Here is a 57,671-nt window from a genome sequence, read left to right on the forward strand (position 1 = left end):
CGCTTCCTGAGTGGGTTACTTGGCTGGATCCCGGTTCCATTCTTATACCTTATGTTGCTATTGGTATTGGCCTGGTTGTTTTGGGGAGGCCGGCTGATATGGCGGACCACTACCGCCTGGTGGATTAAATCTTTACGACTTTTATTTCAGATTGCCGGAGTTGCCGGATATGTCATTACCTGCTTCTACTGGTTCTGGGGTTTTAATTATGCCACGCCTTCCGTAAGACAGCGATTGCAACTCGAGACACAAGCCATGCCCGATACTGCTATTAGTGCGGAATTTCGGTGGATTACGGACAGCTTGTATGCTTATACCGACAGTTTGCCGGTTGTACAGCACAGAGAAAAAGGGTTCATGGAACAAGATGGCTGGATAAGGGAAATGAATGCGGCTGTCAAACAAACACTAAACTTGCTGGGTTGGCCGTGTCCCGGGGAGATCCCGGTAAGGAGGATCTGGCCTGACGGCGCTTTGCTCAGGATCGAAACGGCAGGCTTCTATCTCCCCTTAACCGGGGAGGCTCATTTTGATGCAGGTATGTATCCATTGCAATGGCCGTATGTTGTCGCCCATGAATTATTTCACGCTTATGGTATTACTGATGAAGGCGACTGCAATTTTCTTGCACTGCTTACCTGCTGGCATTCGGATAATCCTGTATTCAAATATTCTGCGCTGATGGCGTACTGGAGACAGGTCGCACCGGAATACCGTCGATTTCACAAGGAGGAGTTTGCAACCCTGATGGATTCTCTGCCTGCTTCTGTACGCACCGACCTGGAGTCCATCCACCGTTATCTGGATCGTTATCCCGACCTGTTTCCAAAGATGCGGCATGCGGTTTACAATTCTTACCTGAAGGCACATGGTATCCGGGAAGGCATGGCTTCTTACAACGAGGTTATTACGTTGCTTGCCGCCTGGAAACAGGAATATGGTGTTCCGTTTATTCCTGGCGCAGCCACTGCAGATAAGCCTGATTAACACCATCTATGGCTGCTTCCAGCTGCCAGTTTTCACGGTTTCTGGCTTCAACATAATTGGAGATACCTCGTAATTGGATAAATGGGGTATGCTGCATTAATGCAGTATAAAAGAAGGCCGCTCCTTCCATGGTTTCGATGTCCGGTTGGAGTGCATTCCATAGAGTGTCTCTGCGTGCATCCGTACCTGTCACCATGGCAACCGTTATGCCTCTGCGGTGTGGAAGCGCAGGGTGGATGGGTGACTCAGCTGCCAGGTGCAGTCGGCCGTCCTTGAATGGATATTGATCCGGCCCGACCAATCCCAGTTGAAAAAGATCGCTCCAACTTCCGTCGCGCTTCTGTATGCCAATATCACCAAAACATTCCTCCACAACTTGTACCACGGACCCTAGTTCGTCATCACGCCGATAACTGCCTCCGATACCTATTTGTACCATCAGGTCAAAACGTTCTCCCTGCAGCATTTTGGTTAAGGAAAAAGTGGCTTGCACCAAGCCTACCCCGGTCACCAGGATTTGGATTTCCTGGCCTTCATATTCAAAAGTGGAGAAGTTCTTTTTGCGGGCATGTTGTTGCAACCATTGGATCGCGGGCGTAATCTCAAACGTCGTGGCACTACAGAGTAATGATTTCATTTCATCTTTTTTTCAGTGGGATTTGAATTCCGAAACCTGGAGACCATCGCAATACAGGATGGTATCGGGCAGCTACCTGTATAATCCAGTGGTCCCAGAGATATAGGTCAACGCCGGCTCCAAACTGATATGGTGCAAATCCATGCCCCATTCTCAGGCGTAAATGTTCTTGGACCTGGTAGGTCATATACAGGTGGTAGTGCCAACCTTCCACCGTACTACTTATCACTTCAGCTCCTAAAACAAGAGCGTTAGTGGGGTGGAAGCAGACACCCAGCTGATGATCCCACTGTGCGGGCATTTGCTCCAACGAGATGGATTGGGTGTAATAATTCGCCCGGTATCCGATCTGCACCTGGTCATTGATGCGATAGAGTGTACTGGCTTCCAGCGATATATTCCAGATGGAAGCCCAATTGATGATGCTGGTGTTATGGAGCCCCGCCTGAAGGCCTGCAGACCATTTGTCAGAAATTTTCTTAGCGTAAGCTGCACCAACAAAAAATTCAGAAAGGGATTCATCACCCTGACCTCCAATCTGAAATCCCAGGTAATTGTTATTTGCCATAGGCAGGGCGAGAGCAGCATGTGCCTGGATGACCTCTGCCAGCGTATAAGGCCAGCTGGTACCCAGGGAAATACCAGGGGTGGTGTATTGGCTCAATAATGCCGCTGAGCCGGGAAGAAAGGAGCTGCCATCCCCGGTGACCGGTAATACTGTCAGGCCAAGTGGACCTGGCCCGGCGAAAGAACGAAACACACCTTGAGCTTCGACGGTCAGCCAGGATAAATAAAAGATACAGATGATATGTAATCTTTTCAATCTCAAATTACTGATTCATGAAATGAGGATTATTTTTGTAGCACATAACTTAATATCTGATGATTGGTCCAGTAAGCTGGCAGAAAGCACAAAATAGCGATTCCACTGAAATCAAAGCATTGATCCGGCGGGTTATGGCTGAATTTGGATTTACCAGTTCCGGCCCGGTCCTGGACGCCATGCCTGATCCGGATGCATTTAATGCGTTGGGCTTTCTGGGAGTCCTTCGTTTTCAGGAATATATCATGGGGACCTATGCCTTTTTACCCTTATCAGAGGATACCGTGGAAATTCAAAAGATTTATCTGGTACCGGAGTTGAGGGGTAATCATTTGGGCCGGGAAATGATGAAGCAGCTGGAACGCATTGTCAGCAGCCGGGGTTTTAAGAAAATTACCATGTTGTCTTCCGGACGTTATCAGGCCGCTTTGCGGTTGTATGATCAATTGGGATATGTCCGATTGCATCGACCGGAAGATACTTCAGCTTTCTGTGACTGGCAATTGGAAAAAGTATTACTTGATGACTAAGCTGCGTTCCAACCATCGTCGTGCCCCGGCATCTTCCATTGGCCGCATGATGCTGCTGGTGGTTCTTGGTGCAAGTGGTTTGGCTCTGGGGTACCAGCAATTTGGTCATTTACTCAACGGACTTCCAACCACTAATACCGTTGAAGCCGAACCGGTTGAAGATCGCTTTTATCTTCCGGACGCTGATTTTCCGGTGGAGGTGGTTCATCATAAGTATTTCAGCCTTGGGTACCTGGAATCTGAAGAACAGTCGGCATGGGTTGCTTACCGGCTCACGGTCCAGGAGCTCAATCAGCCTAAATTGCCAAGGTATGATTATTTCGACCCGGATTATTCCGTATCCACCGGCTCATCTTTCCACCGGGACTATACCGGATCCGGATTCACCCGCGGTCATCTGGTTCCTGCGGTTGATATGGCATTTGATTCTGCCGCACTGAGGGAGACCTTTCTGATGAGCAATATCAGCCCCCAGGTCAGGGCTTTTAATAACGGTGTCTGGCGGGAACTTGAAGAACAAACCCGGGACTGGGTTCGGCGAAATAAAGAACTTTACATCGTTTCCGGTCCAATATTCAGTACATCCCACGACCGGATCGGTCAAAACCGGGTTGGCGTGCCGGAATCGTTTTTCAAAGTATTGCTGGATGTGAAAGACCCGGAATGGAAAGGGATCGGGTTTATCATACCCAATGCGATCAGCGATCGCCCACTTAGTGATTACGCCTGTACAATTGATTCGGTTGAAATCATGACCCACCTGGACTTTTTCAGTCATCTATTAAAAGATGATCAGGAAGAAGCATTGGAGTCCACCATAAACCTGGATCAATGGCCCATGCACCCTCACCGGTTCGAATGGAGGGTCAATGAGTGGAACAACCGGTAAAGTCAACAACATCAGGGTTTAGGGATAAATTGTAAATTTGAAAACGAAAGCAGAAATAGACTATGAGTAACAAAGAATCCTTTTCGCAGGAAATATTAGACGGATATTCGTTTGAGAAGTCTTCGGTAATCCTTGGCGGTGCGATGTATGAAAAGCAATGTTTGCCCGAGCATTTTGTCCGCATCCCATTGAAGACACTGAATCGCCATGGATTGATCTGTGGAGCTACCGGTACCGGTAAGACGAAATCGCTGCAGGTTATAGCAGAACAATTATCAGCAAAAGGAATTCCTTCGATGCTCATGGATGTTAAAGGGGACCTGAGTGGGATTGCAGCCAAAGGGACCTCCAATCCCAAGATCGTGCAACGCCACGAAATGATCGGACTACCATTTCTGGCTGACGATAGCCCGGTTGAGTTTTTGTCCATTTCAAAGGAACCAGGCGTCCGTCTGCGGGCCACAGTCTCTGAATTTGGTCCTGTCCTCTTTTCCAAGATCCTGGATCTGAATGAAACCCAACAGTCGATTATCGCGATCCTTTTCAAATACTGTGACGATAACCACTTGCCGTTACTGGACCTGAAGGACCTCAAGAAAGTATTGCAGTATGTCACCCAGGAAGGCAAAGAAGGACTTGAAGCGGAATATGGTCGTATCTCCAGCAGTTCTATCGGTACCATTATGCGCAAGCTCATCGAGCTGGAACAGCAGGACGCAGAGATCTTTTTCGGAGAAAGGTCCTTTGATGTGGAAGATCTGATTCGCCGGGACTCCAATGGTAAAGGTATCGTATCGATCATCCGTCTGACTGACATTCAGGATAAGCCCAAACTGTTTTCTACATTCATGCTTCAGCTACTGGCTGAGATCTACTCCACCTTTCCGGAAGAAGGCGATTTGGAAAAGCCGAAACTTGCCCTTTTTATTGATGAAGCGCATCTGATTTTCAGCGAGGCTTCCAATGCCTTACTGGATCAGATCGAGACCATCATCAAACTGATCCGGTCCAAGGGGGTTGGTGTATTCTTTGTAACACAGAATCCTACGGATATCCCAGCTCCTGTCCTGAGTCAGCTCGGTCTGAAGATCCAGCATGCCTTGCGCGCTTTTACAGCAAAAGATCGAAAAGCGATCAAACTGGTAGCTGAGAATTATCCATTCACCGAGAATTATAAAGTGGACCAGGTGATCACCGAGATGGGGATCGGAGAAGCGCTCGTTACAGCATTGAATGAAAAGGGGATTCCCACGCCCCTGGTACAGGTTATGATGCGTGCACCGCAAAGCCGGATGGATGTGCTGACTGAATCGGAAATAGATCAGATCAATGCGAAATCGGAATTGATCACAAAATACAACCAGGTAATAGACCGGGATAGCGCTTATGAAATCCTGAATGATAAAATCTCGCGATTTGAAGAGAATGACCATCAGGAGGAACTTCGCCGCCAACAGGACACTTACCGCACTACCAGGCGCAGTAAGGAAAAATCGGCCATAGAAAAGGTTTTTGAAAGCACTACGACCAGGCAGATTGGCCGCACGGTAGCCCGGGAGCTTACCCGTGGTTTACTAGGTGTGCTCGGAGTAAAAACAACGAGAAGCCGCAAGAAGAGCAGCTGGTTTTAATGCTGCTTACATTAGTCCATTGAAAAGAGAAATGATTATCCGCTACTGCGGAAGGGAGAATTAGTTTTTGCCTTTGACCGTGCGGGTGCTGGGTGCTTGTTTATCAAAGCGATTCTGGAACATGATCACGAAATTATCCCATGGGGTATCCTTGTAGTAATCCTTGGCATAAAAATGCATGATCATTTCCAATTCATCCGCGGATCGCATGCCTGGTATCGGCTGGATCACCCGGAAATTTTCATCCATAAAGACAAGGGTAGGGAATGCCAGCCGGCCGAAAGTGAGTTCTCTGGCTAGGTCATTATATCCATCCTTGTATTTATAAGACTTACCCATGATCTCAATGGGTGTTTTGCACTGAGCGTCCAGACGGACCGGGTAGAAATTTTCGTTGATGTAGTCTGCGATGTCTGGCTCCTTGAGGGTAACAGCATCTAATTTTTTACAGAAACTGCACCAGACCGTATAAATCTCAACGAGTACCTTTTTCTTTTCTATTTTGGATTTGGAGATGGCCTGATCCCAGGTCATCCACTGTACCTGGGTATCTTGTCCATATGCCCATGGCAAGAACAGCATGGTAAAGCCCAAACTCCAAAAATACTTCCCCAAAATACTCATGTTGTTATTACACACGTCTAATTATCAAAACAATGTACAATTAATGAACACTTATAGCCAAATCTTTACGCCCGGCACCCTTACATTTAAAATAATTTTAACGATTACCATACCAGATTTGAATCCAGCGTGATCACTTCATTATCCCCGAGCAGGAACCTTTCCCGGAGACTTCCTTCTGGTTGAGGGGCTTGGAGACCATGCGACAATATTTTTGAGTTGCTGCGAATGATACGTGCTTCATCCCATTTTTTTTGAGCAATAAAGGCACGTAACGTTTGCGGCCCGCCTTCGACCAGAAGACTGTTGATTGGAAATTGCATCAGGTTTTCAAGAATGAAGTCGATGTGTGTATTCTTACTTTCAGGCAGTTCAAATTGATGGATATGGTCTGGAAGGCTTTTCTGGATCCGGGGAGTGAAGACGATGGTGGGACAATCGGTGTTCCAAAGTGCCCGTTGGAGTGGTAATTGCTCTCTGGTGCTGTACACCACCCGGTGTGGAGAGCGGCCCCAGTAGAGTCGATTGTTCAATTTGGGGTCATCCACGATGACGGTTTTTCCACCTACCAAAAAAGCATCGATCTCATGCCGCCATCGGTGGGTAAGCACCTGGCTGAAATCATTGGAGATGCGCACATTTTTCTCAGCCTGACCCATAAAACCATCCGTTGATTCTGCCCATTTAAGGATCACGTAAGGCCTGTTCTTCACCATACGTGTACGGAAAGCCCTGATGAGTTCTTCACCTTCTTCCTGCAGGACACCAAGTGTAACATTCCGCCCGGCATCCCGCAAGCGGGCAATGCTCTTGCCAGCCACCTGGGGGTTTGGATCTATGCAGCTGATCACGATATTTTGGACTGGGCTTTCCATGATGCGGTTTACACACGGAGGATTAAAACCATAATGAAAACAAGGCTCGAGCGAAACATAAAGCGTTGCTCTGGATAATATTTCATCCGGCAGGTCAGCTGCTTTGGTCAAAGCCATAGCCTCAGCGTGGATGTGGCGATAGCGGGGGTGAAACCCTTCGGTCAGGATTTGATCGCCCAGGGCCAGAACAGAACCAACCATCGGATTAGGCGACGTGTATCCCTCGCCTTGCCGGGCCAGGTCCAGACAACGGCGCATCATTTTCTCCGCAATATGGTCGGAGTCCGGTGCCAATACATTTTTATTTTGAGGTGGAGCTGTGCATGTGATTCAGCTTCCCTGGTTACCGATTATTGGAGCGCTTCCTGAACCAATTCGGCTGCCTCCTTGAGCAGAATGGCAGAACGTACTTTCAGGCCGGATTCGTCGATGATCTGTTTGGCCAACTCGGCATTTGTTCCTTGCAGACGTACAATGATCGGAACCTTTATGTCTCCGATATTTTTATATGCCTGAACAACACCATTTGCCACCCGGTCACACCGTACAATCCCACCGAAAATATTGATGAGTATCGCTTTTACGTTTGGATCTTTCAGTATGATTCGGAATGCTTGTTCAACACGATTTGCATCGGCTGTTCCTCCAACATCCAGGAAGTTAGCCGGGTCTCCTCCGGACAATTTGATGATGTCCATCGTAGCCATCGCGAGGCCGGCGCCATTGACCATACAGCCCACATTACCATCCAGTTTGACGAAATTCAGGTCGTGTTCACGGGCTTCAACCTCTGTCGGATCTTCTTCACTGAGGTCACGCCAGGATTCCAGGTCAGGATGACGATACAATCCATTGTCATCCAGGGTCACTTTTGCATCTACGGCAAGAATATGTCCATCACCCGTTTCCAGGCAGGGATTGATCTCGATGAGGGATGCATCTGCACCTATGAACGCCTTATAAAGTGCTTGGACAAATTTTACCATTTCTTTAAAGGCATTGCCGGATAATCCCAGGTTAAAGGCAATTTTTCGAGCCTGAAAGCCTATCATCCCTGCAGAAGGGTCGATGTACTCTTTGTGGACAAGATGAGGTGTTTGTTCAGCAACCTCTTCAATATTCATTCCTCCTTCCGTCGAATAAATAATCACATTTTGTTTGCGCTCGCGATCCATCAGTACGGATACGTAGTACTCTTTGCAGTCTTCGAAACGCGGGACGTAGCAGTCTTCGGCGATCAGCACTTTACTGACAAGTTTGCCAGGACCATTCAAGCCACCTGGAGTCTGGGGGGTCTTAAGCATCATCCCCAGAATATTACCGGCTTTTTCGCGAAGTTCTTCTTCATTTTTCACCAGCTTGACACCTCCGCCTTTACCCCGGCCACCAGCGTGGATCTGTGCTTTTATTACTGCGACCGGTGATCCGGTCTGTGCACTGAGCCGCTGATAAGCAACGATAGCCTCCTCTTTGGTTTCAGCCAATATGCCTTCCTGTACGGCTACCCCATACCTTTTTAAAAGTTCTTTACCTTGATATTCGTGTAAATTCATTTGTTGCGAGTTCCGTTTTCAAAATGCTCGCACAAAGTACGGAAAAGAAGGATTTTTGCCTGAATTATCCCCCGACAATAATTTTTTGAACGACCGTTCCCTGATCGGTTTGAAGGCGAATAAGGTAGAAGCCGGCCGGGATGGAATTCAACTGCAGCGTTTTCCGGTTGGAACCAGGAGTGAAGTACTGGTCGCCCCAACGTTGTAGCAGCCGACCGGAAACATCAATCAGATTGATCTCACTGTCGAACCCGATTTCTGTATCCAGTTCTACATGGATGACATCATTTGCATGCAGCAGGGTAGGATATATATTGAGAAACTGAACAAAGGGTAATTCCTGAACAGATACGGTTTTAGCCGTTTTAAATCGCCGGGCCGGAGTAGCATCGGCACAAGTATAATATTCATTAAAGGGCCGCACCCGCCAGAAGTAATTCCGCTCGGGATCCAAGTCCTGGATCAGGATTGAATCCACATTGGTGATTTCCGAGATGGGGGCATAATCAAAGGATGGAGACCGGTCAACCTCAACCAGGTAAAAATCAGCTCCGGATACTCCCTGCCATTTGAGCATTACTTGCCGGTCACGGTTGACCTGCTCCTGATCACCAGGGCTGACCAGATAGACCGGGTCTTTAATCTCAGCGATATTCGGTTGATAGTTGCTTCGCAGATAATCGCGATCCTTACTCAATAAGCTGCGCTGAATTTCTGTCTTCTGCCCATCGGTAAAGATGTAATTGGAACAACCAAAAAAGTAGTTCATGTAGTTATTTACCTGAGGCTGGACGGGTTTACCATCCGGATCAAGTGCATTCAGTTTGTAAGTGCAGTCGTTACCTCCAAAGTTGTAATCAGCAGGGGTGTCGCAAATCCCGTCACCGACCGGATTGTTGTCCTGTGAGAGGTCCGGGTTACAATTTGAACCGTCGGCATATTCATTGATGGTATGTCCATCGGGAGCATATTTTTGAACGGGATTGCCGTGAACAGCAGGGTCCCAGGGTTCGCTATCCCAGCCATGAAAAGTATGCGGCAGACTAAAGTAGTGTCCTACTTCATGGGTGAGTACCCGCTCGTCCTGAGCATAGATTTTGCGGACAATGATCCAGTCCAGTGTGAGACCGCCCTGGTAATAGGCCGCTATGGGCTGATCTTCAACGGTCTGTTCGGTATAAAATACATTCAGGGCGTTGAGCCTGCGGATATCACGGATGAGGCTGATGCCTGTGGTGGTTCCCGGCTTCGTATTGATGGTGTTGTTGTTGATGTAATTAAAGCCGTCCTTTATGTAGAATTGTATGCCCTGGTCGGCATAATTTTCATTCAACTGACAGAGGGCGTCCAGTAGTTTTTCTTCTTCGATACGGCCTTTCCCCTGAGCATCTGCTACAATGTGAAATTTAAGGGGAACATAAGTTACTTCCCGGGGAGAAACGAAATCAGCCATCGCTTTGCGGTTGTCCAGCATCCGTTGCTTGATGCTTTCCAAATCCTGGGTGCCACAGCGAGGAACTACTTCTTGAGCGAATACCGTATTGATTGCAGTGAAAAGGAAGAGGAGTGTTAAGATTGACCAGGTCTTATTTCCCACGTTTGCTTCAAGATTATGATTATGAATACCAAAAATAGCAAAATTAGTTCCATTATTTCCACATTATTTTTCCACAACACCTGGCATAACTTGTAACTGTAGAGCGAAATGGAGTACCTTTGGGCGTCTCAAAAAAAGCAGATATTATGGCTAAAGTAACAGTAGTTGGAGCAGGTAACGTAGGAGCTACGTGCGCAAATGTACTTGCCCATGGAAACTTAGTAAATGAGGTGGTTTTACTGGATATCCAGGGTGATCTGGCCCGTGGAAAAGCGCTGGATAGCTGGCAGCAAGCCCCGATCGATGATTACAGTACCCACATCACCGGGACCGAGGATTATGCAGCTACAGCTAACTCGGATATTGTGGTCATTACCGCAGGTATTCCCCGGAAACCGGGTATGAGTCGCGATGATCTGATATCAACCAACGCCAAGATCGTACGGAGTGTAACCCAGTCGATCCTCAAGTATTCACCAAATCCCATCCTGATTGTGGTTTCTAACCCATTGGATGTGATGACCTATGCAGCTTACAAGACTTCAGGCCTACCGGCAAACCGGGTATTTGGTATGGCAGGTATCCTGGATACGGCCAGGTTCCGTGTATTCCTTGCCAGTGCGCTGGATATTTCACCACGGGATATTCAGGCCATGTTACTAGGAGGGCACGGGGACACCATGGTTCCATTGCCACGCTTTACCACAGTGTCAGGTATTCCGGTCACCGACTTGATGGATCAGGCTGAATTGGATGCCATCATTGAACGGACAAAAGTGGGTGGGGGAGAACTGGTAAAACTGATGGGTACTTCTGCCTGGTACGCGCCCGGCGCTGCAGCTGCCCAAATGGTTACCACCATCCTCAAGAACGAGCGCAGGATATTTCCGGTTTGTGCCTGGCTAGAAGGCGAGTACGGACTGAAAGACATCTTCCTTGGTGTTCCGGTTAAATTGGGTAAAAATGGTATTGAACAGACCATTGAGTTGAAATTGAACCAGGATGAAATGGGCTTGCTTAAGGCTTCCGCTGAGCATGTCCGCGATGTGATGAAAGTTTACGACAATATGACCTTTTGATCATAACTTCTAAAGGGGCTTTTTTAGCCCCTTTTTTTTGCCTTATATCGAATATTGGGTGCCTTAAATACCGGATGGCACTTTCTTTGCGTTTACAGCGTTGAAGTAGCAGAAACCTTTGGTCCATGACCCTCCGAATCCTCATTTTTTCGTCTCTGTTCCTGATAACAGCCAATGCAGCCAAGTCCCAGATCCTTGAGCAGAATGCTGAACGGCTGATGCAATACGATGACACGTTGCAAACGCTGGCACATGGCCTGTTTAGCGCTGATAAACCGGAAGAGCGGTTCATAGCCTGTGAACATTTTATCAAGAGCCTGGTGAGGACGCTTAAGGTGGAAAATTCATTCTATTATCCCTTTGAATCGTTCGAAAACATCTCCATAAAATATCCCGCTGACAGTTCCTTCCGGGTTTTCACCTGGCAACTGGAAGTTGGCCCGGGTGATTATCGCTATTATGGCGCCATCCAAGTCAACCAGCCTCAGTTAAAATTGTACCCACTGATCGATCGTTCATTTAATTTCTCAGAGGAAGCCCAGGAAATTACGGATCCGAGTCAGTGGTATGGTGGTGTCTATTACAACCTGCTTTCTTTTTCAGAGGAGGGCCAGAAGCACTATCTGTTATTCGGATACGATATGTTTGATCAGACCTCAAGACGCAAATTTATCGATGTGCTGACCTTTGATCAGGACGGTAAACCCCAATTCGGCGCTCCCGTGTTTGTCCGTGAAGACGGTTCGACATTAAATCGTTTTCTGCTCACTTTTCCTGCAGAAGCTGCTGTAAAACTTAACCTGGACAAGGAAAAAGGGCTGATCATATTTGATCATCTCGTAGAGGACCCCCGTGGGGGGCTGGCCATGGTTCCGGATGGATCGTACGATGCTTTCCGGCTTCAGAAAGGTAAACTGGTGTGGATTGAAAAAATATTCAGCAACATCAATTCCCAACCGATAACTTCCGATACCCTGGACCAGGCCCGGATGCGTCCCGTCAATATCAAGAAGCAGTAGATCGCCACATCATTTGGATACAGACATCTCCGGGCGACACCCGACCTCTCTCAGCCATGCGTAATCCGGGAATCCAGATGATTCCTTCCTGATCCCTTACGACATACACCGACTCTTTCTCCCACTTGTTGTATTTGGCATCGGTTAAAATATCCTGTACATGGTGATATTTTCCTTCCAGGCCAAATGACTGTATCCGGTCACCGGGGTGCCATCGACTGTACCTGATCGGCCAGGAAATCTTGTTTTCATTAAAGTATATATTGAAGTTATTCTTTGTAAAATGTTCAGGTGCAACAGATTGTATAATTTCTATTTCACCGGAATTTGTTTTAGACCGAAATGGCAGATCGGGTCTGTCGATGTTCAACGTCACATTGGAAGAAGCTGTTATTTTCCTAAGTAAGATGTGAACCCGGTCGACCAATGCTTCATAGTCATTTCCGGAAATCACTGCACCCGAATGGTTCTTTTCAAAAGCATTCCACAGATTTTCTGCCTGATGAAATGAAAATCCGTATCGGTAAAGGACTTCGCCAAGTACATACGCTGGATTGGGGAAACGAAGCAACTTAGCTAAATGAAGCTGTAAAAAATCAGCCTTTGCAATCACCATATTGGTATGCAGCTCATCCAGAAAAGACTGTAAGAGGGCTCCGGCGTCTTTGAGGTGGTCGATCGTAGCTGGTAGCTGTGCCGCCCTTCCACGGGATATATTGTCCAGTACCGGCAGCAGGTGATGCCTTATCCGGTTACGTAAGTAATCATCACCTGAATTGCTGGAATCTTCCATAAAGGGGATATTATTAAGGCTGATGTAGTGGTCAATTTCTTTCCGGCTAACTTTTAGCAATGGCCTAAGTATCAAGTTGTTTTCTTCCGGAATACTCATCATTCCGCGCCAGCCGCTTCCCCGGATGGCGTTGATCAGCCAGGTCTCCATAAGATCTTCCTGATGGTGGGCGGTGACGATATGGTCGAATCCATGTCTTTCCTTCAATGCGGTAAACCATTCATAACGCAGTTGACGGGCTGCTTCCTGGGTGGAGATTTTATGAAAAGTCGCATATTGCTTGGTATCAAACACGGTGGTGAAACATTCGATGGATAGTTGACCGGAAAAAGATTGGACCAGGTCCTGTTCAAAGTCTGCCTCGGGACGCAAACCAAAATGCACATGGGCAGATGCAATGAGCAGACCGAGCTGGTGCATGGCATGCAACAAAGCCATGCTATCCCGGCCTCCACTGACAGCGATCAGGTACCTTTTAGTCCTGAATTCCGGATCCCTGGACTCGAAATATTCCCTAATTGCTGGCAGCATGCACCGACGTATTTTGAAAAAATATAATTTTGCAACCAAATTACTGGAAAATGAAGTATTTATCCCTGGTTTTAGTGTTTGCCCTCTTCTTTGTAACCTGTAAGCAGGAGCCGGATTCAGCTACCGCAGACACTGCATCAACTGATTCTGAGGTCACGGCTGACACCTCACAATTGGAAACTTCAACCAGACCGGAACAAGGTTTGCAAGGAGAAGATTATGGCGAAACGGAGAAATTGGATACGCCTAAGGATAAAACCTTGTTTTCATTTCTGACCACCAACATGTGGGAATATACCCGGGGCATCGAAGGAAGCTCCTTTCCCAATGGCATCGTAGGAAAATGGATCGTGTTCAACGAAGATTACTCCTACCAAACCGGCTATTGGGAGAATATGACCAGTCAGGGTACCTGGGATCTTGATGAAAAAACCAAAACCCTTCATCTTACTCCCAGCGATACGAATGAAAGGGAAAGTCAGTGGACCATCCGGGCAAAGTCCAATTCAATGGTATTGTCCGGAACGGTAAAATACGGAAACAACAGTTCACAGGTGTTTCTCGCACGCCGGTTGGGTAAACCAGAAAGATCCTATTAGGCAAGGCTACCGCCCGGCATTAAGCTTAAAGCAGGTAATAACGGATATAAACCTGCATGATCAGGTCGATGCCGGTAATGAGAAGGATAAGTCCAATCAGCATTGTTTGTTTACTGATTGCTGCATACCGCCAGGGTATTGCTACCAGGAATATGGGCAGTACGGGTAATAGGTATCGTCCATTGATGCCGTGAATATAGCTGGCCCCCACCTCGTTCCACTGGAGATAAAGGATTAATGAGGTTATTACGATTACGCTTACACCCATCCACGCGAGGAAAAGCTTCTCCAGCCGGTGGAGGTATATTTTGTTGGTGATACCCGACCAGATCAGGGTCACAACCAACAGGAACGTTGACACCCAACTGATGTAATTAGTCCCCCAGCCGAATTTTCCCATCAGGTGCCGGAAAATGGAACCCCAGATATCCATCCAGGTATCCAGTAGTGTATGGAGAAAAAACATGAGGTCGTGGGTAACCAACCTTAACTGAATCAAGGGGTTTACTCCCGGATTTAACTGCACACCGTTCCGAAATGCAGGGTTGTAATCATTGTATGTAATGAACGTCCCCTGGACCACCATCAAAAAAAGTAACGTGCCTGTCAGTGGGAAAAGCACCATAATCCATTTTTGCCATCTGGTCCATAATGTACCGGTGATCAGGAATACAACCCAGGTCAGTGGCCACCAGTTAGGCCTTTGTACCGTAAATAAAAGTGCCAGTAGTAGTGCCGGTATCCAATTTGTTTTGGTCTTCTTAAATATGGTTATTAGCCAAAGCAGAACCAGCACCAGTGTTATGCTATCCGGTGTTATGGCGGAAACCAATGCAATTGTCCCTGGTAATAGCCCGGTAACCAATGGAAGATCACCGGCCTCCGGAAAGGCTTTCATTAAATAAAGCCCAGCCAGGATCCATATCAATAATCCGATCAAACGAAGAATGTGGATGGCAGGTAATCCATTAATGCCCGTCAGCAGGAGCAATTTTGCAATCAGGGCAAAGGGTAGATAGGCTATTGGCGAATAGTAGCTTACATTCGGGAAATCGGCAAAACGCAGATGGGTCGCCGGCTTGGGAGTAACATTGTGATTGGTATATTTCGCATCAGGCTTATTACGCAGATACCGCGTAGTCGAATCCAATTTTACGATCCAGGCAGGCACCATTCCTCCGGAACGACCGTTCTCCTGAATCCCAAATAGGTGCCCGGAAGCCAGATGGTAGGCCCGGTAGGTGTGGGCCGGTTCATCGGGGTTTTGGAAAGGTGGTATCAGGAATACCAGTATGATGCCGAATACGATGGATAAAAGGACAAACAACGTCGATGGTTGATTGCCAAAGGATTTATTGGATACCCCGTTCATTCAGATACTGATGAAGCCTTCTGGCATTGACCAGATGCGCAGTTATCGTTTTCGCAAAGGCATGGGATCCGGTACCGTCCATTTTAGCACAAAAGAACAAATATTCGTGACGCTCCGCATTAAGCACGGCGTCCAGGCTCGAAATCGAAGGCATGCATATCGGACCCGGTGGCAGGCCAGCATACTTATAGGTATTGTAAGGTGAGTCAACCGCCAAATGTTTGTTCAGGATCCGGCGTAAGGTAAAATCACCAACTGCAAATACCACCGTTGGATCTGCGTCCAACTTCATGCCCTGATGGAGCCGGTTTAAGTAGACACCGGCAATGCGCGGTTTTTCATCTTCCCTTAGGCTTTCTTTCTCCACAATAGAAGCCAGAGTATAAACCTCGGTGGGTGATAAGGACTGGGCTTCCGCTTTTTCTTTTCTGCCTGCTTTATCCCAGAAACTGTCATGCTCGCGGATCATCCTTTGCAGGAGTTGTACAGGAGTAACATTCCAATACACTTCGTAAGTGTTAGGAATAAAAATCGTCATCAACGTTTCCTTGGAATATCCAATGGAGTCCAATACACCCGGCCTGGTCAGGAATTCCTGGAATTGCTTTTCGTTTGGCTCAAGTTGCTCTGCCAGTTTTTCAGATAATTCGGCAATGGTTCTCACGGAGTTGAAAGTGAGTTTTACTGGTTCCTGGATCCCTTGCCGCAAATGCCGGATGAGGTGATAATTTGACCAACTGGGCAAAATGTGATAGCGGCCCGCTTTGATCTGACCGGGGTAATTCATTTTTTTTGCAACCCAATCAAACGAATTGTCTTTCTTAAGGAAGCCGCCTTCTGTGAGCCTTTCTTTGACATCATCATAATTTGATCCGGTAGGAATATAGAGGATCTCAGAGGCAAGCTGCTCTGGCACATTGGGCTTGTAGATCCAGTCGTAAAGCCAATACCCGAAACCACCGGCAATGACCAGCAGAATGCCGAAGATCCAGAAGACATACTTCAATAATTTTGCTTTTTTACTCATTGCCAGGTGAGCGACTTTTAGTAAGATTCGTTCTCGTTTGGGAAATCCCGGTTTTTTACATCGGTAATATAACGTTGAACTGCCTCTTTTGTCATATCAAACAGATCCAAATATCTGCGTAAAAATCGTGGATTAAAGTCTTTTGTTATCCCCAGCAAGTCGTGACTTACCAGCACTTGACCGTCTACGTCAGGCCCGGCACCAATCCCTATCGTTGGCAAATGGACTGAAGCAGACACTTCTTTAGCGAGTACGGCAGGAATTTTCTCCAAAACCAGTGCAAAACAACCCATCTCATCCAGGAGTTTGGCATCGGACTTCAATTTTGCAGCTTCTTCATCTTCTTTTGCTCTTACCACATAAGTTCCAAACTTATAGATCGATTGCGGTGTAAGTCCCAGATGCCCCATAACCGGGACACCAGCAGAAAGTATGCGTTTGATGGATTCCTGGATCTCCTCGCCTCCTTCCATCTTAATGGCGTGCGCTCCGGATTCCTTCATGATCCGGATCGCTGATTTCAGAGCCTCTCGCCAGTTGCCCTGGTAGGAACCAAAAGGAAGATCAACTACGATCAGGGCACGTTTTACAGCCCGCACCACGCTCTGGGCATGATAGATCATCTGATCCAGGGTGATGGGCAGGGTCGTTTCATGCCCGGCCATTACATTTGATGCAGAATCACCAACCAGCAATACGTCGATGCCTGCTTCATCATAGATCCGGGCCATGGAAAAATCGTACGCTGTGAGCATCGAGATCTTTTCTCCTTTACCTTTCATCTCGTGCAGGGTGTGTGTAGTAACCCGTTTTACTGCATTGTGTTCTGACATCAATGTTCAATTTTGAGGCCCCGAAGTTACTAAATTACCTGCACCTAAATGGTGGGAAGGGCAGGCTCCTATTTTTGTCGGAAGGATATACCTTTGTGCACCAATGATCCGTTTGTATCCAGTGAAATTCTTCTATGTTGTATTAAGTCTTGGGCTGTTGGCCGCTTGTACCAATGAGTTGGTGGTCGAAACGATAGAGCAACGCCTCCCTGTGGTCTATGGTCTACTGGATGCTTCTGACAGTATTCAGGTGGTTAGGGTGGAGGCAGCTTTGCTGCCGGAAAATCACGGTGGCCCCGAAGCCTATCTTCTGGATAGTCTCCATCGTAACACGGAATATTTTCAGGTTTTGCTTGGTGACCTTGCATCCGGACAAATAAGCCCTATGGATCGGGCTTTGTGGAGCGATTTGCCAGGTGTAAGCAGACCATCGGCCCCATTTTCCGACTTCGTATATATTCAGAAATCTTCTCTTGATCCATCACGGACGTACCAGATCCGGATTTCCAGTGATGAAGGCCAGATAGCTTCTGCTCAGACCACCCTGGTTGAGCCTTTTACCCAAACCCAGCCCAGGTCGAGTGAACTGCTCTCACTCAATCGTAAAATTGCCATTCGATGGCAGTCTTCGGCAAATGCTTCCATCTATGAAGTGGCCTGGGTGATCCGGTTTTCCGAGCAGACGGCCTCGGGAATGGCAAGCCGTGATGTCCGGTTACCACAATTTAGTACCAGTCAGATCAGCGCTTCCCTGGAAGGCGAGCAATTCTATCAGGATCTGTCTGGCAAACTGGAGCCATTACCAGCCGGAAGCAGATCGTTGACCGGAATCTACCTGGTGGTCGTGGGAGGCTCGGACACGTATGTTGAGTTGCAGCAGGTTCTCCTGGCTGGACAGGGGATCACCGGGGTGCAGGATATACCGACCTTTTCCAACGTGGATGGCGGACTGGGAATATTCACGTCGAGGTACACGTCCACATCCGGCCCACTTCAATTAACCGGGGAATCTCTGGATTCACTTCAATCCGGGAAATACACCAAAAATCTGGGATTTTGAAGGAATGTCCACGCTCCGGGATAGGGTAGAATGAGGCAAACTTTGACAATCCCTGTACACCCATCTGCCTTTTTGTCATAATCATTCAGGGGTGTAGATAAAACTTTGTCAGCATAAAACTGCAATATCGTCATGAATTGGTGGCTGGTATGCTTCTTGGTGACAATGAAATGACATAACAATTCACCGAATAGAAAAACTACGAATCATATGGGTAAAATAATCGGAATCGATTTAGGAACCACCAACTCCTGTGTAGCTGTGATGGAAGGGAATGAGCCGGTAGTCATCGCGAACGATGAAGGCCGCCGCACCACGCCCTCAGTTGTAGGATTTATGGACAATGGTGAGCGTAAAATCGGTGACCCGGCTAAACGTCAGGCCATCACCAATCCGCAACGGACCATTGCCTCAATCAAGCGTTTCATGGGAGCCCGGTTTTCGGAATCGGCAAAAGAAATAAGCCGCATGCCCTATAAAGTTGTTCAGGGCAGCAACGACACCGTCCGCATTGACATCGACGGCCGTCAATATTCTCCGCAGGAAATTTCAGCTATGATCTTGCAAAAGATGAAAAAAGTAGCTGAAGATTTTCTTGGTCAGGAGATCAAAGAAGCGGTAGTTACCGTACCAGCCTATTTTAACGACTCCCAGCGTCAGGCTACCAAGGAAGCCGGAGAAATTGCCGGACTGAACGTAAAACGGATCATCAACGAGCCTACGGCAGCAGCCCTGGCCTATGGTCTGGATAAGAAGCATAAAGACATGACCATCGCGGTCTATGACCTTGGTGGCGGAACATTTGATATTTCCATCCTGGAATTGGGTGATGGCGTGTTCGAGGTAAAATCAACCAATGGTGACACCCACCTGGGTGGTGACGACTTCGACCAGGTGATCATTGACTGGCTGGCAGATGAATTTAAAAAGAATGAAGGCCTTGATCTGCGCAAAGACCCGATGGCATTACAGCGTTTGAAAGATGCTGCAGAACGTGCTAAAATCGAATTGTCTTCCAGTTCTGAAACCAGCATCACACTGCCGTATATCACGGCCGTTGACGGAGTGCCTAAGCACATGGAGCAGCGCCTGACCCGGGCCAAATTTGAACAGTTGGTTGACAGTCTGGTGCAGCGCACGCTGAAGCCTTGTGAGGAAGCCCTGAAAGATGCAGGACTTTCAAAAAATGATGTGGATGAGGTGATCCTTGTCGGAGGTTCGACCCGGATCCCACGCATCCAGCAAGCTGTAGAAGACTTCTTTGGTAAAAAGCCGAATAAGAGTGTTAACCCGGATGAGGTGGTAGCTGTAGGAGCTGCCATCCAGGGTGGTGTACTTAGCGGTGACGTACAGGATGTCCTCTTGCTTGATGTTACGCCTTTAAGCCTTGGTATTGAGACCATGGGTGGTGTATACGATGTGGTGATTGAATCCAACAGTACCATTCCGACCAAAAAGTCGAAAATCTATTCGACGGCTTCGGATAACCAGCCTTCGGTAGAGATCCATATTCTGCAGGGTGAACGCCCTATGGCACGGGATAACCGTACGGTCGGTCGTTTTATCCTGGATGGAATTCCACCTGCACCTCGCGGGGTGCCTCAGGTCGAAGTGACCTTTGACCTGGATGCTAACGGGATACTGAATGTGTCTGCAGTGGATAAGGGTACTGGTAAGAAACAAAACATTCGCATCGAAGCTTCAACCGGCTTGTCCAAGGAAGAGATTGAACGCATGAAAGCTGAGGCAGCTGCTAATGCCGAAACAGACAAAGCAGCGCGTGAGCGTATCGAGAAACTGAATGCTGCAGATGGTCTGATCTTCCAAACCGAGAAGCAGATCAAGGAATATGGTGACAAGATCCCGGCAGACAAAAAGGATGCCATTGAGAAAGCGGTTGCCGACCTGAAAGATGCACACAAAGCCGAAGATCTGACACGCATCGATTCTGCAACTAATAACCTGAACACTGCATGGCAGGCTGCCAGTCAGGATCTGTACAATGCACAGCAGGGTGCACCGGATCAGGGTGCCGGAGCTCAGCATACGGCTGAAAGCAACGGCAACAGTGAACAGGGTGCTGAGGATGTTACAGACGTCGAATTTGAAGAAGTCGACGACAAGAAGTAAGGCTTCCTAAAAAGCAACATAAAAAGAAGGGTCATTTCAATCGAAATGGCCCTTTTTTTATTTGCAACAGGTCTCATCAAGAGATCACCATTTGGTCCGTTATCCAGCGCCCTTGAAGAAGTCCTTAAGTTCAAGTACATTTGATTTTTGCAATAAATCAATTTGAATGCGGAACCGGACATTAGATGACTTTTATCGTGAAATCGCGGAGAAGAGCGGCAGGCAGATCAGCGAATTGCTACCACCGGACATTCACCGGGACATTGGTCATTTTAATGTCTTTGACATCGCGGAAACGATCCGGGAGTATAAGCGTAAACAGGTAATGCCCTACGATCGCCGGGCATACTATAAGATCAGCCTGATCCGGGGTAAAAACAGGGCCGAGTATGCAGATAAAATCATCCACATCGAGCAAAATGCACTGTTATTCGCTACGCCGAAAGTACCTTATCACTGGGTACCAGAAGATGAGGCACAAGCAGGATCCTATTGTGTTTTTACTGAAGCATTTTTAGTGAAAAACAAAAGTGGTATCCTGCTGGACGAATTGCCCATCTTCCAGAGTGGAGGGCTTCCAGTCTTTGAAATCACAGAGGATCAGGCCATAGAGGCAGCTCAGCTGTTTCAGAAAATGGAGCGTGAACTCACCTCTGATTACGAATACAAATACGATCTGCTGAGAAATTATGTCCTGGAACTGATACACCTGGGACAAAAATGGCAACCAGTTCAGCGAGAACAAGTAGGTCAGAGTGCTTCTTCCCGTATCGTCTCCTTATTTATTGAGTTACTGGAGCGTCAATTTCCAATAGAATCCCAAAACAATCGTCCATTGCGTTCTGCTATGGAATATGCAGATCGGTTATCTGTCCATGTGAATCACCTGAATAAAGTTCTGAAGGAGCAGACCGGTAAAACAACGACCGATCTGATCCGGAGCAGAATGATCCAGGAAGCTAAGATCTTACTCCGACAAACCGACTGGACCATTTCAGAAATAGCCTACAGCCTGGGATTTGAGGAAGTGGCCCATTTCTCCAACTATTTTAAGAAGCAGACTGCAAGCACCCCCCTGGCCTTCCGCTCCTGGAGCTGATTTGATATTTACAAAAGCGTGATTGAATTTTACAATGCATGCCTTATTGAAATACCGGTACTTTGTGCCATTCAAATGCATTAAAAGAGAATTCAATGATCACAAAAACAAAAGTTGCACTGGTTACCGGTGGAAGCAGGGGCCTGGGCCGGGATATGGCTATTCAATTGGCGCGCGGAGGTACTGATATCCTACTCACGTATCATACCAATCGTGAAAAGGCGGAAGAAGTAATTCAGGCTATCGAGGCGATTGGTCAAAAGGCTCACGCCATTCAGCTGGACACCAGCAGACCGGATTCATTCGATCCGTTTTTTGCTCAGGTGACCGGATATCTGCAAAAGGAATACGGAGATCCACATTTTGATTTTTTAATCAATAACGCCGGTACCGGACTGTATGTGCCATTTGCACAAGTGACAGAAGAACAGTTTGATGCGATGCTGAACATCCATTTTAAAGGCGTATTCTTCCTTACTCAAAAAGCATTGCCATTAATGAGGGATGGTGGACGCATCGTCAATATTTCATCCGGACTGGCCCGGTTTTCAATGATCGGTTCTGCAACGTATGCATCCATGAAGGGTGCGGTAGAGGTATTAACCCGGTATCTGGCTAAAGAACTTGGTCCCCGCAGGATTACAGCCAATATCGTGGCGCCCGGAGCCATTGAGACCGATTTCGGAGGAGGCAGGGTGAGAGATAACAAAGAAATCAATGCTTTCGTGTCAGGCGTAACTGCGCTTGGGAGAGTGGGATTGCCGGAAGATATCGGTGGTGTTGTTGCATTCTTGTGTAGCGAAGAAGCCAGATGGATCAATGCACAGCGGATCGAAGTATCCGGCGGGATGCACATCTGATTTGGAAGCGTCGTTCTTAATGTGAAAGCCACCGGTGTTTGCCTCCGGTGGCTTTTATTATCAACAGGTCAATCAATAGTCTTTCTTTGGTCTACCGGGGACTCTCCATCGTTGCCTTCATCTGGATCAGTTTATCCGGACTCGGCTTTTTACCATCGTTAAAGTTGGTTGCTTTTTCAATAAATCGCTTATCGATCTTAAAGAGCTTGAATTGGGCAATTTGAGAGGCGCTAAGGTTTGGGTATCCGGCATTGTTCATCTCTGTGATATAGGCCTTATCCACGTTGGCAACTTTCATTTGAACGATGTCTTCACTGGAGAGATCACGATATCCAAGGGCAGCCAATTCCTTCATGTAAGCAGGCGAAATATTCATGGCCTTGAACTGGACCAGCATATCTGCATCCAGTTGGTCATACCCGGATTTCTTCATCTCATCGATATAGGAAGCATCAATATTCATGGCTTTGAACTGAACCAGCATTTCCGCGGACAGATCGAATCCAAGTTTGCGTACGGACTCAACGTATTGCTCATCAATTTGCATAGCAACCAGATTGGTGATCTCATCCTGAGAGAGGTCTTCACCAAATGCTTTTTTCAGGCTTCTGATCCGTGCTCCATCAATCTTTAATGCTTTGTTGGAGATGACCTGAGAGGCAGGCAGATCTTTCAGTCCGGCATCCTGTAGATCGTGGATGAAATCAGGCGTGATGTCCAAAGCGATGAATGCCATAAGATCTCCGCTGTTAAGATCGCCATAACCTAATTTTTTGATGGATTGGAGATAGTCCAGGCCGGTACCCTGAAAGGTCAGGAACATCATTTCATTGGTTTCCAGTTCTGGAAATCCCATTCCTTTCATCGACTTCACAAAGTCACCGTTCGGGCTGAAAGAATAGGTGCCGGAACCATTTTCAGATTTTATTTCTCCCTGAAATGTAATGGTCCCTGCTGGTCTGCGCAAATAAAAGGTAACGTCAGCTCCGGAACGATATCCTTCAAAATCGGACGCTGTAAAATCATGTTCATACCTGTTTTCTTGATCATCCTTACGGTCTTGCTTCAAGGTGAATTCCAGTTTTCCATCCTCGCTGATCATGACCCATTTCCCCCGGATCACATCGGTGCTTTGCGCGTTAACAGCGTTTGCGGATAAGAAAAGGTTAAGAACTAACAGGGAAAAAAATACATTCCATTTCATCGGTTTCATATGTTTTTAGTGTAAAAACCTGGTGGATTTCCAATCGTTACATAAAATCAAAGATTTCTTTTGATCTGTATGTCTCCGCTGTAGGTACGGAGTACGTATTCGGGGCCTCCACCATTGATGAATGAAGATTTCCAGTCAAATAACCTAGCAGAAGCAGTTTCTGATCCGATCAGAGGGAAATCGCTTAAAATATTTCCTTTGGTACTGTTCATTTTTAATTTGGCATGAACTGCATCCGGCAGAGCAAGTTCAATATCTCCATCGATTGTGGTGATCATGATCGGTTCATCCGGACTGACTTGTTTAAATCGGGCAGTGATGTTTCCGTATACGGAATTCAGGATAGCTGACCCGGTGATATTATCCAGGGTAATGGCCCCCTGGGCGTTATCCACGACAATGGCTCCGCTGATCCGGATCACAGTTACATCGCCATTGTCCTGAGACCGGAGTTGCAGGGTGAAATGACGAGGAATTTTGATATCCACGTCAATGGTATTACCCTGGGAATTACAATACAGGTTCACATTGGTTTCCTGTTGCTCGTAAGTTAGTTTCCAGCTATTTTGCGTCCTGGTGTCTTTTTGAGCGTACCGGGCATTTGCAGTTATGACAATCATATTTCCGTCGTATCCGGTCACGGTAATGGAGCCTTTGGGATTATCAAAGTTAAGTACGCCGGACAGATCCGGTTGCTTCAGAGGTATCAGTAGATTTTGGGTTTGTCCTGATAGCTTACTGCCAGGAAGCATCATACAGATCGCCATTAGAAGGAATGACATACCTGCCATTATGTTTTTAACTAAGACCCTGGATGGTTTCATTAATCTGTGTCTTAAGATTGTAATTGAGATCCGGCTTTTCGATCAGTTGCTTTAGTGCGGGCATCGCTCTTTTCTCCCGGAGGATGGACATTAATTCTGTTAACCTAAGCAGCACCACGGGCGATGTTTGCTGCTGGCCTATAGCCTGTATCATACCCTCCATGACTGTGGCATTTTCGGTATGATTGGCCAGCGTCTCCAGTGCAACCAGCCGGACATTGTCATTAGAGTCATGATTAAGCGTGCTAAGGAGTGTTTCAATCATTTTGTCATCCACCCGCTCCATATCTGCCAGCATATTGATGGCTTGAATCCGCTTACCGGGGAGTGGTTGTTGGATCATGGTGAAGGCCAGCGATTCCCTCAGGTCCCTGACTTCACCCGATAATTGCATGACTTCAGTCGATTTTCCATGGCGGGTGGCCAGTAATGAGCCACCGATCCAGCCGGAAATAAATAGAACGATGCCTGCTGCCATGGCCCACCAGGTCGGATGGGTTGCAGGATTTCGGTGTGCCCTTTCGTTAGTCGCTATGGCCGCATCAAGTGAATCGTAAAACCTCCTGTCCATCCGGTCTGAAGGCAGTGGGGCAGGGGTGTCATCTAAAATCTTTCCTGCCTCTTCAAATTCCTTTTTCTTTGAATCATCCATTTCCATACATCAAGCACTTTCCAGTTGAGCATAAATTTTTTTCAATTCAATCATTGCACGGTGTATTTTGACTCGGGCGGCACCTTCGGTCATATTAAGAATTCCAGCAATGTGCTGATACTTCAAGCCCTGAATTTTGGCCAGGATAACGGCTTCGCGGTCATCATCCTTTAGCCTGGATAGGGCATGGTTCAGCAAGGTTATTTTTTCCTGTTGTTCCAGGGATTTATATGGATCCGGGTCCTTTGCAGGATTAAAGGCGATGGATTCCGGTACGGTAAAATGACGAACAGATTTCGAGTAATCTACTGCAACGTGATGGGCAATGTGAAACAGCCATTTGGCAAATGAACCGGTTCCCTGAAAGCTTTTCCGGTATTTCAATACCCGCATAAACACCTGATGAACCATATCCTCGCTGAACGCATGGTCTCCACAGGTGACGCGGTAGAAATAGCCAAACAGGGATTGCTTGTACCGCTCATAGAGTATGCCCAATTTTGCCAGATCGCCCTGGGATACCTGGACCATCAATTCAATTTCATCCACCGGCCGCTTGGTTTGTCCTGAAAGAATGACTCCCGCCCGGTTTGAACGAAACCCATCCATCTTCTATACAAGAACTGCCCTTAAATGCGAATGTTACAGATAAGTCGTAATAATTGAACCTTTCTGCGACTATCAATTGTAGATAAGCCACATTAATAGGACAAACACCACAAGATTCTCCTGAAGAGTTGGTGTGAACACAGATTAATGACCAATGTCTTAGTACAGGATACTAAGGCTTAACGATGCCCTGGTGTAACAGATAATCCACCGTCACATAACACATTGCCTTCACACCGGTTTGCATTCCACTCTCGTCGATGAAGAAGTCAGGAGTGTGATGCGGTGCGGCATACCCGGGAGGTGTATCCAGTGGTTTGCCTCCGGTGGACCAGAACAGGGAAGGGACCTTCTCTGCGAAGAAGCTGAAATCTTCAGCGCCAGTACGAGCCTGGGTGACCAGGACATTGTCAGCGCCACCGGCGGCAGCCTGGAGTGATGGGACCATCATCTGAGTCAGATTGGGATCGTTGTAAGTTACCGGAACACCAATGGTGATCTCCACATCGGCCCTGGCTCCGGCACTTTCGGCGATTTTGGTAGCAGTCAGACGGATCTTTTCGTGGATGATGCGCTGCATGGTCGTGTCCAGTGTGCGGATCGTGCCCGTCATCTCGCAAGTCTCCGGGATGATGTTATTTCGTACCCCACCTGTGATTTTACCAACAGTAATCACGGCCGCTTCCTTGGTTAGTTCGGTCTGCCGGCTGATGATGGTTTGTAGCCCCATGATGATCTGGGCAGAAACCGTAATGGGATCTATGCCAGACCATGGTTGCGATCCATGTGTTTGTTTTCCGGTCACTTTGATGTTGAAGACATCAGCGGCTGCAAGCATACCTCCAGGCTTGTAAACCAATTTGCCGACATCCAGACCACTGCCAATATGTTGGCCAAACATAACCTGAATGCCATATTTTTCGAGCAAGCCTTCTTTGACCATCAGGCCGGCTCCGCCTTCTTCTCCGGGAGGTGCTCCTTCTTCAGCCGGCTGGAAAACGAAAACAACTTTGCCACGCAGTTGATCCTTCATGTCTTTAAGTATGGCTGCGGTGCCCAGCAACATGGAGATGTGCGTGTCGTGCCCACAGGCATGCATGACGCCCACTTCCTGGCCGAGGTAGGTGCTGGTCTCCTTGGATGCAAATGGAATCGGGGTGCGCTCGGTTACCGGCAATGCATCGATGTCTGCCCGTAGCCCCACCGTAGGCCCAGGTTTGCCGGAATCCAGCACCGCAACTACACCTGTCTTGGCAAAGCTGCGGTCGACCTGGTAACCCATTTTAGTCAGGTATTCGGCAATAGCATCCGCTGTCTTGAATTCACGGTTTGACAATTCCGGAAATTGATGGAAATGATGACGCCACTGGATCACCTGATCGTTCATGGCGGCTGCCTCCTTGTCAATCCGGGCATGCAGTTCTAGCATATTCTGGGCTTGCATGCTGACAACAATGAATGCCAATATGGCGGTCTTAACTATCTGATGAATATTTCTCATTGATATTTTCTTAATAGTTTATGAAAATGGAAGACGGAAGCGGATCTCCAAGATAACTTCCGGTCTGCAAAAGGCTATTTATTTATTTGCGATGTGTGGTCAGGTAATCGGCAGCGACCATACAGAGTGATTTAACTCCGGTAATCATGCCGTCCTCATCGATGAAAAAATCGGGCGTATGATGGGGCGCGGCATATCCTGCCGGGGTATCCAATGGCTTACCACCGGTGAACCAAAATACGGAAGGAACCTTATTCGCAAAGAAGCTGAAATCTTCTGCTCCTGTCGTTGCATCCATCACTTGTAAATGATTTCCGCATGCTGCTTCAAGTGAGGGTACGACTTCCCGGGTTAATTCGGGATTGTTGTAGGTGATGGGATAACCAATTGCAATTTCCACTTCGGCGGTAGCGCCTGCACTTTCTGCGATGAGGGTGGCTGTCTGTTTGATCTTCTCATGAATCTTTCGCTGCATGCCGGTATCGAGACAGCGGATGGTTCCGCTGAAATCGGCTTCTTCCGGGATGATGTTGTTACGGACGCCGGCATTGATCCTGCCTACACTGATCACGGCTGCTTCCTTGGTCAGTTCAGTCTGACGGCTGATGATGGTTTGCAATCCCATGATGATCTGTGCTGAAACAGCGATCGGATCAATACCTGCCCAGGGTTGGGATCCATGGGTTTGTTTACCTTTTACCTTGATGAAAAATTCATCAGAAGATGCCAACTCACCTCCGGGTTTGTACTGAATGGTTCCTATATTGACGCCGGACCAGATATGCTGTCCGAAAAACACATCAATCCCATATTTTTCGATCAACCCTTCCTTAACCATCAGGGCTGCACCCCCTTCTTCACCGGCGGGAGCTCCTTCCTCAGCAGGCTGGAAGACAAACACGATCTTACCATTCAGTTGATTCTTTAAATCCTTGAGAATGGAGGCTGCACCCAGCAGCATGGAAATGTGGGTGTCGTGGCCACAGGCGTGCATGACGCCCACTTCCTGCCCGAGGTAAGTACTGGTTTCTTTTGATGCAAAAGGAATCGGTGTACGCTCGGTCACGGGCAATCCATCAATGTCCGCACGCAGTCCGATGGTAGGGCCGGGTTTACCGGTATCCAACAGGGCTACGACGCCTGTCTTTGCAAAGCTCCGGTCTACCGTATATCCCATCTCTTCAAGATATTTTGAGATGGCGTCGGCTGTTTTGAATTCCCGGTTTGATAACTCCGGATACTCGTGAAAATGACGTCGCCATTGGACGACCTGACCGTTGATGGCGGCCGCTTTCTGGTCAATTTCTGAGTGGAGGTTATTATCTCCGGATATGGCTTTCTGTGCCTGCCCGTAGGTTGCAGCTATAACAATGAGTAGTGACCACAAAATCCTGATTTTCATGCAATCCGCTTTTTCCAGATGAGCGGTCAAGTTAGGAATTTCCTTTTTAAATACAACGCCATGAATAGTATGTAAACTGAATTTAAGATCGCCTTTTAATCAGGCATTTTAAATCCGGCAGCCAATATCATCACGTTCAAAATCAGTATCTGTATACCATCAACTTAACCGGCTTGGAAACCCATCTGTCTCCCTTGATTTGGAGAAAAAGTACGCCGGCAGGCAGTTGCTCCGGCAGGTTTAAATCCAGGTTATTTTGTCCGGACTGAAGCCTTAATTCCCACAATTTCCACTGTTGACCGGAGATACTGGTTGCGATCAGCTTTGCATTTCCAGCTTGGGGTGCTTCAAACTGTAAATGGATCATATCCTGCAGGGCAGGGTTGGGGTAAACCTGGAAAGCAATATTTTTTTCCAGAAATCTTATAGAGGTCGACGGATCAAAGATGGTCTGTCCGGCCAGGAATAAAAGCTGACCTCCCTCAACATATTTATCTGAGAGAGAATCCTGGATGGTATGTGCCTGGACCGTAGTCAGAAACAGGGTGGATTCTTCCGGCAAGGTAAAATTCGTAGATACATCCCGGATGCCGCCCAAACTCCAGGCACCGGTTATAGCAGGTTGCTGGTCCGGCAACCCAAACGGGCGGGCGGACCGATTGATTCGAGCTATGCGAAAAGAAGCTCCGGTTTCCAGGTTATATTCCCAGGCAGAAGTCTCCTGTCCGGAAACTTTGCCAAAGAGTGCGTTGTGCAAGGTTCCGGTTTCCTGAATGTAAAGCCGGTTGGTATTGGCCCATTCCACCGCTCCCGGATTCCGCATCCCAAAGTCTGCATTGGGCAGATTATTGCTGCTAATGTCATCCCCATCGTAAACAATCCTAATGTTAGCGGAGTTATCGTCCGGAATAGTCGTTATAACCAGGATACTACCCCAGGCATTCCCGGTTGGGTTGTTGCCATCACCAGTCGTTGTCATTGCAACCTGATTGGTCTGATTGGGATTGACGGAAAGGCCACCGGGATAGGTAAATCGATAGGCACCGGCATTATCGGCCATGCTTAATAAGGTTGTTTCACTGGCATAACCTGATGTATCGAAACCTGGAGTTCCTGCTTTATCCGGCTGGTAAATGGGCAATTGGACAAAGTGGCCTTCTTGTTCGGCATTGGTGCCCTTTAAAGTGCCCTGCGTGATGGATTCATTGGGTACCCAAACGAATAAATCTCCTGATTCTAACCCGTTATTGTTGAGAAATCCATTCCCAGTGCCTTCTCCCGGCGAACCAATCCATTGTAATAAGGGAGAATCCGGACGGTCCAGGGTTAATAAAGCAGATACTGATCCGGACTGACCGTCAAATAATGCCAGAGATTTCCAGGTTGCATGTCCCCAGGCGTTGATAGCGTGGAGTGTTTCTCCGTAAGCATCAAGCGCATAAAAAGTCCCATTGGCAGTGGCTTCGCCGGCAAAGAAAATATCATCCTGAAGATTGAAATGCAATGCAGGCACCAAAGTACCTCCGGAAAGATTACTTAATCCGGATACGACCGACCCATTTTGATTAATTTGTGTTGCAACGGCAACATTAGAACCATTGCGGTCCAGTATCTTCCGATAAGCAATGGAAGATCTTTCCAATTCCCTGGTAACCAGGTTAAGATCAAGAGCCCAAATTCTCGAGCCATTCAGCAGTAAAGTGTTGTCGAGGTAATAAGATCCACCGGCATCCTCCTCAATCTTACTGTTGACCAGTACACGAATCTGTCCGGTAGGTAATTCAAAAACTCCAATACCGTCGGGAACTCCCGGCAGGTTATAACCATGGGGACTTTCCCCGACGGTTAGAACCGCTGTTGCGTGATTGCCATTCAGGCCAGTGAGCATGGCTGTTTCAGTGCTGATGTATGTGTTGGTCCCATTAAGTAAAAGGATCTGACCAGCGGATCCTTCATCGACAGGAACGCTTTTCGCATTGACTCCTACAAGGAAAACAGAGGTGTTTTCATCAGGACTTCCAAAAGCATCGCTTACATCGATCAAACCAACCGGGGACCAGGCGCCAGGCTCTGAACTTGCCGTGTCGGTGAGCGTACCGGGTATCCCTTTGCGGTTGACCTGCCCAATTCGGGTGATTTTCCCACTTCCCGGGTTAAGCTCCCATACCGATGAGCCAAGGTCAAGGAAACCACCGAAATCAATAGACCTATTTGTTTGGTCCTCAGTCACATAGATTCGCCCATTTGAAGACCACATGATTTCTGCCGGACAACGAATCCCGAAAAATGGTGCAGGTACCTGGCCACCACCAGCATCGTCGCCATCGTAAAGTATGTGTATGGTTGCCGAAGTCAGGCCCTGGCTCAGATCGATCTGGTACGTTGTTCCCCAGGCATCAGATGCTACGTTATTTCCTCCGGAAGCGGTGAATACAATCTGATGTCCAATGACAGGATTGGTTGCCATGCCACGAATTCCATTAAATGCAAAGGCATTATACAAGCGGGCAAGTGATTGCTGAGTCGATAAAGATGCGTAACCCAGATCATCATATCCGGTCACATTAGCTTTGTCAGGGTCATACAAATTTAATTTAAAGAAGCTGCCATCCGCAGGAAGCCCGGTACCATGAAATTGGGCGGGGTTGCCCACCACATCCCCGGACCAAACGTATACATCGCCGGTAGCTAACCCGTTTTGATCTAAGAATGAACCGTCACCCAACCCGTTGATCTTACCGAGATACAGGTACAAATGTCCGCCAGGATTTCCGTCTCCATACAACAGACCAATTTTACCTTCATCAGTGACAATGGCTGCGAATTGATGGAAAGCTCCGCGTCCCAGAGCCGGTGCCGCCCAGATCTCTCCCTCCTGAAGATCCATAGCATAAGCCAAACCGTCCTCTGATCCCTCCCCGAACAGCATGATGTCATCGTAAAATCCATAATCTCCGGACAGGAATAAAGATGAAGAACTCAAATGATCAAATCCTGCAGAGTCATTACCGCTTTCATTGATTTGAATGGCATTGGTGACTTCCTTACCATGGCGGTCGTAAATAATGAAATAGGGGAGGCCCGCATCAATTGGTTTATTGGTAACCGGGTCCAGATCGAGGTAGCTAATACGGCTCCCGGTCAGGATAAGTCCGTTCTCAATCGGATAAGTGCTTCCGGCAGCAGCCGGAAAATCGTGGGTGATCATGAGCCTGTTATAACCCTGCTCGGTCTGGTACATGGAAATCCCGGAGATATTACCAGGTAAAGAATAACCATTGACCGTTTCACCGACACCTTGCAGGATAGTTTGTATCCAGGAATTCGTACCCTTCAGCAGCGGGTCCTGGGCGAAGAATTGTAACGGAAATGACACTGCAAACCAAAGAATGAACAGGAAGTGGATGTGTGTTTTCATAAGGCAAATTTGGATTGGGTTATCTTGCAGGTCGGTACACCTAAGTTATAACAATTTGGGATGCCAATATTGATACATTAATTAAATTTTGTATTTGTTAACTTATACCGATGGTTTTTTCGACTCATTCATGGTTTGAAATGAAGACCATCAGTCCGATGGAGGTAAATTGAGTTTTGGCAGTGCAAAAAGGTAGGTGAATTTTTTGACGATACTTTGAAAGGCAATTTCAACCCCAGACCACTAAATCATAGTTCTGGTATACCTGGATTACGCGTTCTATGAAAGGATGAAATAGTGCTCTAATATGTCTATTCCCAGAAGATCTACCAGGTCTGGTTAGATATGCGCCAGGAGTTTGATGACGAACACCAAAACCACACTCACAACCAGACCAAAAAAGACTTTTAGCAGATCGGCGATGATCATACGGATGGTATTACGTGACAGTTGCTTGTTGAGGACAAGACGCATGGCAATTTCGCGACCGGCAAGTAAGCCGATAAATACCCAGGTTGTACTCATAGGAAGTTTGCCACCCCACAATCCGAAATAATCGTCTTTGAAAATGAGGAGGATAATGGCGTAGAAGAAATCGACAAATGTTGCGGAGCGGATGTCTCCAGTACTGGCTTTGGCGCGAACAATGTTTTGAACCTTTCCGCCTCGCTGGTAGAAAATGTAAGCCAATAAGATAAGCAGGATGGACAATGCCAGGAAAAATTGCCACACCGGCAGGTCATGTCCATTTCGCAGATAAATGAAAATGTTGGCCAGATCTTGAGTCAGCCACTGATACCAGAGGAAACCGGTGGAGCACCATTGAAGGACTGTCCAAACCTGGTTGCCGGTATGCGTGATCTTATGTTCGTTAAAGTATTTTTCCGTGAATCGACTTATCGCCAGATAGATGATGATAGCCGAAAAGAAGGCAATGATATAACCCATCACCGATTTTTGAACCATCCCACCCAACAACTGGGAGGAATCAAAAAGGCTGGTTATCATTGATCCTGCATTTGCCGGAATCTGGTGCAGTGAAAACAGGGTCAGGATCATGAATGTGGTACTTACCGGTATGCCATAGCGGGTGATGATGAGTAACACGATGGGTGGCAACATGTAATACCACGGGTAAGTCGTGGGAATATCAAATTTGGCCAATCGTTCATAGGAAAGATCGTAAAAGAAGTATCCGTAGATTAAAGTCAGGGAAAGGATGGTTCCTGCAAAGGCAAAGAGCACATACCATTTCAACTTTTCTTCATTGGAAGTCAGAAAAGTCCCCAGCGTTTGAATGACATCATTACCAACTACCGAATAGGAAGCAAGTGCAAAACCGGCCCACATGACGATCCATGAAAAATCCATAGTGCTTTGTTACGGTTACCAATCGCTTTAAAACGAGCGTTTACATAAGGTGGATCAAACCATCCCGTTGATTCACAAAATAAGAAACCCCAGACGGGTCCGGGGTCTCTCTAAAGATAAAATTAACCTAGTGCCAAAATAATTAGCGGATGGTGTAAGACAACCCCAGACTGTAACTGATACCTTGCTTGTATTTACTATAAATAAATTCATTTCCAAGGTATTCCGAAGAAATCACGTACGGGTTATCCAGGATATTCCGAACAGCAATTCTAGCTGTCAATTGATTGAATGTTTTTGCCAGGCTAAAATCCAGTTGTGCACGCCCCCGGTCGTAGATGTCCGGTGTGCCCTCCCGTCCGATAATGTTCAAACGGTCTCCTAACACATTAAGGAACAAGGATGCGTCCAGGCCACGATCCGGGTCGATATACAATAATCCGGTATTAATGATGAATGGAGACTGGCCTTCAAAGGGCCGGTTTTTCGGCTCAAGTCCTGTCAGATCAATTACGTCCAGTTTGGACCGGATCAGGGAGAAGTTGGTGTTCAGTTTGAACTTCTCAAGAGCGGGTGCAATGAATCCGAAGTCCTTACGCAATTCAAACTCCAGGCCAAACAGGTTTCCGCCCGCTACATTGGTAAACTGGATCTCCGGGTTGGAAGACCTGCGGTACATCAGCGAAATCGGGTTGGTGAAATCTTTGTAGTATGCGCTCACCGCAAACAATTCACCTGGTTTCATAAACCATTCCCAGCGCAGGTCATAGTTATCAATATTGGATTTTTTCAATTGGGTGTTACCCAAATAAAATTCATTGGTGAGCGGGTCAAAGGCAACAAATGGAGCGATCTCCCTCAAATTAGGCCGGGCAATCGTCTGTGCAAAAGTGGCCCGGATGTTCATGTTTTCATTCAGTGAATAAATCAGGCTGAGTGACGGCAGGAAGTCCAGATCATTGATTTTGCCGATCCGCAGTGAATCGGGCCTGGAGGCAGCGGCGCTTTCAACAAACATGTCCGTTTTTTCTGCTCTCACTCCTCCGACAAACCGCATCCGGGAACTCAATGATGCCGTTAGCATCCCATATCCAGCGGCAACATGCTGATATCCCGAGTATATGTTGTCAGCCGTAGTCCGGTTGACCAGATAATTTCCAAATATTGCCTTATTGCCTTCTGAGCTTATGATCCCAATATTGTCCTCTGACAGGTATACATCAGGGTCACCATGGTACCCTGTTCCCTGGAATTGATCGATCTGAAAACGATCCTCGTAAAAATCACGGTCCTTGGTCGAATACAACCCTCCAACCTGCAGTTTATAATTTTTCTTGGCGTCAAGCGGAATGCTGATATCCAGTTTGGCATCTTTCTGAACATCATTCAGATGGCGGAAAAAGTGAAAAGGACGCTCCACATCAGATTCCGGTATGTAATAGAGATTGGTCTCTATGTTGTACGCATTGTTGAAAAAACGACTGTCTGGTTCATCAAGTGTCGATTCAGCCAGACTGGTTTTCCATTCGATCTTCAAATCGTTCAGCTTGGGAAACACATGGTTACCACTTAATTGATAATTAATCAGTTCACGTTGATTGAAAATCAATGCACGGCCTTGCAGGAAGATCGGATTGACAATGTTGTCCGGTTGTTCACCATAGACATACCTGGTTATTTTTTCCGTATTGTGGTTGTAGATGGTGTTGAAGGTAATGGAATGGTTGGTGCCAAATTTATAAGCCAGGCCGAACAATCCATTCACGATAGGGTTATCGGTACTTTTGGTGTCTTCGAAGTCCCCCTGATTACGCAAGGTACCGGTAGAGATATTCTCCAGCCTCCAGTTTGCTTTCTGGAATTGATCCAGATGTTCAAAAGAACGCTTGTAGGAAGCTGAAAGGATGATTCCCAGCGGATTGCCAAACAACTTGATTTGGTTGCCGAATGAGAGTCCCAGCGAATGATCCAGTGGAGATCTGGTAGTCTGAGGCTCATACTGGTTATTCAGGGAGCGGATAGCAGCATCTGCTTCCTGAAAAGCTCCTGCAAATGGCTCTCTGCCTACCCGGCCCAGGATAGCTGTATTTTTGTTCAAAATGCTTAATACTTCCGGATTGGTGAGCAAATCCGGACGGGCGCGACCTCCGTCATCATACCCGAGGAAATCGTATTTGCCTCCCGGATGTGTTAAGAACCGGTCGGTCAGGTTGAAGTTTGGATTGTATCCGATGCTACTGGAGAAAGTCAGTGAAAATTGTTCCGGAAAAGATTTGGTTTTAATATCCACATTACCACCGGTGAAGGTGCCCGGTTGATCCGGAGTAAAAGTTTTGGAAGTAATGATGTTATCAAGGAGGTTCGCCGGAATCAGGTCCAGCTGAGCGCCATTCCGGTAGGGGTCAGCACTTGGAATGATCAGTCCGTTCAGCTGGGAAAGGGAGTAGCGGTCACCCAGGCCGCGGATGTAAATGTACTTACCACCACTGATAGTCGTTCCGGTCACTTTCTTCATAGCGCCGGCTGCGTCACTAACCGCCAAACGGTTCATTTCCTGGGAAGATATACCATCCTGAATTTTATCTGATTTTTTCTGCAGTAGCAGGATGGAGTTTTCCGAATTCTTGATGGTGGTAGCCTTTACCACGACATTCAGGTCTAAATCGAGGGCTTCATCCGATAGGGCAATGTCGAGATAGGTTACTTCTTTATTTTTTACGATAACTTCTTCAACGATTTTATCCTGAAAGCCCAGGTAACTGACAACGAGGGTGTAGCTACCTTCCGGTGCGTTGATCTGATACGAGCCGTCGATGTCGGTGGAGGCGCCACTACCGGTCTCTTTGATCAGGACATTGCAGCCAATGAGCGGTTCAGCAGTTCTTTGGTCGGAAACAATCCCGGAGATGGTTCCCTGGCCAAAAATCAAGGCAGGTATCCCAACCAAAAGGGTTAGCAATAAGCTCTTCATATGCACTAGGTTTGTTTTATCGCTGCAAAGGTCACATATGGAATTAAACTTAATGTTTCCGCTGTGTTAAGTTATTGTAAACAAAAAAAGGGGTGTCAAACGACACCCCTGCAAAACTCAGGATATAAGATTCACTTAGTGTACCAAAATCAATTTTTGAGTCAGGTCAACGGAATTTGACTTAAAGTTGACCATGTAAATGCCTTTACTCAAGTTCTGAACATCAGCTACCAGGGACTGGTGGCCACTGGTCAGGGCACCCTGATAGACGGTTTTAACCAGACGTCCGTTCAGGTCATAAATGCCAACCTGAGCTGTTTCTGTTTTAGGCATGGTAATATCCAGCCGGACATACCCAAGTGCACTTGGATTCGGATAACTTTTCAGGGCATAACCATCGGCTTCGGCAATGTAGCCGATGCTTGTGGTAGCCAGGTCACCAAAGTAACCATATTGTGCTAGTGCGGTCCATCCCAACGCCCAGTTTTCGGTATTGCTGAAAGCTCCGCGGTAATCCACTTTGTCGATGAATGAGTCGTCATCCGGGTAGGTTGCACCACTCAATGCCGGAGAACTTCCATTGGGGCGTGGATCCAGTCCTCCATCGGGTTCACGGGAAATACCACCCAACTGAGGATCTTCCTGCATGGTACCTCCTGCTATCAGGCGAGCCAAAACATCCACATCATCCCCACGCACATATTGTGCAATATCAAAGGCAAGGTTGTTGGGGAATTGCATCTCACCTGATTTCAGGCGATCCAATGAAGTGTCATCCACCCGCAGGCCGTAGCCCGGGATTTCGGTTATGATCGAATTCCAGATTTCAGCTGCTCCGTCATTCCGGATCCGGATACCATTACTGGTTTTGTTGTTTTCCGAATTGACTCCGGCTCCGATGAAGGTTGCATTGTACAACCGGCCAACGGTCTTGGGTTGATTATCTACTGCTTCAGAGCCATCATATTCCACAGCGTTGTCTCCTACACCGATGGACTCACCACCGTCGGAAATGGATTTATCCAATTGAATGGAAAGGAGGAACTGCATGGAACCATCCCAGCTCTCATCAAAGTCGTAGGAATCATCACCACAGAATGCAACTACAGCATGTTTCAGACTAACGGTACCCCCGAAGGTTTCGATACCATCATCTTTATTGGCAAATACTTCAATGTAATCAATCGTCGTACCGCGACCAACACCACCCATGGTCAATCCATTGATTTCATTGTTCGCTCCCAGGACAGAACCTCCGTGGCGAATCGAAACGTATTTCAATATTCCGGAATTATCATCGGGATCATTACCGCCATAGAAAATACGCGGTTCAGTCGATGGAATTCCTTCAATTACATCCTCAGCAACCGTAGATCCACTGGGAATATCTTCGCCAATCGGTGCTTTACCCAATAAGATCAGACCACCCCAGAGCTGGTTATCGTCGGCTGTAAGGTCCGTGGTTGAATTCAAATCATCGATTTCAGCGGTAAAGATGATTGGTGCGTCCTTTGTTCCTTCCGCAATGATCTTACCTCCCCGGGTGATGATCAGTGCCGATGTTTGGTCAATACCATTGGTTGGTACCAGCCGGCCACGGACAACAGTGCCTGGCTCGATGATTATGGTAGCGCCATCTTCAACATACACATAACCGTCCAGGATGTATTCTTTATCGTTGGTCAGTGTCAAAGTTTCACCGGCTTCGATATCGGTATCAACTATGATATTGGACTCGGTAGTTACCAGGTTGCCAAAATATCCATATTGTGAAAGTGCGGTCCAGCCTTTAGCCCAGTTATCGGTATTGCTGAAAGCACCACGGTAAGCCACTTTCGTTATATAAGCATCATCGTCCGGGTAAGTGGCTCCGCTTAAAGCCGGGGAACCAGCATTCGGACGGGGGTCGAGACCTCCGTCAGGGATACGGGAAATGCCACCCAGTTGTGGATCCTCCTGCACGGTGCCATCGGTGGTAAGTTGCGCTAAGACATCAGCATCACTTCCTTTTACATATTCCCCGATATTAAAAGCCAGGTTGTTGGGAAATTTCATCTCGCCGGCTTTAAGGCGGTCCAGTGAGGTGTCATCCACCCGGAGTCCATATCCTGGTACTTCGGTTACAATGGAGTTCCAGATCTGAGCTGCTCCGTCATTCCGGATGCGAATACCATTGCTGGTCTTATTGTTCGTTGAGTTCTTTCCAGCGCCGATAAAGGTCGCATTGTACAGGCGGCCTACGGTTTTCGGCTGATTATCCACGGCTTCGGAACCATCGTATTCGACGGCATTGTCTCCAACGCCGATGGTTTCACCTCCGTCTGTGATGGTTTTATCCAATTGAACAGACAGTAAAAATTGCATGGACCCGTCCCAGCTCTCATCGAAGTCATAGGAATCGTCACCACAAAAGGCAACGACAGCATGTTTCAGGCTGACGGTACCCCCGAAGGTTTCGATACCATCATCCTTGTTGGCAAAGATTTCGATGTAATCGATGGTTGTTCCCCGGCCAACACCACCCATGGTCAAGCCGTTAATTTCATTATTGGCACCCAATACGGAACCCCCATGACGGATTGAAACATATTTCAAAACTCCGGAATTATCATCCGGATCATTACCGCCATAGAATATACGGGTTTCCGTAGAAGGAATACCTTCGATGACGTCTTCTGCTACACTGGAACCGCTGGGGATGTCCTCACCGATCGGTGCGCGTCCCAGAATGATCAAACCTCCCCACAACTGATTATCATCTGCTGTAAGATCCGTTGTTGTTGACAGGTCATCAATTTCTGCGGTAAAGATGATCGGGGCAGCGGCGGTACCTTCGGCAAAGATCTGGGCGCCCCGCGTGATGATTAGAGCAGAAGTCTGATCGATGCCGTTGCTGGGAACCAGCAAGCCTTTGATCACAGTACCTGCTTCAATATTCAGCACACCGCCTTCTTCGAGAAATACGTATCCATCGAGGATGTATACGGTATCTTTTGACCAGTTATAGGTCAAATTTTCTTGCAGATCCCCATCGGTGATGGTTCTGGTTGGCTGACTCCACAGTGCAAGTCCTGTGAACATCAGAAGAATGAGCTGTAAAATGCGTCTCATATGATTTTTTTGTAATTTGTTAGATTGGATATTCACTTTACTTTGCAAAAGTCTCTAACCGGCATTAAGCTGGTGTTATGGCAGTGTTAACAAATTATGAAGTTCGTAACTAGCTCATTATCAGTTCATAGATAATAATTTATCAATTGATCTGTTGCCACACATCGGATTTCTGAAATAACCTTTTATCTTTGAGACCCGTAACGAGTTGAACGCAAAATCATTATGACAAAACACATTTTCGTTACGGGTGGCGTCACCTCTTCCCTGGGAAAAGGTATTATTTCCGCCTCTCTTGCCAAATTGTTGCAAGCCCGTGGATTCTCCGTCACCATTCAGAAATTTGACCCTTACATCAACGTGGACCCTGGTACGCTCAATCCTTATGAGCATGGGGAATGCTACGTAACCGACGACGGTGCCGAGACGGATCTGGACCTCGGACATTATGAACGCTTTCTGAGTGTCCCAACCTCGCAGGCCAATAATGTAACTACCGGCAGGATCTACCTGACCGTCATCGAAAAGGAGCGGGGAGGGGCCTACCTGGGGAAAACAGTGCAGGTGGTACCCCATATTACCGATGAGATTAAAAGACGTGTGCGGCTTTTGGAAGAAGCAGGTCACTACGACATCATCATTACGGAAATAGGAGGGACTGTGGGTGATATTGAATCATTGCCCTATCTGGAAGCCCTGCGGCAGATGCGTTTTGAATTAGGTAAGGAAAACTGTCTGACGATCCACCTGACCCTGATCCCATACCTGGCTGCAGCCAAAGAGCTAAAAACCAAACCTACCCAGCATTCCGTAAAACAATTACTGGAAACCGGTATCCAGCCGGAAATCCTGGTTTGCAGGACCGAATATCCGTTGCCCAAAGACATCCGGCGTAAACTGGCTCTTTTTTGCAACGTAGATGAGCGCTCCGTGATCGAAGCAAGGGATGCAGAGACCATTTACGATGTGCCGCTCCTGATGCTGAAAGAGAAACTGGATACGAATGTCCTCCAAAAACTGAAACTGAGCACCAAGGCTGCACCCAACCTGGAAGCCTGGACAGAATTTTTAGGGAAATTGAAGAATCCTATCCGGGAGGTCCGCATTGGCTTGGTTGGTAAGTATAATGAGCTTCCAGATGCGTACAAATCGATCCACGAGTCATTTGTACATGCTGGCACCTCCCATGAATGCAAGGTCCATGTGATTCCGATTCACTCCGAAGACCTGGAAAATCACGACGATATTCCTAAGAGACTTAGTAATCTGCATGGTGTTCTGGTTGCTCCCGGCTTCGGTGAACGTGGCATCGAGGGCAAGATCCAGGCCATCCGTTTTGTAAGGGAAAACAAAATTCCATTTTTTGGTATCTGTCTGGGTATGCAATGTGCTGTCGTGGAATATGCCCGGAATATAGCAGGTTTGCCGGAGGCCCATACCACGGAAGTAAATCCCAGAACGCCCGACCCGGTTATTGACATGATGCCTGAACAGAAAAAAATCACCCAGAAAGGGGGCACCATGCGTCTTGGCGCATACGATTGCCGGCTGGAACCGAAAACCAGGATCTACAAAGCTTATAAAACCAGGAATATCAGTGAACGACACCGCCACCGCTATGAGTTCAATAACAAATACCTGGACCTGCTGGAAAACCACGGCATGAAGGCCTCCGGATTCAACCCGGGAACCGGTCTGGTGGAAGCCATTGAATTAAACGATCATCCCTATTTTGTAGGCGTACAGTTTCACCCCGAGTTGAAAAGTACCGTGGAAAAGCCGCATCCTTTGTTTGTAGCTTTCGTCGGGGCATGCATCGAATACAAGAACCGGCAATAAACCCTCGCCTTACAGCGCTGTGACCGGAATCTTATTTCCGGGTATCATATTATCGGTTTTATCTATGGTATCAATTTTGTAATCATTTGATCAGAGATGTATTTGATGATTGCTTAATTGAATCCTGTGCTAAGGGCTCAACAGAGAGATAAGTTTGAGTTGGCGCGGAGAGCCGGTATTCCAGCTTTGATCTTTATGATCAATCTGGTCTTATTGATCAGGCAGGAACCATACTTTTGGGACACCATTCAGTTTGGTTCGCTGCATCCGGAATACTTTATTCGCACTGATTTTTCCAGCATGCTGCTACCCGATGAGATCGATAGTGGACATCCTCCATTTTTTGGTCTGTATATAGCGGCAATGTGGAATACGTTCGGGAGGAGCCTGGCGGTTTCTCACCTGAGCCTGATTCCCTTTTTGCTGATCTTCACCATTTTCGCGGTTCGTTTATCCCAGCTTTTGGTACCCGGAAGGGTAGGTGTCTGGCTACTGGCGTTAATCTTACTGGATACCACCTTTTTAGCCCAGGCTACACTGGTCAGTCCGGACATTTGGTTGTGTGCATTTTTCATGATGTCCCTCTATGGCATCTTTGCGCATCGACGGCACCTGGTACTTTTAGGCTCGTTGTTGCTGTCGATGGTCAGTTTGCGCGGTATGATGGTGGTAGCCGGATTGATATCTTTTGAAGTGTTGCGGGATCTGCTCATCGACCGGAAAAAAGGGTTTCAGATTTTTGCTGCCCTTCCTTCTTATGTGCTAAGCATTCTGTTTATTATAGCATTCCTTACCACGCATTACCTGACAAAAGGCTGGATCGGATATCATCCTGATTCACCGTGGGCACCAAGCTTCCAGTGGGTCTCACCCGCCGGGTTCCTGAAGAACACACTATTATGGGCTTGGCGGGTGGTTGATTTCGGTCACCTGTTTATTGTGGTATTGACAATGCTTCTGTGGTTCCTGGCACGTTCCCATCCTTTGGCATGGCGGCGTGCCAAACCATTTTTCCTTTTGTTGCTGGTCATGATCATGGTAACCCTTCCACTACTATTGTATCAGAATCTGTTGGCACATCGCTACTTTCTGCCTCTTTATTTCACTTTTGCGATCACCGGGATTGTCACATTGAATGAAATGCCGTTCCGCAAAATGAGGGCATCCATCCTGGCAATGATTTGTACTATCGGGATGTTATCCGGTCATGTCTGGAATTATCCCATCGGGGTATCCCGGGGCTGGGATGCCAGTCTGGCTTATCTTCCGTATGGGAATCTGATGACGGATGCCAAGAATTACATCGATTATCTGGGCCTCCCGTATTCGATGATTGGGACGGCGTTTCCAAACCTCAGGTCTGAATATTTTACCCATCTTACCGATAATCGCCGCATCTTTAAGGAGAAGGATCTGGGGACGGACCGATACATTCTTTATTCCAATGTGATGAATGAATTTTCAAATGAGGAGATTCAGACGCTTTACTCCAACTGGCAAGTGCTCAACATGTGGAAGAAAGGTGCGGTAGAAGTTATTTTATTCAAACGATAGCCCGATTTAACCAGGACTTTGTCATCTTCGTGGCCAGATCATAGGCTTAGCTTACACCTGGATTTGATCTTACTTATAGTTACGGATTATGAAAAAACTGAGCCTGGAAGCATTGGGCCGGCACAGTATTGCCGATCACCTGGAAGCTGAAAAAATACCGGTAAAAGTAGTATTGGACAATATACGGTCCGGGATCAATGTCGGCTCTGCTTTCCGTACGTCCGATGCGATGCTCGTGGATGAGATCCTTTTGGTTGGCATTACCCCGCAGCCTCCACACCGGGAGATACTGAAAGCGGCCATTGGTGCTGAAGCAAGTGTGCGCTGGCAATATTTTGCGACTCCGGAAGCATGTATTATCTATTTGAATACCTTAAAATATTCAATCTGGGCGGTAGAGCAGACCGATGTTAGTGTGGATTTAAGGAGTTTCAGGTTTAATCATCAGCAACCGGTCGCGCTTGTCTTTGGTAATGAAGTACATGGAGTAAGCGAAGCATTTTTACCGGTGGTAGCAGGAGCAATTGAAATACCCCAATTCGGGACCAAACATTCGCTCAATATCTCTGTGACAGTTGGCATCGTACTATGGGAAATGCTCCGGCAGTGGAAGCCGGATTAGATTTTATCAACCAGGACTTTAGGAAGGTACACCAGCATTACCGCTATACCAGGAAATCGAACAACATCGGATCTTTATTGACATTCTGGTAATCGATGCCGTACTGATCCATTCGCTGCACCAGACCTGCATAGGCATCCCGTTGTTTTAACTCAATACCTACCAGGGCGGGTCCTGCATCACGATTATTCTTTTTGGTATATTCAAAATGGGTGATATCGTCATCCGGACCCAATACATTATTGAGGAACTCCCGAAGCGCACCGGCGCGCTGGGGAAAACGGATGATGAAATAGTGTTTCAAACCTTCACTCAGCAGAGAACGTTCTTTAATTTCTTCAGTACGGGTAATGTCATTGTTGCCCCCACTCACAATACAGCATACATTTTTGCCTCTGATCTCTTCCCCCAGGAGGTCCAATGCAGCAACCGACATGGCACCTGCCGGTTCAACGACAATGGCTTCCTCATTGTACAGCTTCAGAATGGTGCTGCAAATCTTGCCTTCATCGACCAGCAGAACGTCATCGACAAGTTGCCGGACAATACGAAATGTCTTGTCACCCGCTTTTTTTACCGCAGCGCCGTCTACAAATCGATCGATTTTGGATAGAGTAACTACCTGTCCCTGACGGATGGCCTCGGCCATAGAAGGCGCGCCAGCCGGTTGTACACCAATTAGCTTGGTACGCGGGCTCAGTTGCTTAAAATAACTACCTACCCCTGACAACAGGCCTCCACCACCAATAGGCACAATGAGATAGTCAAGGGGCACCTTGGCATCCTGTAAGATCTCCACGGCTACAGTCCCCTGGCCAGCCATGATCTGTTCGTCATTAAAGGGGTGGATAAAGGTCTTGCCATTTTGCGTACAATCCTCCATCGCAATCTCATAGGCGGCATCAAAGGTATCCCCGGTCAGTACGATCTCCACGAACTCCTTACCGAAGGTCTTTACCTTTTGAATTTTTTGCAGGGGTGTGGTGGATGGCATGTAAATCTTACCGGGTGCCTCAAGCAATCGGCAGGCAAAGGCGACTCCCTGAGCATGATTGCCGGCGCTGGCACATACGACCCCTCGCTCCAGTACATCGGAAGCTAACGAGCTCATTTTATTGTACGCACCTCGTACCTTATAGGAACGTACCACCTGAAGATCTTCCCGTTTAAGCAAGAGGTTGCACCCATACAACTCCGATAAATGCAGATTGTGCATCAAAGGCGTATGATAAGCAACCTCTTTCAAACGGATACTGGCGGCCTGGATGGCTTCCAATGATATGAGTGGCGCCGTTCCAGTCGCTTCAGTTGTGGTCATACCGATTTTTTATTGTTTTTCCGGGCGCAAACTTCTTACGGTACGTCCGGCTTGCCACATTTCTGATTCACGTAATTCTTTTAATTCCTGCTCCAATTTTACCCGGTAATCCGGTTGTGAGTTGGAATTTATGGAAATGCGGGCCTCATTACCAGTGGATACGCTTTTATAGAGATCTTCAAATACCGGCCGGACAGCATCACGGAAACGGTTTTTCCAATCCAGGGCTCCACGTTGCGCCGTCGTCGAACAGTTCGCATACATCCAGTCCATTCCATTCTCGGCAACCAGAGGCATCAGTGATTGAGTCAGTTCTTCAACGGTTTCATTGAATGCTTCCGAAGGAGAATGCCCATGTTCCCGGAGCACGGTGTATTGAGCTTCAAAGATTCCCTGAATGGCTCCCATCAGGGTCCCGCGTTCACCGGTGAGGTCTGAATAGACTTCATTTTTGAAGTTGGTTTCAAACAGATATCCGGAACCGACACCGATGCCGAGGGCTAGTGCCCGTTCTTTGGCATTTCCGGTCGCATCCTGGTAAATGGCATAACTGGAGTTGAGGCCACGACCCTCCAGGAACATACGGCGTAATGAGGTGCCTGATCCTTTCGGAGCAACCAGGAATACATCGATATCCTTTGGAGGGATGATCTCCGTCTGGTCGTTGAATGTGATGCCAAAACCATGAGAGAAGTACAATCCTTTGCCTGCCGTAAGATGTGGTTTGATCTGCGGCCAGGCTGCTATCTGAGCAGCGTCACTAAGCAAATACAAGAGAATGGTACCACGTTTTGCCGCTTCTTCAATGCTGAAGAGGGTTTCACCGGGAACAAATCCGTCAGCAACGGCTTTATCCCAGGACTTGGATGGATTACGCTGACCAACGATCACATTGAATCCATTATCACGCAAGTTTAATGATTGTCCTGGCCCTTGAACGCCATAGCCAATAATGGCAATTGTTTCATTTTTTAGAATTTCCCGGGCTTTTTCCAAAGGGAATTCTTCTCTGGTGATCACAAATTCCTCGACACCACCAAAATTTAATTTAGCCATACGAATACGATTTCAATTTATTGTATAATGTAATTTTCCTGAAGTGATTTTAGGTATGTGTTAAGCCTTTCCATTGGCTTGACGATAGCCACACGTCCGGAGCGGACAAACTCAAAGATGCCTATGTCCTGCAGGTCATTGAGCAATGCTTCGGTCTCTGTGGAGTGACCGGTTTTTTCGATGACGATAAATTCCTCCTCGATAACGAGGATACGGGCATTATGCGCGCGGATCAATCGTTCTACGCGGTCACCATTCTTGAAAGCATGAGTAGGGACTTTGTAGAGCGCGATCTCCTGATGAACGATCTCCGAATCACGGTAATAAAAAGCCTTAAGTACGTCCACTTGTTTTTCCAGCTGTGCCACCAGTTTTTTAACCATATCCTCTTCGACCAGGACCACAATTGTGAACCGGTGAATCCCTTCCAGTGAGGATCTCGAGGTGGTTAAACTCTCGATGTTTATGTGTCTACGGGTGAATATGGAGACAACCCGTGTCAGCAAACCGGTTTTATTCTCTGTAAAAACCGTTATCGTAAATACCTGCTTGTTCATAATCCACTTTTTCGATTTTAACCGACAATTAATCCGTTATTCCAATCTGATTTCATCCACGGCACATCCGGAAGGTACCATCGGAAAGATGTTTTCTTCTTTGATCACGCGGACGTGGAGCAAATAAGGACCTGGGGTATCCAGCATTTCACGAATCCCTTCTTTCAGCTCGTGATCGTATTTGATGGTCTTTCCCGGTACTCCGAAACCTTCGGCAATCTTCACGAAATTGGGATTTTTGAGTGCAACCTGTGAATAACGTTCATCAAAAAACAACTCCTGCCATTGCCGGACCATGCCAAGAAATTCATTGTCCAGCAATACGATCTTCACACCGACATTCCATTGAGAACACATGCCCAGCTCCTGGAGTGTCATCTGAAATCCCCCATCACCAACAAAGAGGATTACTTCTTTATCCGGGCGGGCCAGTTTGGCGCCAAAGGCTGCCGGCAAACCATAACCCATAGTCCCCGCACCACCTGATGAAACCCACTGATTGGTATCTTCATAACGATAGTAGCGAGCCGCAACCATCTGATGTTGCCCGACATCGGTTGTTACAATAGCCTGCCCATGAGTCATTTCAGAGATGGTCCGAACCACCCTTGCCATATTCAGTAAACCTTCCGAATGAGGAGCGAAATCCTTGGTGAATACGATATCGGCTTCCTGATCTGCGCATGCTTTAAATTCAGCAATCCATTCCGGATAGGATTTTTTATTGATCCTGGGCAATAGCAATTCCAATGCAAGTTTGGCATCGCAATTGAGTGCCACTTCCGTTTTAACGTTCTTATCGATTTCTGACGGATCGATCTCTATATGGATGACTTTGGCTTGTTTGGCATACCGGGACACGTCACCGGTTACCCGGTCATCAAACCGCATTCCAATAGCAATCAGGACATCACATTCGTTGGTTTTTACGTTCGGACCATAATTGCCGTGCATCCCGAGCATACCCATATTAAGTGGATGGCTGGATGATATGTCCGAAAGACCGTGAATGGTCGTACCGAGTGGAATACCGGATTTCTCGACGAATTCGAGAAAGACAGACTGTGCATGTGCGAGCTGAATGCCGTGGCCAGCCACAATAAATGGCTTCTTCGCCGAATTGATCAGATCCGCCGCTTCCTGTACCTTACCCATATCCGGCTTTGGATTCGGGTGATAGCTCCGGATGTAAGGCGTCCGGTGATAGTTAAACGTTAATTTTTCAACCTGGGCGTTTTTGGTAATGTCCACGACCACAGGGCCCGGTCGTCCTGAATTAGCGATATAAAAAGCTTTGGCAAATATCTCCGGAATTTCATCAGCATGGGTGATCTGATAATTCCATTTGGAAATCGAAGTGGTACATCCAATGACATCGGTTTCCTGAAATGCGTCGGAACCCAGTAAATGCCGGAATACCTGACCGGTAATGCAAACCAATGGCGTAGAATCAAGGATAGCATCGCCGATACCCGTAATCAGGTTGGTGGCACCGGGGCCGGAGGTCGCCATACAGACACCGGTTTGACGGGTTACACGTGCATAACCCTCCGCTGCATGGATGGCACCTTGTTCGTGACGGGGCAAGATATGCTTCAGCACGTCCTGGTAATGGTACAAGGCATCGTAAATAGGCATGTTCGCGCCGCCGGGATAGCCAAAGATGGTATCAACATTTTCCGCCAGAAGGCAAAGCAGTACAGCTTCAGCTCCGGTTACTTCCTGTCCGGTTTTTGATTCCAATAATGAGGCAGCAGTAGGCTGGATGGCAACTGTTTTTTCCATATCCAAGATTTAGATTATAAATCGGTCACGCATCCTTTGCTGGCGGATGATACCGATTGAGCGTATTTTTTAAGGATCCCAAATGTGGCAGGTGGTGCCGGTGGAGACCATTGAGTACGACGTTCAGCAAGTATTTTATCGTCGACATGCAGCACCAGCTGATTGGTTTCCGCATCGATCTCGATACGGTCCCCGTCACGGACTAAAGCCAGGTTTCCTCCCACGGCTGCTTCCGGACTGAGGTGGCCGACCACAAACCCATGCGTTCCTCCGGAGAAGCGTCCGTCGGTGATCAATGCAACGGATTTGCCCAGCCCTGCCCCCATGATGGCGGAGGTAGGCTTCAGCATTTCCGGCATTCCAGGCCCGCCTTTTGGCCCGATGTACCGGATAACCACGACGTCACCTGATTCTATTTTGCCTGAACTGATAGCATCGATGGCTTCCTGCTCGCCGTCATAAACTTTGGCATTTCCAGTGAAGCGCAAGCCTTCTTTCCCCGTGATCTTGGCAACCGCACCTTCTTCGGCAAGATTACCGTACAGGATCTGCAGGTGGCCGCTTTTTTTCAATGGCTTCTCCAGGGGATGGATTACATCCTGTCCGTCGGCAAGGTTGGAAACTTCTGCCAGGTTTTCCGCTATGGTTTTACCGGTCACGGTCAGGCAGTCACCGTGCAGTAAATTGTGATCCAGCAGGTATTTCATAACACCAGGGACCCCACCCACACGATAGAGGTCTTCCATCACGTATTGTCCACTTGGCTTCAGATCGGCAAGATAAGGCGTCTCATCACTGATGCGTTGAAAATCCTCCAGGGATAACTGCACATCAGCAGCATGGGCCATGGCCATCAGGTGGAGCACAGCATTGGTTGATCCACCCAGAACGATCACCACCCGGATGGCATTCTCAAACGCCTTTTTGGTCATGATATCCCGGGGGCGGATGTTGTTCTCCATCAGGTAGCGGATGGCTTTGCCCAGTTTTTGCATCTCCTGGTCTTTCTCTTCATCTACCGCCGGTATTGAAGAGTTGTAAGGTAGGCTCATACCCATTGCCTCAATGGCTGAAGCCATTGTGTTGGCCGTATACATTCCACCACATGCTCCGGCGCCCGGGCATGCTTTGCGGACAACTTCGTTGAAATCATGCTCGGTGATGTTACCGGCAATCCGTTTTCCATAGGCTTCAAAAGCCGAAACAACATCAAGTTTTTGACCCTGATAATGACCCGGCTTGATGGTGCCACCATAAACCAGGATTCCAGGACGGTTGATGCGCGCGAGCGCCATCATGGCGCCAGGCATGTTTTTGTCGCATCCTACGACCGGAATGACGGCATCGTACCACTGGGCTCCGACAACAGTCTCGATGGAATCTGCAATGATGTCCCGGGAGGGTAGGGAATAGCGCATTCCCAGGGTTCCCATGGAAATACCATCACTAACACCAATGGTATTGAAAATCAACCCGATCAGATCTTCTTTTTGTACGGCAGCTTTAATGGTGGCTGCAAGTCCGTTCAGGTGCATGTTACAGGGATTTCCTTCCCAACCGGTACTGGCGATGCCTACCTGAGCTTTTTTCAAATCACGATCGTCCAGGCCAATTGCATGAAGCATCGCCTGGGATGCCGGTTGACTCGGGTTCTGCGTTACTTCTTTACTGTATTGATTCAATTCTTGCTTCATAGTTTCCGGTAAGTTGGTAAAGGTATTTCTCTTTGTTGCCACGGAGAAACAATTCTCCCAAGACTGATACAATGTTTGATCCGGTAATAAGTTTAATATCTATCAGACAATCAATGATTTAGATGCCTTCGATTTACGAACTCAAAACATCAATTCAACAAAAAAGCCATCCTCGAAGAGAATGGCTTAATGTAACTTTTATCACGTGCATCCTCTTCATCGGTCCCTATGGACGACGATAATTCGAATCACGCTGACGATAACTAATTGACTACTCATGATGCTGCAATACTAAAGGAATTATCTTAACGAAAGAAATTTTCTTTGTCCCATCGCACGAAAAGGCGGAGTTGGGCGATCAGGTGACTGGCCGGATTATCCAGCCCGGCTTGCCTGGTAGCATAGCGGTATCCGATCATCGGGACCAGTGTAAATATATTTCCCAGTCCGATATCCAGTCCGGCACCACCTTCCAGGGTCAACGACGGCAAATGAGGTATAAATTCCATGCCGGGCGCTGCCCAGGCAAATATCCCTTTCTTGAGCCACAGCCCCTGCTTTGAAAAGGTTGGGCACATGCAATCACTATCCCAGTCCATAAAATAAGCTTGTGCAGGTAAGCGGATGCCCAGATTAATACCACTCTTTTCTTCCACCGGGACGGTGCCACCAAGTTCTGTTGCTCGCACGGTGTGGGATTGGGCCAGGTAAATCTCAGGATGGAATTCCAGGCGCTGTTTTTGCAAGCGCAACCACCAGGACAGACCTACCGCTTGTTCATTTCCCTGCAGACGTATTTGTTCCTGGTTTTTACCGGACCACCAGCTGCTGTGCAGGTTTACACCCAGCTGGGCATTCGCAGAAGTGGCGAGACAGACGAAAAGAATAAGGAAAAGGATGAAGTGACGATACATGATTGGCTTTTAACATTTGTTCCCAACAATCTTGCCAAATGGAACCTTACCAGGAAAGTCCGGGATATAACGTCAGGCTACAACCCGAATGTTGTAAATTTGCAGCTTAAAATTCAGCATACGTGAAAACCAAAGGCACGAGAAACCAATCGATCAACGTCATCACTCTGGGTTGTTCCAAGAACTGGGTTGACTCAGAGAATATGATAACCCAATTGCAGGCCAATGCCTACGAAGTATCCCATGAACGGGAAGACAACCAATCTGAGATCGTGATCATCAACACGTGTGGATTTATCGACCGTGCCAAGGAAGAATCGATCCAGACTATTCTGGAATATGCCCAAATGAAACAACAGGGAGCGCTGGATAAGTTGTATGTCACTGGTTGCCTTAGTCAACGCTACAAGGATCAGCTGGAAGTGGAGATCCCGGAAGTAGATGCTTATTTCGGAACCATGGAACTGCCTTCACTGCTCCATCATCTGAAAGCTGATTACCGGCATGACCTGATCGGAGAACGGATATTGACAACCCCAGCCCACTATGCATATCTTAAAATATCTGAAGGATGTAACCGGACCTGTTCATTTTGTGCCATCCCCCTGATGCGAGGAAAACACATCTCCCAACCCGTAGAGCAGCTGGTGAAAGAAGCAAGGCATCTGGCATCCCAGGGTGTAAAGGAGCTGATCCTGATTGCCCAGGAGTTGACGTATTACGGACTGGATATCTATAAAGAACGTGCTCTCCCACGTCTGTTGGAGGCCCTGGCTGAAGTGCCCGGTATTGAATGGATACGACTGCATTATGCCTACCCGAATAAATTCCCGATGGAAATTATCGATGCGATCAAAAAGCATCCCAATGTCTGTAATTACCTGGATATGCCATTGCAACACATCAGTGACCCAGTTCTGACCAATATGCACCGGCAGATCACCCGGCAGGAAACCATAGACCTGGTCAATCGTATCCGGGACATCCATCCGGAGATACACCTGAGGACAACCATGCTGGTTGGATTTCCCGGAGAAAAGGAATCTGATTTTCAAGCACTATGTGATTTTGTACAGGAGACACGATTCGACCGGCTGGGCGTATTCCAGTATTCACATGAAGAAGGAACCAGCGCTTACGAAATGGAGGACGATGTCTCAGCCGAGACAAAAGAACAACGAATGAGCCAATTGATGGAAATTCAGCAACAAATATCCGCAGAACTGAATGAACAAAAGATAGGTCAAAACTTTAAAGTATTGATCGATCGCAAAGAAGGTGATTATTACATCGGGCGTACCGAAGCTGATTCTCCGGAAGTCGATAATGAAGTGCTTATCAATGCACAGGAACAATATGCCAGGGTCGGTGATTTTGCAAAGGTTACCATTGATGATGCCAATGAGTATGATCTTTTCGGAACGATCGTAAAGGACCAGATATGAATGCAGATCCGGAATCGACTTCAATTTTTTACCGGAAATTCCCTCCGGTCCAACAAGCATTGTCCGTTGGTGCATTGGCTTTCCTGGTCATGCTGATTACCAAATGGGTTGACAGCGGTAATCCGAAGGCCTGGCAGGATGAGTGGACGGTGGTGATTGCTTTTTTGTTGTTTTATAGTGTGACCAATTGCGTCTTTGCATTAGGGAGCACAAATCAAAGCCAGTATTTTAACCGAAGCGTCCTGGCATATGCCGGGCTGGCAACGGGATTATTGTTGATCGCGTTTGCATTGACACAGGTCAGCTTTCTGAATTCCGGTATTTTCCGCTGGATGTTCATCGTGGTAAGCCTGGTCTATTTGATCTTATTGGGTATTGTACAAGCAGTTTATCGTATCATGCGTTATGCACAAAAACAAGATAAAAAACTTAGAAATGAAGATTAGCATCGCAATGTTACTGTTGCTTGCTCTGGCGGCCTGCCAACCTAAGCAACAAACCAATGATTACTCCGTCGATACTTCCGGGATCAATACAATGGAAGCGTCTGTCATGGATACCATCAAACCGATTGTCAAAACAGATGCTGAATGGAAGGCTGCACTTTCACCTGAAGAATATTATGTCTTGCGGGAGAAGGGCACCGAAAGGGCATTCACAGGTGATTTGTGGGATTACCATGGTGATGGTATTTTTGTATGTGCAGCTTGCGGCCTGCCACTTTTCGATTCTAAAACGAAATTTGAGTCCGGAACAGGTTGGCCGAGCTTCTACAAGCCCATCAGCCCCGTTGATGTGAAAGAAGAGAGGGATTCTTCTCTGGGAATGATCCGTACCGAGGTTTTGTGTGCCCGTTGTGGTGGCCACTTAGGACACGTGTTTAACGACGGCCCACGGCCTACAGGATTGCGTTATTGTATGAATTCGGTGTCTATGAATGTCATTCCCCGTGATTCATTGCAAGTCCATAAACCCTGACCTGTCTCTTATACAATCAGGAAGGAGTGGTGAATATTGACTAACTTCCCGTATGTTAAGGAAGATCGTCTCAGCGAATCCTCAAACCTATCTGGACCAGAAATACCACATCGGTGCGGGAGCCGGATATTTTAATGCCCGTAACGATATTTTTAACCGGTCTATCTGGGATGATAAGGTTGATGCGAAGGATTTTTACCGGTCATACGACATTGCAAATTATAAGCCAAAGAAATCCAAAGGCTTTGATCACTGGGACTTTGCATTCAGAAATGCAAGCTGGCATTTGACCGATCGCATCGGTGAGCGCCATTTTGAAGAAACCGGAGAAGTTGAGGGATTTACAGATTATTATACGCTGCAATCGCCGGGACCCACTGCTAAAATTGAAATTAACGATCTCCAAGAAACAACCCGGCGCATCAAGCTGGCGGCAAGCATGTTCGGCTCCGGTAATACCGGCATTTGTGAATTGGATCGCAGATGGGTTTATTCTCATAAATACAACCGGAAGACCGGGGAGAATCCAGCGGTTGACCTGTCGGTAACATTGAAATATGCCATCATCCTGATCATTCCGATGGATCATGGATTAAGTAAAACCTATCCTACTGCATTAAGTGGTGCATCGACCGGCCTTGGTTACACCACCGGGTTGGGCTGTGCCATATCTTTGGCACAATTCATCACCAATCTTGGCTTTGAAGCGGTTGCTTCGATGAATGACACTGCCCTGAATATCCCGATGGCTATTCAGGCAGGGTTGGGAGAATATGGACGAAATGGTCTTTTGATCACTCCGCAATTCGGACCGAATGTACGAATCGCCAAAGTGTTCACGGATCTGCCTTTGGTTCCGGATCATCCGGTAGAGTTTGGTGTCCGGCAGTTTTGTGCTTCGTGTAACCTGTGTGCAACATCTTGTCCTGTCAGGGCTATCCCCGATGGTGAACCTCAGAGCCAGCCACCGAACATTTCCAGTCTGGAAGGGATGACCAAATATACGGTGGATGCTGAAAAGTGTTTTCGATTTTGGGTAGGACTCAATTCGGACTGTGCCATATGTATCCGGGTGTGTCCCTACAATAAGGATTTCAGCAAATGGTGGCATCGCCTGGCCCTCAGATGGTCTTCACGGCCATTGGTAAGGCAGGTTTTATTGTTTCTTGAGAAGAAATTGAAGTTTGGAGAAAAACAGGCTTCAGCAAGCTGGTGGAAGCACGGAAAGACTTGAAATAAGATTGCCGGAATTAATCCGGTAGTGCCGCCATCGCTTGCCGAATATCTTCAATCAATAGATCGGCGTCTTCAAGGCCAATGTAAAACCGGACCAGGTTCCATGGCAGAGGGCTGTCCTCACCACTCGGACCGCCATGAAAAGCACACACCGGCATGACCAGCGATTCATGTCCTCCCCAGCTGACAGCGATGAGAAAATAATTGAGACGATGAACAAAATCCTCCATTTCTGCAATGGAATTCGCCTTAAACAACACGGAGAATAATCCGGGTTGGCCCTCCATCTGCCGGACAGCCAGATCGTATTGGGGATGCTTTGGGTGGTACGGGTAGTTTACCTGGAGCACTTTAGACTGCTGGTATAAAAAATCAACGATTTTTAACGCTGACCTATAGGATTGTTCAACCCGCAGCGGTAAAGTGCGCAGGCCTCGGATCACCAAAGCAGCATCATGCGGTGAAACAATTCCCCCTATATTCATGAACTCGGCACTGAAGATCCGTCGGATGTGTTCCTTCGAACCACAGATCGCACCCATAACCACATCGCTGTGCCCATTGAGGAATTTCGTCACCGAATGCATGGTAATATCGATGCCGAGCTCGATCGGTCTCTGATGGATAGGTGAACAACAACTGTTATCGATCATGCTGACGATACCATATTTCCGGGCTATTTGCGCACAGGCCCTAAGATCCTGCAGTTCGAAAAGCATGGTGGTGGGAGATTCGAGGTAAAGAATGGTTGTTTCAGGACGAATGGCTGCTTCCAGCTTTGCCAGATCCTTCCCATCAACAAAAGTAGTTTCTACCCCAAAACGCGGCAGGTAGTCATTAAATAACCGAGTGGTCCAGCTGTACACAGAGCCGACGGAGACGATATGTGAACCTTGCCTGACAAATGCCAATACAGCAGCTGAAACAGCAGCTATTCCACTGGCCAGGACAAGTGCATCCTCAGCGCCTTCCAGGGCAGCCAGTTTTTTGCGAAGGATCTCGGTGGTTGGGTTATTGCCCCGGGTATAGATCCGGTTGGAGAGCTCATCGGCAATGTCCTGGCGCAGGGCATCCACCGATTTGAAATAGAAGTTTGAACTTTGAATGATCGGGGGAGAGACGGCCTGAAAATAAGCATCACGCTCTTCACCCAAATGATTCAAAATGTAACTCAGATCTTTCAGTGCCATATTCTGCTTAGCGATAATCTTCTCGGACCGGATGAAAGACATCCAATACTTTGACCTCTGTGATGGCTTTTCCTCCATGTGGTCGATTGGAAGGTATGACCAGGATATCACCGGCTGTCAACCGGTGGGTTACCCCATCCAGTGTTAACTCCAATTCTCCCTCCATCATGTTGATCACCTGTTCATGATGATGGTGGTGGGTCGGAAGGATTGATCCTTCAGCTATTGTCCAGTAGGCCAGTGTCATGGTATCGGTATGGATGAATTTTCCTTTAAATCCGGGCATCTTTTCCACAGCTGGCAGGTCATTGAGTTCTAGCTTATCCATTTTTTTCGGATTAGATGACAACATTAATCATTTTATTCGGTATCACGATGATCCGACGGATGGGCTTGCCTTCCGTCCATTTTTGCACCACTTCAAGGTCCTTAACCAGTGCCTCCACTTCTTTCTGTGGGACATCAATACCCAAGCCTAATTCTCCTCGTTTCTTGCCATTGATGCAAACCGGATAGATGACCTCAGATTCGGTGAGGAATTGTTCGTCGTATTGAGGCAGTCCGGTAAGATGTACTGAAACGCCATCGGAGTGAGAGGCATGCAACCGGTGCCACAGTTCTTCAGCGACATGGGGAGCAAATGGTGCAATCAACCGGACCAGAGGTTCCAGGATCTGTGTGCTGTGACATTCTTCCTTCTTCAGCTCATTCACGCAGATCATAAAGGCAGAAACACTGGTGTTGAACGAGAAGCGCTCGACATCTTCCCGTACTTTCTTAATGGTTTGGTGGAGTACCTTTAAAGCCGATTCACTGGGTTGGCTCTGGTCTGCAGACCAGTTTCCTTGTTCGTCTTCAAACAGGCTCCAAAACCGGCGGAGGAATTTAAAAACACCATCAATGCCCTTCGTATCCCATGGCTTGGCCTGCTGAATGGGGCCGAGAAACATCTCGTACATGCGGAAACAATCTGCTCCGTACTGTGCGACGATATCATCCGGATTAACAACATTGAAATACCGTTTTGACATTTTACCTACCTCGGACAAGGTGAGCATTTTGAACCCTGCCGGTACTTCTTCGCCCTTCTGCCAGGATCCGGATTTGGCAACGAACCGGGCTTCAGCAAATTCCGGGCGCCATTCGATAAAGGAGACTACACCCGTACCGTCCAGATGCGAATTTGGTGACCCGTAATCGGTGACATAATCAATGTGTACCGGTATCTTGGTGAATTGTTCGTCCTCTGCATCTATCAGCTCGGCACTATAGAAAACACTGATACCATCCTCCTTTTCCTTTTTAAGGTAAATGGATTCGATGACACCCTGGATCATGCCCTGGTTGATCAATTTGCGGAAGGGCTCAGGGGTAGGGGTGATGCCCTTGTCGAACAGGAATTTATGCCAGAACCTGGAATACATCAGGTGTCCGACGGCATGTTCTGTCCCTCCCACATAGACATCCACATCCTGCCAGTACCGGATGGCTTCCGGAGAAGCCAGCTCATGGTTGTTCTGGGCGTCCATATACCGGAGATGGTACCACGATGATCCGGCATAACCGGGCATGGTGTCCGTTTCTCTGACCTTGCCGGGAGCGAAATGTACCCAATCTTCTTTGCGGGCGAGGGGTGACTTGCCTCCCGCACCGGGTTTGAAATCTTCCAGATCCGGCAGCGTCAGGGGCAATTCATCCATCTGCAGTGCATGGGGGACATCATCTCCATCGTAATAAATGGGGAATGGCTCACCCCAGTATCTCTGGCGGCTGAAAATGGCATCGCGTAATTTGTAATTGATTTTACGTACTCCCAGGCCCCAGCGCTCGATTTCGGCATTGACAGCCTGGATGGCATCCGGC

47 protein-coding genes (2 of these 47 only partly in view) are annotated in these 57,671 nt (G+C 47.5%); 18 read left to right on the top strand and 29 right to left on the bottom strand.

The features are described from left to right. Nucleotides 1-987: the 3' portion of a DUF3810 family protein gene (locus H6570_08105; protein ID MCB9319229.1), read on the top strand. Its footprint begins 135 nt before the window's first position; the window shows 987 of its 1,122 coding nt (coding positions 136-1,122); its start codon lies off the left edge, out of view; it ends in the stop codon at nt 985-987. Here the strand turns inward: H6570_08105 and mqnB are convergent. After that, on the bottom strand, nt 950-1,624 hold the full coding sequence (gene mqnB / locus H6570_08110; GenBank protein ID MCB9319230.1) for a futalosine hydrolase: 675 nt from the start codon (nt 1,622-1,624) through the stop codon (nt 950-952). The genes H6570_08105 and mqnB overlap by 38 nt on opposite strands. Before the next feature lies 1 nt (nt 1,625). After that, a complete protein-coding gene (locus H6570_08115; protein ID MCB9319231.1) occupies nt 1,626-2,447 on the bottom strand; it encodes a hypothetical protein in 822 nt (273 codons plus the stop codon). Between the two features lie 59 nt (nt 2,448-2,506). On the opposite strand from H6570_08115, the gene H6570_08120 reads away from it, so the two are divergent. From H6570_08120 to H6570_08130, 3 genes are all read left to right on the top strand, one after another. Beyond that, nucleotides 2,507-2,977, top strand: a complete 471-nt coding sequence (locus tag H6570_08120) for a GNAT family N-acetyltransferase (protein ID MCB9319232.1) — start codon at nt 2,507-2,509, stop codon at nt 2,975-2,977. Beyond that, entirely contained in the window at nt 2,970-3,866 is an 897-nt protein-coding gene (locus H6570_08125; GenBank protein MCB9319233.1) for a DNA/RNA non-specific endonuclease, read from the top strand. Before H6570_08120 ends, H6570_08125 begins: the two co-directional genes overlap by 8 nt. A 62-nt stretch (nt 3,867-3,928) precedes the next feature. Further along, on the top strand, nt 3,929-5,497 hold the full coding sequence (locus tag H6570_08130) for a DUF853 family protein (protein ID MCB9319234.1): 1,569 nt from the start codon (nt 3,929-3,931) through the stop codon (nt 5,495-5,497). A gap of 60 nt (nt 5,498-5,557) precedes the next feature. Here H6570_08130 and H6570_08135 read toward each other — a convergent pair whose 3' ends face one another. The 4 genes from H6570_08135 to H6570_08150 all read right to left on the bottom strand — a co-directional run bounded on the left by H6570_08135 (nt 5,558) and on the right by H6570_08150 (nt 10,146). Further along, nucleotides 5,558-6,112, bottom strand: coding sequence for a thioredoxin fold domain-containing protein (locus H6570_08135; GenBank protein MCB9319235.1), 555 nt, complete (start codon nt 6,110-6,112; stop codon nt 5,558-5,560). A gap of 113 nt (nt 6,113-6,225) precedes the next feature. Further along, on the bottom strand, nt 6,226-7,257 hold the full coding sequence (ribD, locus tag H6570_08140; GenBank protein MCB9319236.1) for a bifunctional diaminohydroxyphosphoribosylaminopyrimidine deaminase/5-amino-6-(5-phosphoribosylamino)uracil reductase RibD: 1,032 nt from the start codon (nt 7,255-7,257) through the stop codon (nt 6,226-6,228). An 89-nt stretch (nt 7,258-7,346) separates the two neighbouring features. Then, entirely contained in the window at nt 7,347-8,549 is a 1,203-nt protein-coding gene (gene sucC, locus H6570_08145) for an ADP-forming succinate--CoA ligase subunit beta (GenBank protein MCB9319237.1), read from the bottom strand. A gap of 64 nt (nt 8,550-8,613) precedes the next feature. Beyond that, nucleotides 8,614-10,146 carry a T9SS type A sorting domain-containing protein gene (locus tag H6570_08150; protein ID MCB9319238.1) on the bottom strand — a complete coding sequence of 511 codons (1,533 nt, stop codon included), beginning with the start codon at nt 10,144-10,146 and terminating at the stop codon, nt 8,614-8,616. A 146-nt stretch (nt 10,147-10,292) separates the two neighbouring features. Between H6570_08150 and mdh the strand changes: the two genes are divergently transcribed. Next, a complete protein-coding gene (gene mdh / locus H6570_08155; GenBank protein MCB9319239.1) occupies nt 10,293-11,225 on the top strand; it encodes a malate dehydrogenase in 933 nt (310 codons plus the stop codon). A gap of 125 nt (nt 11,226-11,350) precedes the next feature. Then, entirely contained in the window at nt 11,351-12,244 is an 894-nt protein-coding gene (locus tag H6570_08160; protein MCB9319240.1) for a hypothetical protein, read from the top strand. On the opposite strand, the gene tilS is transcribed toward H6570_08160, so the two are convergent. Next, complete coding sequence (gene tilS, locus H6570_08165; GenBank protein MCB9319241.1) at nt 12,231-13,568, bottom strand: tRNA lysidine(34) synthetase TilS; 1,338 nt, start codon at nt 13,566-13,568, stop codon at nt 12,231-12,233. The genes H6570_08160 and tilS overlap by 14 nt on opposite strands. Before the next feature lie 50 nt (nt 13,569-13,618). On the opposite strand from tilS, the gene H6570_08170 reads away from it, so the two are divergent. Continuing rightward, nucleotides 13,619-14,167 (top strand): hypothetical protein, encoded by a 549-nt coding sequence (locus H6570_08170; GenBank protein MCB9319242.1) that lies wholly within the window; start codon nt 13,619-13,621, stop codon nt 14,165-14,167. Between the two features lie 25 nt (nt 14,168-14,192). Here H6570_08170 and H6570_08175 read toward each other — a convergent pair whose 3' ends face one another. From H6570_08175 to panB, 3 genes are read right to left on the bottom strand one after another with little or no spacing between them, the layout of a single operon-like run. Continuing rightward, nucleotides 14,193-15,539, bottom strand: a complete 1,347-nt coding sequence (locus H6570_08175; protein ID MCB9319243.1) for a DUF2142 domain-containing protein — start codon at nt 15,537-15,539, stop codon at nt 14,193-14,195. Next, nucleotides 15,520-16,566, bottom strand: coding sequence for an endolytic transglycosylase MltG (gene mltG, locus H6570_08180; GenBank protein MCB9319244.1), 1,047 nt, complete (start codon nt 16,564-16,566; stop codon nt 15,520-15,522). Before mltG ends, H6570_08175 begins: the two co-directional genes overlap by 20 nt. 17 nt (nt 16,567-16,583) lie before the next feature. Then, on the bottom strand, nt 16,584-17,399 hold the full coding sequence (panB, locus tag H6570_08185) for a 3-methyl-2-oxobutanoate hydroxymethyltransferase (GenBank protein MCB9319245.1): 816 nt from the start codon (nt 17,397-17,399) through the stop codon (nt 16,584-16,586). A gap of 103 nt (nt 17,400-17,502) precedes the next feature. Here panB and H6570_08190 point away from each other — a divergent pair, with 103 nt between their 5' ends. The 4 genes from H6570_08190 to H6570_08205 all read left to right on the top strand — a co-directional run bounded on the left by H6570_08190 (nt 17,503) and on the right by H6570_08205 (nt 22,548). After that, nucleotides 17,503-18,459: a DUF4249 family protein gene (locus tag H6570_08190; GenBank protein ID MCB9319246.1), complete on the top strand. Its 957-nt coding sequence runs from the start codon at nt 17,503-17,505 to the stop codon at nt 18,457-18,459. Nucleotides 18,460-18,669: 210 nt separating this feature from the next. Next, on the top strand, nt 18,670-20,589 hold the full coding sequence (gene dnaK, locus H6570_08195) for a molecular chaperone DnaK (protein MCB9319247.1): 1,920 nt from the start codon (nt 18,670-18,672) through the stop codon (nt 20,587-20,589). A gap of 166 nt (nt 20,590-20,755) precedes the next feature. After that, on the top strand, nt 20,756-21,688 hold the full coding sequence (locus H6570_08200; GenBank protein ID MCB9319248.1) for a helix-turn-helix transcriptional regulator: 933 nt from the start codon (nt 20,756-20,758) through the stop codon (nt 21,686-21,688). Nucleotides 21,689-21,783: 95 nt separating this feature from the next. Continuing rightward, entirely contained in the window at nt 21,784-22,548 is a 765-nt protein-coding gene (locus H6570_08205; GenBank protein ID MCB9319249.1) for an SDR family oxidoreductase, read from the top strand. Between the two features lie 91 nt (nt 22,549-22,639). Here the strand turns inward: H6570_08205 and H6570_08210 are convergent, their stop codons facing one another. From H6570_08210 to H6570_08255, 10 genes are all read right to left on the bottom strand, one after another. Then, on the bottom strand, nt 22,640-23,761 hold the full coding sequence (locus H6570_08210) for a hypothetical protein (GenBank protein MCB9319250.1): 1,122 nt from the start codon (nt 23,759-23,761) through the stop codon (nt 22,640-22,642). Nucleotides 23,762-23,808: 47 nt separating this feature from the next. Continuing rightward, nucleotides 23,809-24,543, bottom strand: coding sequence for a DUF4097 family beta strand repeat protein (locus H6570_08215; GenBank protein ID MCB9319251.1), 735 nt, complete (start codon nt 24,541-24,543; stop codon nt 23,809-23,811). 16 nt (nt 24,544-24,559) lie between these two features. Next, nucleotides 24,560-25,243 (bottom strand): hypothetical protein, encoded by a 684-nt coding sequence (locus H6570_08220; GenBank protein ID MCB9319252.1) that lies wholly within the window; start codon nt 25,241-25,243, stop codon nt 24,560-24,562. 3 nt (nt 25,244-25,246) lie between these two features. Next, nucleotides 25,247-25,846: an RNA polymerase sigma factor gene (locus H6570_08225; protein MCB9319253.1), complete on the bottom strand. Its 600-nt coding sequence runs from the start codon at nt 25,844-25,846 to the stop codon at nt 25,247-25,249. A 172-nt stretch (nt 25,847-26,018) separates the two neighbouring features. Further along, the gene (locus H6570_08230; protein ID MCB9319254.1) at nt 26,019-27,347 is read right to left on the bottom strand and encodes an amidohydrolase; all 1,329 of its coding nucleotides are present in this window, start codon (nt 27,345-27,347) and stop codon (nt 26,019-26,021) included. 82 nt (nt 27,348-27,429) lie between these two features. Continuing rightward, a complete protein-coding gene (locus tag H6570_08235) occupies nt 27,430-28,749 on the bottom strand; it encodes an amidohydrolase (protein ID MCB9319255.1) in 1,320 nt (439 codons plus the stop codon). A gap of 142 nt (nt 28,750-28,891) precedes the next feature. Further along, complete coding sequence (locus H6570_08240; GenBank protein MCB9319256.1) at nt 28,892-32,167, bottom strand: hypothetical protein; 3,276 nt, start codon at nt 32,165-32,167, stop codon at nt 28,892-28,894. A gap of 339 nt (nt 32,168-32,506) precedes the next feature. Continuing rightward, a complete protein-coding gene (locus H6570_08245; GenBank protein MCB9319257.1) occupies nt 32,507-33,538 on the bottom strand; it encodes a hypothetical protein in 1,032 nt (343 codons plus the stop codon). A gap of 142 nt (nt 33,539-33,680) precedes the next feature. Beyond that, on the bottom strand, nt 33,681-36,509 hold the full coding sequence (locus H6570_08250) for a TonB-dependent receptor (protein ID MCB9319258.1): 2,829 nt from the start codon (nt 36,507-36,509) through the stop codon (nt 33,681-33,683). A 135-nt stretch (nt 36,510-36,644) separates the two neighbouring features. Continuing rightward, entirely contained in the window at nt 36,645-39,620 is a 2,976-nt protein-coding gene (locus tag H6570_08255) for a T9SS type A sorting domain-containing protein (GenBank protein ID MCB9319259.1), read from the bottom strand. A 219-nt stretch (nt 39,621-39,839) separates the two neighbouring features. Here H6570_08255 and H6570_08260 point away from each other — a divergent pair, with 219 nt between their 5' ends. From H6570_08260 to H6570_08270, 3 genes are all read left to right on the top strand, one after another. After that, the gene (locus H6570_08260) at nt 39,840-41,459 is read left to right on the top strand and encodes a CTP synthase (protein ID MCB9319260.1); all 1,620 of its coding nucleotides are present in this window, start codon (nt 39,840-39,842) and stop codon (nt 41,457-41,459) included. 126 nt (nt 41,460-41,585) lie between these two features. Then, the gene (locus H6570_08265; GenBank protein MCB9319261.1) at nt 41,586-43,013 is read left to right on the top strand and encodes a hypothetical protein; all 1,428 of its coding nucleotides are present in this window, start codon (nt 41,586-41,588) and stop codon (nt 43,011-43,013) included. Between the two features lie 88 nt (nt 43,014-43,101). Next, entirely contained in the window at nt 43,102-43,635 is a 534-nt protein-coding gene (locus H6570_08270) for a TrmH family RNA methyltransferase (GenBank protein MCB9319262.1), read from the top strand. Nucleotides 43,636-43,678: 43 nt separating this feature from the next. On the opposite strand, the gene ilvA is transcribed toward H6570_08270, so the two are convergent. From ilvA to H6570_08300, 6 genes are all read right to left on the bottom strand, one after another. Further along, on the bottom strand, nt 43,679-44,953 hold the full coding sequence (gene ilvA, locus H6570_08275) for a threonine ammonia-lyase IlvA (protein MCB9319263.1): 1,275 nt from the start codon (nt 44,951-44,953) through the stop codon (nt 43,679-43,681). Between the two features lie 9 nt (nt 44,954-44,962). After that, the gene (gene ilvC, locus H6570_08280) at nt 44,963-46,009 is read right to left on the bottom strand and encodes a ketol-acid reductoisomerase (GenBank protein ID MCB9319264.1); all 1,047 of its coding nucleotides are present in this window, start codon (nt 46,007-46,009) and stop codon (nt 44,963-44,965) included. A 17-nt stretch (nt 46,010-46,026) separates the two neighbouring features. Then, the gene (gene ilvN, locus H6570_08285; protein ID MCB9319265.1) at nt 46,027-46,566 is read right to left on the bottom strand and encodes an acetolactate synthase small subunit; all 540 of its coding nucleotides are present in this window, start codon (nt 46,564-46,566) and stop codon (nt 46,027-46,029) included. A gap of 36 nt (nt 46,567-46,602) precedes the next feature. After that, on the bottom strand, nt 46,603-48,351 hold the full coding sequence (gene ilvB, locus H6570_08290; protein ID MCB9319266.1) for a biosynthetic-type acetolactate synthase large subunit: 1,749 nt from the start codon (nt 48,349-48,351) through the stop codon (nt 46,603-46,605). Between the two features lie 14 nt (nt 48,352-48,365). After that, nucleotides 48,366-50,045 (bottom strand): dihydroxy-acid dehydratase, encoded by a 1,680-nt coding sequence (ilvD, locus tag H6570_08295; protein MCB9319267.1) that lies wholly within the window; start codon nt 50,043-50,045, stop codon nt 48,366-48,368. Nucleotides 50,046-50,350: 305 nt separating this feature from the next. Then, nucleotides 50,351-50,959 carry a hypothetical protein gene (locus H6570_08300; protein ID MCB9319268.1) on the bottom strand — a complete coding sequence of 203 codons (609 nt, stop codon included), beginning with the start codon at nt 50,957-50,959 and terminating at the stop codon, nt 50,351-50,353. Nucleotides 50,960-51,081: 122 nt separating this feature from the next. Here H6570_08300 and rimO point away from each other — a divergent pair, with 122 nt between their 5' ends. The 4 genes from rimO to H6570_08320 all read left to right on the top strand — a co-directional run bounded on the left by rimO (nt 51,082) and on the right by H6570_08320 (nt 54,616). Next, nucleotides 51,082-52,404, top strand: coding sequence for a 30S ribosomal protein S12 methylthiotransferase RimO (gene rimO / locus H6570_08305; GenBank protein MCB9319269.1), 1,323 nt, complete (start codon nt 51,082-51,084; stop codon nt 52,402-52,404). Beyond that, the gene (locus H6570_08310) at nt 52,401-52,850 is read left to right on the top strand and encodes a hypothetical protein (GenBank protein ID MCB9319270.1); all 450 of its coding nucleotides are present in this window, start codon (nt 52,401-52,403) and stop codon (nt 52,848-52,850) included. Before rimO ends, H6570_08310 begins: the two co-directional genes overlap by 4 nt. A gap of 106 nt (nt 52,851-52,956) precedes the next feature. Then, on the top strand, nt 52,957-53,382 hold the full coding sequence (msrB, locus tag H6570_08315; protein ID MCB9319271.1) for a peptide-methionine (R)-S-oxide reductase MsrB: 426 nt from the start codon (nt 52,957-52,959) through the stop codon (nt 53,380-53,382). A 52-nt stretch (nt 53,383-53,434) separates the two neighbouring features. Further along, entirely contained in the window at nt 53,435-54,616 is a 1,182-nt protein-coding gene (locus H6570_08320; protein ID MCB9319272.1) for a reductive dehalogenase, read from the top strand. A 16-nt stretch (nt 54,617-54,632) separates the two neighbouring features. On the opposite strand, the gene H6570_08325 is transcribed toward H6570_08320, so the two are convergent. The 3 genes in view from H6570_08325 to H6570_08335 are tightly spaced (at most 10 nt apart) and all read right to left on the bottom strand, a layout consistent with a single transcriptional unit that may run on beyond the window. After that, nucleotides 54,633-55,808 carry a PLP-dependent transferase gene (locus H6570_08325; protein MCB9319273.1) on the bottom strand — a complete coding sequence of 392 codons (1,176 nt, stop codon included), beginning with the start codon at nt 55,806-55,808 and terminating at the stop codon, nt 54,633-54,635. 7 nt (nt 55,809-55,815) lie between these two features. Then, nucleotides 55,816-56,136, bottom strand: coding sequence for a cupin domain-containing protein (locus H6570_08330; protein ID MCB9319274.1), 321 nt, complete (start codon nt 56,134-56,136; stop codon nt 55,816-55,818). Between the two features lie 10 nt (nt 56,137-56,146). Continuing rightward, nucleotides 56,147-57,671 carry the 3' portion of a leucine--tRNA ligase gene (locus H6570_08335; protein MCB9319275.1) on the bottom strand. Its footprint extends 1,331 nt past the window's final position, so 1,525 of the gene's 2,856 nt are visible here — the last part of the coding sequence; its start codon lies off the right edge, out of view; the stop codon is at nt 56,147-56,149.

The organism is Lewinellaceae bacterium (assembly GCA_020636135.1).
Taxonomy (GTDB): Bacteria; Bacteroidota; Bacteroidia; order Chitinophagales; family Saprospiraceae; genus JAGQXC01.

Bases quoted from the DNA above. Each gene is read 5' to 3' on its own strand.
- mqnB (MCB9319230.1), bottom strand. From the start codon at position 1,624: ATGAAATCATTACTCTGTAGTGCCACGACGTTTGAGATTACGCCCGCG.
- H6570_08120 (MCB9319232.1), top strand. From the start codon at position 2,507: ATGATTGGTCCAGTAAGCTGGCAGAAAGCACAAAATAGCGATTCCACT.
- H6570_08125 (MCB9319233.1), top strand. From the start codon at position 2,970: ATGACTAAGCTGCGTTCCAACCATCGTCGTGCCCCGGCATCTTCCATT.
- H6570_08130 (MCB9319234.1), top strand. From the start codon at position 3,929: ATGAGTAACAAAGAATCCTTTTCGCAGGAAATATTAGACGGATATTCG.
- ribD (MCB9319236.1), bottom strand. From the start codon at position 7,257: ATGATGCGCCGTTGTCTGGACCTGGCCCGGCAAGGCGAGGGATACACG.
- sucC (MCB9319237.1), bottom strand. From the start codon at position 8,549: ATGAATTTACACGAATATCAAGGTAAAGAACTTTTAAAAAGGTATGGG.
- mdh (MCB9319239.1), top strand. From the start codon at position 10,293: ATGGCTAAAGTAACAGTAGTTGGAGCAGGTAACGTAGGAGCTACGTGC.
- H6570_08160 (MCB9319240.1), top strand. From the start codon at position 11,351: ATGACCCTCCGAATCCTCATTTTTTCGTCTCTGTTCCTGATAACAGCC.
- tilS (MCB9319241.1), bottom strand. From the start codon at position 13,568: ATGCTGCCAGCAATTAGGGAATATTTCGAGTCCAGGGATCCGGAATTC.
- H6570_08170 (MCB9319242.1), top strand. From the start codon at position 13,619: ATGAAGTATTTATCCCTGGTTTTAGTGTTTGCCCTCTTCTTTGTAACC.
- H6570_08175 (MCB9319243.1), bottom strand. From the start codon at position 15,539: ATGAACGGGGTATCCAATAAATCCTTTGGCAATCAACCATCGACGTTG.
- mltG (MCB9319244.1), bottom strand. From the start codon at position 16,566: ATGAGTAAAAAAGCAAAATTATTGAAGTATGTCTTCTGGATCTTCGGC.
- panB (MCB9319245.1), bottom strand. From the start codon at position 17,399: ATGTCAGAACACAATGCAGTAAAACGGGTTACTACACACACCCTGCAC.
- H6570_08190 (MCB9319246.1), top strand. From the start codon at position 17,503: ATGATCCGTTTGTATCCAGTGAAATTCTTCTATGTTGTATTAAGTCTT.
- dnaK (MCB9319247.1), top strand. From the start codon at position 18,670: ATGGGTAAAATAATCGGAATCGATTTAGGAACCACCAACTCCTGTGTA.
- H6570_08200 (MCB9319248.1), top strand. From the start codon at position 20,756: ATGCGGAACCGGACATTAGATGACTTTTATCGTGAAATCGCGGAGAAG.
- H6570_08205 (MCB9319249.1), top strand. From the start codon at position 21,784: ATGATCACAAAAACAAAAGTTGCACTGGTTACCGGTGGAAGCAGGGGC.
- H6570_08210 (MCB9319250.1), bottom strand. From the start codon at position 23,761: ATGAAACCGATGAAATGGAATGTATTTTTTTCCCTGTTAGTTCTTAAC.
- H6570_08215 (MCB9319251.1), bottom strand. From the start codon at position 24,543: ATGTCATTCCTTCTAATGGCGATCTGTATGATGCTTCCTGGCAGTAAG.
- H6570_08220 (MCB9319252.1), bottom strand. From the start codon at position 25,243: ATGGAAATGGATGATTCAAAGAAAAAGGAATTTGAAGAGGCAGGAAAG.
- H6570_08225 (MCB9319253.1), bottom strand. From the start codon at position 25,846: ATGGATGGGTTTCGTTCAAACCGGGCGGGAGTCATTCTTTCAGGACAA.
- H6570_08230 (MCB9319254.1), bottom strand. From the start codon at position 27,347: ATGAGAAATATTCATCAGATAGTTAAGACCGCCATATTGGCATTCATT.
- H6570_08235 (MCB9319255.1), bottom strand. From the start codon at position 28,749: ATGAAAATCAGGATTTTGTGGTCACTACTCATTGTTATAGCTGCAACC.
- H6570_08240 (MCB9319256.1), bottom strand. From the start codon at position 32,167: ATGAAAACACACATCCACTTCCTGTTCATTCTTTGGTTTGCAGTGTCA.
- H6570_08245 (MCB9319257.1), bottom strand. From the start codon at position 33,538: ATGGATTTTTCATGGATCGTCATGTGGGCCGGTTTTGCACTTGCTTCC.
- H6570_08250 (MCB9319258.1), bottom strand. From the start codon at position 36,509: ATGAAGAGCTTATTGCTAACCCTTTTGGTTGGGATACCTGCCTTGATT.
- H6570_08255 (MCB9319259.1), bottom strand. From the start codon at position 39,620: ATGAGACGCATTTTACAGCTCATTCTTCTGATGTTCACAGGACTTGCA.
- H6570_08270 (MCB9319262.1), top strand. From the start codon at position 43,102: ATGAAAAAACTGAGCCTGGAAGCATTGGGCCGGCACAGTATTGCCGAT.
- ilvA (MCB9319263.1), bottom strand. From the start codon at position 44,953: ATGACCACAACTGAAGCGACTGGAACGGCGCCACTCATATCATTGGAA.
- ilvC (MCB9319264.1), bottom strand. From the start codon at position 46,009: ATGGCTAAATTAAATTTTGGTGGTGTCGAGGAATTTGTGATCACCAGA.
- ilvN (MCB9319265.1), bottom strand. From the start codon at position 46,566: ATGAACAAGCAGGTATTTACGATAACGGTTTTTACAGAGAATAAAACC.
- ilvB (MCB9319266.1), bottom strand. From the start codon at position 48,351: ATGGAAAAAACAGTTGCCATCCAGCCTACTGCTGCCTCATTATTGGAA.
- ilvD (MCB9319267.1), bottom strand. From the start codon at position 50,045: ATGAAGCAAGAATTGAATCAATACAGTAAAGAAGTAACGCAGAACCCG.
- H6570_08300 (MCB9319268.1), bottom strand. From the start codon at position 50,959: ATGTATCGTCACTTCATCCTTTTCCTTATTCTTTTCGTCTGTCTCGCC.
- H6570_08310 (MCB9319270.1), top strand. From the start codon at position 52,401: ATGAATGCAGATCCGGAATCGACTTCAATTTTTTACCGGAAATTCCCT.
- msrB (MCB9319271.1), top strand. From the start codon at position 52,957: ATGGATACCATCAAACCGATTGTCAAAACAGATGCTGAATGGAAGGCT.
- H6570_08320 (MCB9319272.1), top strand. From the start codon at position 53,435: ATGTTAAGGAAGATCGTCTCAGCGAATCCTCAAACCTATCTGGACCAG.
- H6570_08325 (MCB9319273.1), bottom strand. From the start codon at position 55,808: ATGGCACTGAAAGATCTGAGTTACATTTTGAATCATTTGGGTGAAGAG.
- H6570_08330 (MCB9319274.1), bottom strand. From the start codon at position 56,136: ATGGATAAGCTAGAACTCAATGACCTGCCAGCTGTGGAAAAGATGCCC.